This window comes from Enterococcus sp. NPDC086594 (genome assembly GCF_044746145.1).
GTDB lineage: Bacteria > Bacillota > Bacilli > Lactobacillales > Enterococcaceae > Enterococcus_D > Enterococcus_D entomosocium.
The window spans coordinates 1-57,671 of the sequence record NZ_JBIVBP010000006.1; the positions used below are offsets into that span (position 1 = coordinate 1).

Sequence of the window (57,671 nt, forward strand, 5' to 3'; positions counted from 1 at the left end):
CCTACGGATTTAAATCATTCGAGAACATGAGAATTAGAATCTTTTTGATCAATCAATTAATCAAAGTAAGATAACAAAAAATCTGAGCCAGAATGTGGTTCATTCTGACCCAGATTTGATTTTACGCAACTCATCAGTCCTTATTGACAAAGAGCCAAAATAAACAAAAAAACTGAGCGACGTAAGCGGCTCTTTAAGTTGAATCAATTTCTCAACTTTTAGAACTGCTTTTTTTGTCGCCCAGCTTACTACTAGAGGAAGGTATAAGTGGTGGTCGCTTTTTGTGGTCCATGCAAAGCAATGTTTCTCGAAAATTTGTTTTCATTTACAAACTTACACATGTTTCGTGTATTCCGATACAAAATGAGACGTATCATTTTTCGATATGGAAATGTTCGATCCTTGTTACGTTTTTCTTCTTGTTACTTTACACGTTTGGTACTAGGTGAAACTTGTACGTTCAACAACTTTTAGTAGATTGAGTTTGCGATATTTACGAAAACCACCAACAGAGTTGCTACCTTCCTTACACTTATACTATAACACGAAACGGAAGCGTTTGCAAAAGAAAACGATTCTTTTCTTCAAAAAAAAAGACCGGCGAACCGATCTTTTAAGCAAGTGCTCGTTTAGGCAGATTGTCATAGAATGCTGCTTTGGTTGCACTGATGTATGGCGTCAACCATAAGTAGCCAATTCCTGCTGTCATGATGGCCAAAATGTGCCAGCCGATGAAGCTCAGATCAAGGATGAACAGTTGACCTTTGTAGCCTTTCATTAAATGACGGCTACCTGTGATGCAGCTGAGAAAATCTGGCCGCATGCCCGTTTCTTCATAGGTATCATAAAAGACAAAATATGCTTGAGAATAAGAATAAGCTTTAATGATCCCAGGAATGATAAACAGGAACGTCCACAACGTCGTGAAAATAGTCGACAGAATATAGATGACGATGATCCCTAACACGAAAGCGCCACTGAAGCCGCGAAAGACATCAGAAAAAGGCTGGATCGATTGCTTCTTACCGCGTAAAATGTCAAGGAAAGTCCAAGAGATCCCAGCACCGAATAAGGCAGAAAATAGACCGCTGATCAAACCGCCACCACTGCCGCTGCCACTTCCTCCTGCGGAATTGACTGCGTCAGTGGAACCAAGATCATTAAACATACCGCTTTGATACAATGGAATAACAGCAAGAACGATAATGACGAGTGCGATAGCGATCGAGATCAAAGTCGGTACAATACACATCAAAACACTGTCTTTCCAGCGGCCTCTCAGGATTGCTTTTGCTTCTGCTTTTAGTTCTCTATTTGATTTCATTTCAAAAAACCTCCCTTCAATATAAATAACATGATAGCAAACTTTCGCTAAATCTTCAAAAAAAAGTAATAGATGTTTCGCATAACTAGGAGAAAATACTCTTAGTTTCTTTAAACTTCCTTGCAAAATGTAAGGGCAACCCTTATCATAGATAGCGTTGCACAGTTAATTGAGTTTAGAGAGAAAGTAGGGAAATGAATGACGGAACCAGCCATTCGTTATCGTCTGATAAAGAAAGAAAAGCATACCGGTGCCCGTTTAGGCGAACTGATCACGCCTCACGGAACCTTTCCAACGCCAATGTTCATGCCAGTCGGCACATTAGCAACGGTTAAAACCCTTGCCCCTGAAGAGTTGAAAGAAATGGGTGCAGGCGTCATTTTAAGCAATACCTATCACTTGTGGTTGCGTCCAGGAGAAGACATTGTTGCAGAAGCAGGCGGCTTACATAAATTTATGAATTGGGATCAACCGATCTTAACAGATTCAGGTGGTTTCCAAGTCTTTTCATTAGCCGAAATGCGCAACATCGTCGAAGAAGGTGTCCATTTCAAAAACCATTTGAATGGGTCGAAAATGTTTTTATCTCCTGAAAAAGCGATTGATATCCAAAACAAATTAGGATCAGATATCATGATGAGTTTTGATGAGTGTCCGCCATTTGATGAAAGCTATGACTACGTCAAAAAATCGGTGGAACGGACGTCTCGCTGGGCAGAACGTGGCTTGAAAGCTCATGCCAATCCAGATCGTCAAGGCTTGTTTGGGATCATTCAAGGTGCAGGCTTTGAAGACTTGCGCAAGCAAAGTGCCCAAGACTTGATTAGTATGGACTTCCCAGGGTATTCTATCGGCGGCCTGTCAGTTGGCGAACCAAAAGCGGAAATGAATCGCGTGTTGGAATTTACGACCCCTTGGATTCCAGAAAATAAACCACGTTACCTAATGGGCGTTGGGGCAGCCGACTCCTTGATCGATGGCGTGATTCGCGGTGTCGATATGTTCGACTGCGTTTTACCAACACGGATCGCAAGAAACGGTACCTGTATGACTTCAAAAGGTCGTTTAGTCGTGAAAAATGCGCAATATGCCCGTGACTTTCGACCAATTGACGAGAAGTGTGATTGCTATACATGTAAAAACTATTCTCGTGCGTACATCCGCCACTTGATCAAATGTGATGAAACCTTTGGTATGCGTTTGACGTCTTACCACAATGTCTACTTCTTATTGAATCTGATGAAAAATGTCCGTCAAGCCATCATGGACGACAACTTGTTGGAGTTCCGTGAGCATTTTATTGAAGAGTATGGGTTCAACAAGGAAAATGCGAGGAATTTCTAACATTCTCTACTAAAATGGTGGGAATAATAGAGGAATTCTGATAAAGTATCTTATAGAAAGAAAATAAATCGAGGTGAAAAAAATGGCACAATCTTTACCAATGCTCTTTATGCTGGTTGCTTTAGTGGCAATGTGGTTCTTTATGAGTCGTTCACAAAAGAAACAACAGCAAGAGCGTAAAAATCTTTTAGAAAATATGAAAGCTGGCGATGAAGTCGTAACCATCGGCGGACTCCACGGCGTTCTTTCTGAAGTCAACACAGAAAAAAGCACCGTGATCATCGACTGTGAAGGAATTTTCTTAGAGTTTGATCGTTCAGCGATCCGCACAGTGAAACCTGGAACTGTTGCATCCGTTGAGACACAAATCGAACCAGCTGATGTCGAAGACGCAACGAGCATCCAAGACGAAACCAAAGAATAAGCACAAACGCACCGTCGCTTTCTCAGAAGCGATGGTGCGTTTTTTTAGTAGTCGGACAGTTTCTAAAATAAAACAAGCACCGCAGCAAAACAGAGATCGCTCGTTTTGCTGCAGTGTTTTGTTTGCCTTGGTTACTCGATCGGAATCAGTTTCTTTGACGCTTGTTTGCCTTGGTCTTTTGGCAACGTCAATTTCAAAATTCCTTCAGCGTAAGAGGCTTTGATTTCATCCTCTTTGACGTTTTCTAACAGGTATTGTCGCCGAACGCTTGTCAAGCTGCGCTCGCTGCGAACCAGACGTCCTTTTTCATCTTCGGTCGCATGATCCGTCTGGTGTTGTCCCGTAATCGTTAAAACCCCATTCTCATAGGTTACTTGAATATTTTCCTTAGGGATGCCAGGCAGTTCTGCTTCAACGAGAAATTCCTTGTCATTCTCGTGAATATCGGTTTTGATCAGGTTCGATGGAAACCCATCAAAAAAACTGCGGCCAAAATCTTCAAAGAAATCAAAAGGTGTCATACTGTATGAATCTGAGCGGCGTGGCACAATCTCATGTGTCATAAGAATCATCCTTTCTTTATTCTTTTGTTTTTACACTTTTTATTTTATTCATTTTTTAGCGAATTTCAAGTGATTTACTCGCTTTAAAAAAATCTTAAAAACCTTTGATACCAACGTTTTACTCCTTGATTTTGGCGTTTTTTTACATTGCTTTGTTTCCATTTCCGCCTTCATTTCTCCTGCTTTTTTCGCGTGACAGTATATACTTAATGATATATACTAAAAGCGAAGTGGAGGAGGAAAAACATGGCACGTTATAGAAAACGAATGCTTGTTGCTTTGATCTATGCATTGTTGTCGTCGATTGCTTTAAATCTCTTTTGGCTGCCGGGAAATATTTATGCGAGTGGGATCACTGGTTTGTCGCAATTGTTGTCGCAGCTTTTAGACGAGCAGTTGAATCTGCAGCTTTCGATCCCGCTTTTGGTGCTTTTTTTTAATGCGCCATTGTTAGCGGTTGCTTGGGTCAAAATCGATCGAGAATTTACCATCATGACGGTTTGTACCGTCGTCCTGTCTTCTGTTATGATGAAGGTGGTACCGGTCATTGCTTTAACGACCGATCCGGTGATCTGTGCCGTGTTCGGCGGATTGCTGCACGGGGTGTCGGTGGGCTTGACATTGAACGACGATTTTTCAACGGGTGGGCTTGATATTTTAGGGATTTTAGTGAAAAAAGCCACTGGTAGAAGTATCGGCAGTTTCTTTATCGGCTTCAATGTCAGTTTGCAGCTAGCAGCCGGGCTGATCTTTGGCTGGCCCTATGCTTTTTATAGTGCCATTTCCTTCTTCATCAGTGGGCGGATGGTCGACTACGTCAACCTGAAGCAGCGGCGTGTGCAGCTGCTGGTCGTTACAGAAAAAGCAGAACCCGTCATTACGACGCTGCAATGTGCCTTGCAGCGAGGCATCACGGTCATCAACGATGTCGAAGGTGGATTTGATCATCAACAGAAAAAACTATTATTACTTGTCATTTCCCATAGAGAACTCAAGACCGTCGAAGGCATGATCCAAGGAATCGATGAACAAGCGTTTGTCAGTGTTTCTTCTGGCGTCAGTGCCAATCGATCGTTTTATGAATGGTAGCAAAGTGAAAGAAAGTAGGAGAGACGTTGAAAAAACAAGCAGTATTTCAAGAAGTTGCCCAGCAGATTGCGCAACGGGTTCATGAAGGTACGTACGTGACGAGCCAAAAACTTCCTTCCGATTATGATTTAGCAGAGGAATTTCAGTGCAGCCGTTTAACGGTGCGCAAAGCCATCGATTTATTGATTGCCCAGAATTTGTTAGTGAAAGAAAAAGGCAAAGGAACCTATGTCATGAAACAGCCCAAGATCCAAAGCGGCTCTGGCGGCCTTCAAAGTTTTACTGAAACTGCAAAGGTCCAAGGGAAAAAGACCCGTACGGAAGTTCTGCATATCGAAACCGTCAAAGAGCTCCCGATAGAGATTGGTCAGTTGTTTGGTGATTACGCCAAGGAACCGATCGTTTATTTGGTGCGCTTGCGTTACTTTGATGATGAGCCGATGACGGTGGAAAATCTTTACGTACTGAAACGCTATCTGCAAGAAGACACCGCAGAACTCACGAAAGCTCAATTAGAGTCGTCTTTATATCAAGTCATTGAAGCCAACATCGAGATTGGTTATTCCCATCAAGAGGTGGAAGCTGTGAAAAGTCCTGCCGATATTGCGAAACTTTTACAGGTGCCTCAAGAGGAACCGATGCTTTTGGTCCATTCGATGACCTATTCCGCATCAGCCAAACCGATCTTATACGATACATCCTATTACCGAGCAGACAAATATACCTTCAAAAATACATTAGTGCGTCAAAAATAAAATCAATCCTTTAGAGGTGAAGACAATGGATCCACTCACAGCAAGTATTGAAGCCAATTGGCCAGAATTTCTCACGCTTTTGGACGAAGTGATGCAGATCGCAAGCGTCAAAGGTGAGCCGGGGCCCCATGCGCCTTATGGCAAGGGACCACGAGAAGTGTTAGCATACATCATGGAAAAAAGCGCAGTATACGGGTTTCAAACAACGGTCATTGATGATGCGATCGGCTATGCCCATTGGGGACCAACGGATACCGACTATATCGGTGTGTTAGGACACTTGGATGTCGTCCCGGCAGGTTCTGGCTGGAGCTACCCACCGTTTGCACTAACTGAAAAGGACGGCAACTTTTATGGCCGAGGGATCTTAGACAACAAAGGCCCGATCATCAGCTGTTTGTTTGCCATGAAATTGTTGAAAGACCTTGGGCATCAACCGCAATTACCGCTGCGGATCATTTTCGGTACAGATGAAGAAAGCGGCATGTCGGATATCCCGCATTATCTAGCGGTTGAGCAGCCACCGCGTTTTGGTTTTACGCCAGACTGCAAGTATCCAGTAGTTTACGGCGAACGAGGTGTCGTCAATGTGCAACTTGATTTTCCATTGCCCGCCCAAGAACAGCAGCTGTTAGCGGCGTTTTCTGGCGATCAATTCCGCGATCATGTGCCAGACCACCTATCGGTAACCATAGGCAGCCAGACCTTTGAAGCACTAGGCAAACGCTCCCCTAGCAATGCCCCTGAGCTAGGGGACAACGCCATTACAAAACTTGCGCAGCAAGCAGCACCGCAACTAGCGGCGACACCGTCCGTGCAAGCAGCTTTGCAGTGGATCACCCAAAGTTTTCACCAGCAGCACTATGGCGAAGGCATTGATTTGATACTAGAAGATGCCGACTCAGGAAAATTGATCTTGACCCCTGTGGTTCTCCAAAAGTCTGCCAGTGGACTAGCGTTAGAAGTGGCCTTTCGCTATCCGGTATCCGTAACGGAGGAACAAGTGCTTGCTGGGGTGCAAGAGGCATTGCCAGAAGGGGCAAGCCTTACGATCCTTCGCAGCATTCCGGGGTTCTGCCGATCAAAAGATACCCCCGAAATCCAAACGCTATCGACGATCTATCACCAAGTAACGGGCAATGATCCAACCCCCGTGACCACTACAGGAGCAACCTACGCCCGCAAAATGCCAAACATCCTTGCTTTTGGTCCGTCTTTTCCAGGGCAAAAAGGGATCGCTCATAACCAAGATGAGTACATGGCGGTTGCCGATCTGCGGATGAATCTTGAAATTTATTTGCGCAGTTTACAAGCACTGACAAAATAAGCGAAGACACGAACGAAGAAGAGTTTTTCCATTTTTTTTGAGAAACTCTTTTTTCAGTATAGACATAGTAGTATATACCGTATAGAATATACTTGAAAGCGCTATGAAAAATGGAGGGATATTTATGTGGGGAATGATTGCTACATGGCGGATGGCACACGATGGCGTGCTCGCTGCTAAATCAATATTAGAACAACAAGGCTCCTGCCAAGATGCAGTAGAAACAGCCATTAAAGCAGTGGAAGATTATCCATTTTATAAATCGGTGGGGTATGGCGGGCTGCCCAACGAAGAAGGCGTGTTGGAAATGGACGCTGCCTTCATGGATGGTGATACCTTCAAAATTGGTGCCGTCGCTGGGATCGTCGATGTGGAAAATCCTATTTCCGTGGCACGCCGCCTAAGTGAGGAAAAATTCAATAGTTTTCGAATCGGCCAAGGAGCGGTCGCTTATGCGCTTGCCGAAGGATTCCAGCCCAAAGAGATGCTGACACCGCGAGCCAAAACCATTTGGGAAAAGCGCAAAGCAGAGATCGCAGCCAACAACCTCAATCCCTATGACGGTCACGATACAGTGGGAGTAGTTGCGCTAGATGAACACCAAAGCATGGCAGCAGGAACCTCTAGTTCTGGTTTATTTATGAAAAAAAGCGGTCGTGTCGGCGATTCACCGTTATCTGGTTCTGGTTTTTATGTGGATAGTGAAATCGGCGGTGCCGCCGCCACAGGGTTAGGGGAAGACTTGATGAAAGGCTGCCTTTCCTACGAGATCGTCCGTTTGATGGGAGAAGGGCTAGCACCGCAAGAAGCATGTGATCAAGCCGTTTACGACTTTGAAGCGCGATTGAAGAAGCGCTACGGCAAAGCCGGCGCCTTCTCGCTGATCGCCTTAGATAAACAGGGGCGCTGGGGCGTGGCAACCAATGTAGAATTTACCTTTAGTGTCGCAACCACCAATCAAGCGCCAGCTATTTTTATGGCAACGCCAGGACCTGAGCAGACAACCGTGATCGAACCCATCACGCAAGAATGGTTGGAGGCTTATGAAAAACGAATCAAAGCGCCGGTCTAACAACCGCGATTGAGAAAAACAAACATTGGAGGAATGGATATGGCAACGAAAAAAATCTATTTGTTTTGTGAAGCTGGAATGTCAACGAGTATCATGGTCAATAAAATGATGGAAGTCGTCAAAAAGCACAACATGCCTTTGACGATCGAAGCATTCCCTGCGATCCACGCAGAAGAAAAAGTCGAACAAGAAAAACCAGTCGCTATTTTGTTAGGTCCACAAGTACGACACTTAGATAGCAAAATGAAAGCAACTTTCGAGCCAATGGGGATTCCAGTCGGCACGATCGCGACAGAAGCATACGGCATGATGGATGGCGAACGAGCATTGAAAGATGCCTTGAGCTTGATCAAAAAAGCCAAAGCAAAGTAATAAAAGTGTTGGAGTAACAGGGGACTACGTGTTATCTGCCAGATAGCACGCAGATGGGAGGAAGAAAAATGCAGAAATTTTTAAACTGGTTAGAAAAAGTGTTAACACCGATGGCAAAGACGATTGGTGAAAACAAATACTTGATTGCGATTCGCGATGGTTTCTTATTATCCACACCGTTGTTGATCGTGGGTTCACTCTTTTTAGTCTTGACCAATTTTCCGATTCCAAATTGGAACGAGATGATGAGCGGTTTGCTGGGAGACAACTGGGCAACGATGTTGAATATGCCAGCAACAGCCAGCTTTGACATTATGACGATTTTAGCCGTTGGTGGGATCGGGTATAGTTTGGCAAAACAGTTTAAAGTTGATGCCATGCAAGCAGCCATTATTTCACTCGTTTCTTTTTTTATCGTGACACCATTTACGACCGTTTTCACACCAGAAGGCTCTACGGAAGTGTATGAAGTTGGCAGCCTGCCATTACGGTGGATGGGTTCCAGCGGTTTGTTCTTAGGGATGGTCGTTGCCTTGATTTCCACCAGAATGTTCGTTGCGTTATTACGCAAAGGGTGGACGATCAAAATGCCTGACGGTGTTCCCCCAACCGTGGTGAAATCCTTTGAGGCATTGATTCCTAGTTTTGTGATCGTGACGGTTTTTATGATCGCCAACTGGTTAGCCAACTTGACGTCTTATGGCAATCTCCAAGAGATCCTCTTTAAGTTCTTACAGACACCGTTGTTAAGTTTAGGAAATACTTTAGGTGCCATGATCATAGCTTACCTATTTTTGCATTTTTTCTGGTTCTTTGGGATCAATGGTTCCAGTGTGGTCGGTGCCGTCTTCAACCCTATCTTACGGGCATTATCTATTGAAAACTTAGATGCTTTCAAGAATGGCGCAGAAATTCCTAACATCATCACCGGTCAATTTCAAGACATGTTCGCGACCTTTGGCGGGGGCGGTTCGACATTATCTTTGATTTTAGTCATGATCTTAGTCTGTAAAAGCCAAAGGGTCAAAAAACTATCACAGTTATCGTTAATCCCAGGTATTTTCGGGATCAATGAACCAATCATCTTTGGGTTACCAATCGTCTTGAATCCAGTTCTGCTGATTCCTTTTGCTTTAGTGCCAACGATCAATATTATTATCTCTTACTTCTGTATGGATCTTGGGTTAGTCAACTATACCAATGGAATTCAGCTGCCATGGACCACGCCACCGATTATTTCTGGTTTCTTAGTCAGTGGTTGGCAAGCGGCCGTGTTACAAGTCTTGTTGATCCTCTTAGGAATGGCTATTTATTACCCGTTTATCAAAGTCTTAGATAATCAATATCTAAAAGAAGAAGCGGATGCCGTTGAACAAGAAGAAGAGGAAATCAATTTTGATGATTTCGATTTTGATGATCTGTAAGAAAAGAGGCACCGCTCATGAAAAAAATAATTTTGATTCTCAATCATGTCACTGCAGGGATGGGAAGTGATGAAAATGCTCAGTTGCCGCCAAGCGGCAAAAAAGCTGCCCTTGGTCCAGGTCGAACCTTGAATCCACTTTTTCAAGAGCAAGACGCACAAATCGTTGCAACGCTTTATTGTGGTGACCAATATTATCACGAGCATCAAGAAGAAGTGAATAAAAAATTTGTGGGGTTTGCTAAAAAATTTGACGCCGATGCCGTTCTTTGCGGACCTGCGATGCATTATCCTAATTTTGGCGAAATGGCAGCAGGATTGACGAAAGTATTCAATGCACAAGGAATTCCAGGGGCTGCAGCGATGTCAGAGGAAAACCCAGCAGTGGCAATCTATGCCAAAGATATCTATATCTTGAAGATGCCGAAAAAAGGCGGAATCGGATTGAATGATTCCTACAAAAAGATGGCGCACGTTGTTTCCCAGCTTGCCCACGGGAAGCCTCTAACAGAAGTAGACAAAGAGGATTTGTTTTAAAGAGAAAGACGATCAGCGATGGCTGGTCGTTTTTTTGTCCTCAATAGACACTAATAGCCATTGAAAGAAGGGCAGAATACTAGAGGGAGTATACGGCAATCTTAGATAAAATAGTAGAAGGAAGAGTGATTTTTTTCAAAAGTGAACAAAAAATTTTTTTAACCTATTGTTCAACTTAGCACATGACATTTTTCTTAATGAAAACCGAAACTTTTGTCCACTTCTTTTCCTTAAAAGTTCTTGAAAACGCTTAATTTAAAGGGAGTTTAATAAAACTGTGAAAAAAATCACAAAAACTATTTACAAACGAAAAAAGATGTTGTATGATCTGTATGTGAAGTAGTTAACAAACAAAACATGTTTAAAAACTAGGAGGACATACAATGGCTAAGACATTGGAAAAAGAAGTGACAATCGACGTACAAGCAATGATCGACGATTTAGCAACGAAGGCAAATGTGGCGTTAAAAGAAATGGAAAGCTTTGATCAAGAAAAAGTGGACCACATTGTTCATGAAATGGCAATGGCAGCGTTAGACAAACACATGCCTTTAGCTAAAATGGCAGTAGAAGAAACTGGCCGTGGTATCTATGAAGATAAAGCGATCAAAAACATGTACGCTTCAGAATATATTTGGAACAGTATCAAACATGACAAAACAGTCGGCGTGATCAATGAAGACAAACAAAAAGGCTTGATCGAAATCGCTGAACCAGTTGGTGTCGTTTGTGGGGTAACACCAACAACCAACCCAACATCTACAACGATCTTTAAAGCAATGATCGCTTTGAAAACACGTAACCCGATCGTTTTTGCTTTCCACCCATCTGCACAAAAATGTTCAGCAGAAGCTGCACGTATCGTTCGTGATGCGGCCATCGCTGCTGGGGCACCTGAAAACTGTGTGCAATGGATCGAACATCCATCAATCGAAGCGACTGGCTTATTGATGAACCACCCAGGAATTGCGATCGTATTAGCAACTGGTGGCGCTGGCATGGTCAAAGCAGCATACTCAACTGGTAAACCTGCATTAGGTGTTGGACCAGGGAACGTACCTGCCTATATCGAAAAAACAGCGAAAGTGAAACGAGCAGTCAATGACTTGATCGTGTCAAAAACTTTTGATAACGGAATGATCTGTGCCTCTGAACAAGCAGTGATCGTTGATAAAGAAGTCTATGCCTCTGTGAAAGCAGAATTTGAAGCACATCAAGTATATGTTGTAAAAGCAAAAGAATTACAAAAACTTGAAGATGCCGTGATGAACGAAGGGAAATATGCCGTAAATCCAGCAATCGTTGGTCATTCAGCAATGGAAATCGCGAAATTAGCAGGCATCAACGTACCAGAAGGAACAAAATTATTGATCGCTGAACTTGACGGTGTCGGTGCTGATTACCCACTATCAAGAGAAAAACTTTCTCCAGTTTTAGCAATGATCAAAGCAAACAACACAGAAGACGCGTTCGAAAAATGTGAAGCAATGCTTGATTTAGGCGGACTAGGACATACAGCGGTGATCCACACTGAAAACGAAGACTTGCAATTAGCCTTCGGCCTACGCATGAAAGCTTGCCGTATCTTAGTTAACACACCATCTGCAGAAGGTGGTATCGGAAATATCTACAACGAAATGATTCCATCATTGACACTTGGTTGTGGTTCATACGGGAAAAACTCTGTATCACGAAATGTTTCTGCTGTGAACTTGATCAACGTGAAAACTGTAGCGAAACGGAGAAATAATATGCAATGGTTTAAATTGCCACCAAAAATCTTCTTTGAAAAGAACTCTCTAATGTACTTGGAGAAAATGGAAAACGTTGAACGTGTCATGATCGTTTGTGACCCTGGTATGGTTCAATTCGGCTATTGCGATACGGTTCGTGAAGTACTTGCTCGTCGTAAAAATGACGTGAAAATCGAAGTCTTCTCTGACGTAGAACCAAACCCATCAACAAACACCGTTTACGCTGGAACAAAAATGATGGTTGATTTCAAACCAGATACAGTGATCGCCCTTGGTGGTGGATCAGCAATGGATGCTGCCAAAGGCATGTGGATGTTCTATGAGCACCCAGATACTTCATTCTTCGGCGCGAAACAAAAATTCTTAGATATCCGTAAACGGACATACAAGATCGACAAACCAGAAAAAACGCAATTCGTTTGTATCCCAACAACGTCTGGTACTGGTTCTGAAGTAACACCATTTGCGGTTATCACTGACAGTGAAACACACGTGAAGTACCCATTAGCTGATTACGCATTGACACCAGATGTAGCAATCGTTGACCCTCAATTCGTAATGTCAGTACCTGCGTCTGTTACAGCAGACACTGGAATGGACGTTTTGACTCATGCGATCGAATCTTATGTGTCAGTAATGGCATCTGATTACACTCGTGGATTGAGCTTACAAGCAATCAAGTTAGTCTTTGACTACTTAGAAAAATCAGTGAAAACACCTGATATGGAATCTCGCGAAAAAATGCATAATGCCTCAACAATGGCAGGTATGGCCTTCGCCAATGCATTCCTAGGTATTTGTCACTCTGTAGCTCACAAAATCGGTGGTGAATATGGTATTCCTCACGGACGTACAAATGCGATTCTTTTACCGCACATCATCCGTTACAATGCCAAAGACCCACAAAAACATGCAATGTTCCCTAAATATGACTTCTTCCGTGCTGATACAGATTACGCAGACATTGCGAAATTCTTAGGCCTTAAAGGCAAAACAACGGCTGAATTGGTTGAAGCATTGGCAACAGCTGTTTACGAATTAGGACAATCTGTTGGTATCGACATGAGCTTGAAAGCGCAAGGCGTCACTCAACAAACACTAGATACAACAGTTGATCGCATGGCTGAATTGGCTTACGAAGACCAATGTACAACAGCAAATCCAAAAGAACCACTAATCTCTGAATTGAAACAAATCATCGTTGATGCCTATAACGGCTAAACAATGAATCAAGAACACCCTGCGGTATCTTAGCTGCCGCAGGGTGTTCTTTTGTCGTCTCTTTTTTTGGAAAACAAGCTGGCAGTTGCCGCCTTTTTGCCCAGATCAGTTAAGAATGCGAAAAATAGCAAGTGAACAGGGGGGATCATAAAAAAGGAGTGGATTTCTCCACTCCGTAAAAGTCTCGTTTTTTCAGGATGTCACCAAGGCTGCTGCTTTTTTTTGCTAAAACAGATACGCTCGTTACTTGCTGCCGTTTTTCTTCAAGCGTAGCATCTGGAAGCTTTGTTTTTCCAAGACGACACGCAAAATGCCGTCATTCAATTCCGCTGTTTTTCCATTGACGGGCACAACGTTGTTCGGGGTTGCTTCGGTATTGACAGCATGCAAGTCTGGGTGGTGCAAGACTTGATGGGTAGCGATTTGCAATGAATCATATTGACGCAAGTCGCAAGTGAATTCGTTGGTATCCTGCAAATCCTTATTCACCAAGAAAAAGGTCAAATAGTCATCTTCGTTTTCGATCGCAATGGCATCCACATAAGAAGCTTTTCCGTGGCTGCTATCGAAATCAGCTCCTCGAAGGATGCTATGCAACACGTGACCGCGACCATAGTTGCTGATCATTTCATAGGGATAAAAAATCGTTTGTTTCCAAGCGGCAGTATCGGAAGTCATGATCGGTGCGATCACGTTGACCAGCTGTGCCATGCAGGCGATTTTAACGCGATCTGCGTGATGAAGCATCGTGATCATCATGCTTGCGACGAGTAACGCATCTTCAAAGTGATAGACGTCTTCTAATTGTGGTGGGTGTTGACTCCAAGGTTCAATTTTTTGATCCTGTTCATTTGAGTGATACCAGACGTTCCATTCGTCGAAGGAAATATTGATCGTCTTCTTGCTTCGGCGTTTGGCTTTCACCGCATCACAGATCGCTGCGACTTGACTGATGAACTGATCCATTGCGACATTGCTTGCTAGATAATCTTGGCTATCGCCGTTACGGTTGCCATAATATTGGTGCATGGAAATGTAGTCGACTTGGTCGTAACAATGACTTAATACTGTATCTTCCCACATGCCAAAGGTCGGCATCGTGAGAGAAGAACTACCACAAGCAACGGTTTCTATCGTTGGGTCCACCAGACGCATCGCTTTGCCAGCTTCTTCTGCGAGACGGCCGTATTCATCGGCTGTCTTATGTCCTTCTTGCCAAGGGCCGTCCATTTCATTGCCTAGACACCAAAGTTTGATGTCATGAGGATCGGCCACCCCATGGGTACGACGGAGATCACTATAATAGCTGCCGCCTTTTAAATTGGTGTATTCAATCAAGTTTTTCGCTGCTTCGATTCCTCGTGTCCCAAGATTGATCGCCATCATCGGTGCCGTATTGACTTCTTTGGTCCAATCCATAAATTCGTTTAAGCCAAACTGATTGCTTTCGATTACCCGCCAGGCCAAATCGATTTTTGCTGGCCGTTGCTCTTTAGGGCCGACGCTATCTTCCCATTTATACCCAGAGACGAAGTTGCCTCCTGGGTAACGGACGATCGGCACATTCAACTGCTTGATCAAGGCAGCGACATCTTGACGAAAGCCTTGCTCATTGGCAAAAGGACTTTCTGGTTGATAGATCCCTTCGTACACACAGCGCCCTAAGTGCTCCACAAAAGAGCCGTAGATCCGTTCGTCGACTGGTGCCAAAATAAAGTGTTTGTCTAAATACATCGTAGTTTTCTTCAATTTTGCAACCCCTTTCTTTTCTTTCATTGTAGCGATAGTCCATGAAAATAAACACTACATTCTGTCTTATTCTATTGACGGTTTGTCCGTTTTCTTTATACTAAAGGCAAGTAGGAAGGAGTGAGAAGTTGAACGTAACCTATTCAGGATTTCAAATGCACAATGCTGTTTCCGATCATATTTATCGACCCTCTGGCTTAAAGCATTATCTTTTCGTGTTGACTTTGTCTCCAATGGTTTTCACTTTTGAAGATGGTCATCAAGAAACTAGTGAAAAAGGTAGCTGCATTCTTTTTCCTCCAACCGTCTATCAAAATTATCGTGGCAAAGAAGATTTTTTTAATAGCTTTGTTGAGTTTCAAACGGATCAGGTGATCGAAGAAACCTATGCGATCCCTTGCAACCAATTGTTCCAGCCGAAAAATATTCAACAAATCAACAAATTGATCCAAAAGATCAATCATGAATCCTTGTTGCCACAACGGCACACGGAAGAATTGATTGCGGCGTATATGACAAATCTATTGGTCTTACTTGAACGCAATTTTGAAGAAAGCATCCCGCAACCACAAAATGAACACTATCAACTGTTTCAAGCGATGCGGTTGAAAATGTTAGTCAATTGCGAACAGCAATGGGATTTTTACCAGTTTAGCCGAGAGCTTTCCATCGGTAAAAGCCAATTCTACAAGCTCTATCAACAGTTTTTTCATACCACGCCCAAAGAAGATTTATTGCAAGCTCGGTTTCAAAAGTTTTTTTATCTACGCAGCAACGAAACACTAACGATTCGAGAGGCGGCGTTTCAATCTGGGTTCCAAAACATCAACCATTTTAATCGGCTCTTTGCGAAGCGCTATGGCTGTGCACCCACAAAGTACCAACAGGAGCAATAGTCAGGGGTGATTGGTAAAAACGCAGAAAAAAGTCCGACGAATTCTTGACGGATGAAAGAGAAAACGGGACAATGTCATTAGGAGGTGGCATATGGATATAGAAATGATCGTAAGCGAACTTTCTAAACGTTCAAGTGAATTGGAAGCGCTACAAAGAAAATTGAGTCAAAGCCAATTAATGAATAATGAAGCGGCACAAACGTTCATTTTTGACTTAAAGGATTATTTAGATAGCTTAAAGCTCGTAACAGATTTAGTACCGTCAGCGGCAACGACCGCAGTAGAAGTTGACCAGTTGTCGTACGTCTTAGGTGAACAAAATCAAAGCATCCAACAGCTGCTGGTTATTTTGGAAGAAGCCGAAGCAAACGACGACCAGCGCTTTTTTGGCAAAAGTGCAGGAGAAGTGCGGCGGATGATTGGCAGTCTGTCTGGGATCCTGGAACTAAACGGTCTGTTGCTACAAGACAATCGGGGCTTTCAGCAAGTCGTGAAGGAGACTGGACCGCTTCAGGTGACTGAAACAAAGGAAGTCTCTGAGAAAAAAGCGTTTCTCCAAAAGCTTTTCGGGAAATAAGCACTGATCGTCAATCAAAACATGAATCACTTGTACCAAAAAAACGGCGCTTCACAATGTGTGAAGAACCGTTTTGTGGTACAAGTATTTTTTTGCTCTTTGCCAATAGAGACGGAGAGATCAGAAGGTACCGACGCTGAAACGTTAGAAATCGAACTTCTGGGGGGGCATTCTTCAATCCCGTAAATCAGAAAGGTGTTTTCGGTAGCTTTTCTACTAGCATTTGCCAATCATTTTTTGCTAGTAGTTAAGCTGAATAGTTTTTCTCTGATCCCCTTTGCTCATTGTTATTTTGTCCGCTGTGATAGTGACATCAAAGGGTGGGATCTGATCAGAAAAGGCATTGCCTAAACACGCAACGAGCCATTCCTGTTGTCCGGCGAGAACGGTTTTGCTTACTTGAGGGATGACTGTTCGACTATAAAGTAGATTCGTGTTGGGTTCTGGCATCAAGAGGGTACCCTCTTGATGCGTCGCGAAGGTTTTGATACCAACACAGCCAACCGAGCTTTGATAAAAGGTGCCTTCTTTGCTAGAAAACGCAGTACCATCAGCCGGTGCTGCAAAGCTGCCATTGACCAGTTGCAACCTTCGATCCGTTTGAATCCGATGGTAACGCAGATGCCAAGGATACATCGGAATCACAAAGGTTTCGATGATGACCTGTTCGTAGGGACGCCAGCGACTATAGACGTAGTCATCTTCAATCGCAAAGGCTTCATAACCAAAAGCCGTTTTAAAATCCGTCTGCCCTTCTGAGATCGCCAATGTATTATCATAAGCACCTTGTTTCAATAAAACGGTTGCTTTCGGTACGCTAAACCCAAACGTTGTCGAATAGACAAACTTTTCGTATTTGGCATTGCCGTGAGCATGTTCGTGGGAATGCTGCCCCGCCGTGAAAGCTTGCAATTCTGTGCCTTCTTGGTTATGCACCAAGAGCATCCGACTATGAAGATTGCGCACCTGTGTGGCAAAGGTTGGCACCTGCTCCTCAAGCGTCCAAAATTCAGCATCCGCTGGGATTGCCAATACACAGAAATTTTTGAAAGCCCAATAAGGCGATCCTGGTGCGTTATAGCCTTCAGCCATATTTAGGTTGGGGTAGGCATAGCCAATACTTAAAAAGCCTTCTTGCGTAAAGATTGGTTGGCGAAACCAGTAACGCATGTTTTGTAACAGTAAATATTTTCCTTCGTTTTTGGTGAAACCCTCATATTCTATATCGGCGAAAGCCCCGACGGCAAAGAAACTTGATTGCGCAAACCGATACGTTAGACTACGACCAAAAGGCAATGCCGCACCGGTTTTCGTGAACCACTGTTTAAAGGAATGAGCGAACGTAGTGGCTCTTTGACGGTAGCTAAACTGATACAGGCATTGGGAACGACAGGTAAGAACACTGTAAAGGAGTCCGTAGTATTGCATCCCAAAAGGAATATAATAGTCGATTTGGTTTTCATAGCCATCAAAATACCAGCCGTCTGCTAAGTAATACCTCTCGATCTCTTCTTGATCAGCCAAAAGGGTGGTTTCTACAAAAGGCAATGCCGCCATTTCAAAGAAGGTATTGACTAAAATCCGAAAGAAGAGCCAATTGGTTTTAGGGATCGTGTGCTGATTGATCTGATTGAGCCAATCAAAGAGATTCGTTTGCTCTCTTGGTGTGAGGCGATCCCAAAAGACGGGTTTGGTAAAAATCAAATAGCTAGCAAGGGCACCCATTTCCACAAACAATTGGTCGTAGTCATGCAGTTTTCCCCAGTACTCCTGAGAGGTCGGGGTGGTGCCTGCAACGATCCCGGCATTGGCTTGTTGAAAAAGTTTTGGGTAACGAAGACACGCTTCTTCTTGGCTGAACAATGGGCCCAATCCCCAGAGTGTCCGTAAAAAGCCTTCGATGTCACCCTTTTCCTGAGTGTACACCGCTCCTGAATTTCCTAGGCGGACCCTCCCGGGAGTTCCTTGTTGTGCCATACATTCGTATACGGGAGTGACCAGATCAACTAGGGCCTCTTCAAGATCGGTTTTGGTTCGAAGAGGGTTCTTACTTAATGCTTCTTGAAAGTTTCTCATGCAAACAGCTCCTTTTAGTTGTTATTTTACTTTATTTAGTAAAATAAAGAAATGGAAACTGTTACATTTCGTGATTTTAAGTAAAAAAATAGTAAAAAATCGCTGGAAACAGTTACATTTTTTTGTCGACATCGCTATAATGGAGAAAATACGAGAGGAGCTACATGCAATGACCCAGATTTCCTTAACGATTTATGACCAAAAGCATCAAGTAAAACAAGGCAAACGAACACCTGAAAGTGAACCTACCCTTCTGCAAGCGACGGCGGAAGACTTTGTCACGTTGGCATCCCAAGAGTGTTGTTACGAGGACGGAGATAAAATCGTTGTCTCGCTCTCACGCAGTGGACAATTTGTGTGGGTCACACTCGATGAAACGCTGGCGACTACTTTGGTGTACATCAAAGGCAACGAGTGGATCTACCCCGTACATCTTAGTGAAAATGCCAAAGAAGCCGCGCCAGAAGGCCGTTTTGCTGGGAAAAGCCATTATTTGAGTGTGCGGGTAGCAACAAAAGAAGAACTAGCGGCTTACCGCAACGTCGCCTTAAATCCTCATGATCAAAAAGAATTCTTGGGTGCCTATCCGCATGCCCATGCCAATGTTGAAACAAGAGATGATGCGACGTTTTTCGCTTGTAACGCCATTGATGGTATTTTTGCCAATAGGTCTCATGGCAATTATCCCTATGGCTCATGGGGGATCAATCAACAAGCAGATGCCGCTTTGACGATCGACTTTGGTCATGAGGTCCGCATCGACCAATGTGCGCTTACGTTACGGGCGGATTTTCCCCATGATAGCTATTGGCAACAAGTCACGTTGGCGTTTTCCGATGGGAGTCAAGAAATCTTGCAGACGGTCAAAAGCAGCCAACCTCAACGGTTTTCTTTCCAGCCGCGAACGGTCACTTGGGTAAAATTGCATAAGCTGATCCAAAATGACGATCCCTCACCATTTCCAGCGTTGACCCAAATCGAAGTCTTCGGACGCTCTATTCAGGAGGAAAACGCGTGAATCCAGCAGATGTAAAAGAAGAAATTTTACAGGCGGCACAGGCTTATCTTGACACTGGTGAGATTCCCTATCTGCCTTATCAAGGCTATCAAGAGTATCTCGAATCGGGGAACCGTGTTGGCTTCGAAACCCATTATTTTGCCCGCCGACGGATGTTGGTGGTTTTAGGACTTGCTTATGAAATGGAGCGTAAGGCAGCGATCAAAGAGCTACTGGAGCAAGTGATTTGGGAAATCTGTAATGAATATACATGGTGTCTGCCAGCGCATCTGCCGATTGTCGATGGCCAGTTTTCTTCGCAAGCGCGCCACACAGTCGATCTTTTTGCAGCTGAAACTGGGCAATCCTTAGCAGAGTTGTTTATGTTGGTTGGGGGAGACCTTTCACCAGTCATCACAGAACGAGTGTTGTATGAGATCGATCAACGGCTTTTTTTACCCTTCGAGGAGCAAACCTGGGAGTGGGAGACAAAAGAGAACAATTGGTCCGCAGTCATTGGTGGCTGTCTTGGAATGACGGCGCTCTATGTATTGCCGAAAAAAAGCGAGCGACAATTGCGGATGATCAAACGATTGGATACTGCAATGCAAAGCTATCTTAACAGCTTTGGCGAAGATGGGGCTTGTGTGGAAGGTGTCGGATACTGGGCGTATGGGTTTGGTTATTTTCTGTATTATGCGCAATTGTTGGCAGAAGTACTGCAAGAAGATACCTACCTAAAGCAGCCTAAAACCAGAAAAATCGCCGCTTTTCCTTACTATACGATGATTTCTCCAGGGCATTACGTTCCTTTTTCTGATTATTCGGCGATCGAACTGCCTAGCGGCTTGGTCAGTTATTGCTACGAGCATTTGGGCGTGGCGGTTCCCCAATTATCGGGGGTCAGTCCGTTAGATTTTGATCCTTGCTACCGGTTTGCCCACAGCTATCGAAATTTGTATTGGCATAACGAAGCAATCACACGAGAAACGAATACCTCGTTTCATCACTATTTTGAACAAGCGCAGTGGTTCATGGCAAAAGATGTGCAGCAGGATCTCTTTTTTGCTGCCAAAGGGGGGAGCAATCAAGAAAGCCACAATCATCTCGATGTTGGTCATTTTGTTTTAGGAACGACGGAGGAGTTGTTTCTGACGGACCTTGGTGCTGGTGAATACACCAAAGAGTATTTTGACGAGAACACGCGCTATCACTACTTTCCCGCAGCCGCAATCAGTCATTCGCTGCCGATCATCAATCAGCACACCCAACGCGCAACTGCCGAGGAAGCAACGGTGCTGCAGGTCAATGACCAGCGATTTGACTTAGACCTCAGTGCGTTCTATCCGAAAGCAGCGGTCACTGAATACCAGCGGCGCTTCGTTGTCTCGCAGCAACAAGTAACGATCGAAGACCATTTTGTCTTTGACGACCACCAACCAAAGAATCTGGTGGTGGAAAACTTTATTACGGACATATCACCAATGGTGCAAAATAAGACCGTCCAGCTAATGACAAAAAAAGCGCGCTGTGTTCTTGGTTTTACCAGTGATAAGATCCAAATACAGCCAGTTACTTATCAAGATCACCATGGTGCACAGGCACAAGCGTATTTGATTCAAGCCGAATACGCGCTTGAGCAGACAGGGGAAATTAAAACGACCATCAAAATAAAAAAAGGGTGAGAAGGATGCGGTGCTTCCTTGCAATGACGTTGATCAATGCAAGAAGACACCGCAGCTTCTCAGCCTTCTTTTGGTTTTGCGGTAGATTGACGAATCACCAGCTGGGTACTTAAAAAGATGCGTCTGGCGATCCCAGGATTTTCGATGCGGTTATAGAGTAGCTCTAACCCCGTTTCGCCCATCTCTTCAGTAAATGCTTGGACCGAAGAAAGAGGTGGAGAGACATAACGGGACACCGAAATATCGTTGATGCCCATAACACTGATGTCTTCAGGAATCTTGATTCCATGAGCCGTTAGCGTATGAATGACCCCAATCGCAAATGCATCATTGGCTGCCAAAATCGCAGTCGGCAAGTGATCTTGCCACAAAGCCAATGCCTGCTCCGTTAATTCTTCCCCCGTTTGGACATCCAAACGACTATTTTCTTTCACGATGAAATAATCCTCATCAAACAGCTGATAATTCTGCATCATATCGACATAGGTGTTGACCGTTGGCGTTTTGTACCGCCGATACCCATACATATTTTGACTTTCCTCGGCGCCGATAAAGGCGATTTTTTGATGACCAAGTCCCATCAAGTGAGAAAGAGCCAACTCGGTTGCTTGCGTAAAATCGGTATTGACAGAATCGTAGTCATCCAGTGGAAAGTTACTGCCAATCACACAGAGGTTGGGGTGTAGCTCATGGAGTTTCTTGACCCGCTCTTCTGTAAACTTGCCGATTGCCAGTAAGCCATCGACGGACTGGATCACTGACTCATCAAGGTTGGAGATTTTTAACAGATCACAACCCAGTTCGGCGGCGCGTTTTTCCACACCCAAACGAATCGACATATAGTAAATGTCTTCTAATTCTTCATCATCCATCCGCCACTGAACGATCCCGATCGATTTGTTGTGTTTTTTTGGTACATCCACTGGTAGTTCACGCTGCTTTTGCTTGTTTTTGTATTTCGTATAATTTAGTTTTTCAGCTGCCTCGAAAATCTTTCGTTTGGTTTCTTCGGTCACTGAAAGACTAGGATCGTAGTTCAGAACCCGTGATACGGTTGATATTGATACCTCAGCTATGGTCGCTATGTCGGTAATCGTAGCCATAGAATCCCTCCTCCAATGCTTCTCCTCTTCAGTATATTTCTTTTTAGTAAAAAAACCAAGAGAGAAATTGCCCTCAAGTAAAAATTTTACTTTTTTTAGGAAAAACTATTGATTATTTTCCTAAAAAAAAGTATGATTTGAAATGAAGAAAGCGTTTTAAAAATGAGGGTGGCATGAATGAAGTGGATTAATTCGTTATTTATCCTGGGTCTACTTATGGGGTTGACTGCTTGTTCTCCAAATGAAGCAACGCAGACGCAAGCATTTTCCCAAAGCAGCGAAAAGCAATTAAAAGAACGAGCGCTTTGTTATTCTGACGAAGATTTTTCGCAAGGTGTCGTCCCGTTGCATGAATTCGTGAAGCTATCTGGCACCATCGTAAAGAGTGATGCGAAAACAGCAGACATTGAGAAAGGGGATCGATTTATTCTAGAAACAGCGGCTGGACAGTACCAAGTATTCAATGAACAAAGTCAACAACTGAAACTGCAAGATGTGGTGACGGTCTACGGAGAATATTATGGTTTTATTAAAGCGACATTGATTGAAAGGAAGGATGCGGATGCAATCACAGAAGCTGCAGCAATTGAAAAAGAATAAATTTGAAAGTTATGAAGATGTAGCAGCCGGCTTCAAAACGATCATGGATCAACTCAAACCCGCTTTTGCAAGCAGTCGTCCTGGTCATTTGGCTTTAGGCAGCCATGGGACTGTCTATGAGAAAGAGGTACAGGAACTTGAAGCGTTCTTGCGACCGCTTTGGGGACTCGCGCCTTATCTAACCCAGCAAGAAGATTCATTCATGGAAACCTATCTCTCAGGAATTATTGCGGGTACCGATCCAGAGAGTCCCGATTATTGGGGTGTTGTGGAAGACTTCGACCAACGAATCGTGGAAATGGCTTCGCTAAGTACCTTTTTACTATTAAACAAGGAAAAAACGTGGGATGTTTTATCCCAACGCCAAAAAGATAATCTCCATGCGTGGTTGATCCAAGTCAATCAACGAGAAATTCCCGCAAACAATTGGCATTTCTTTCGGGTTCTCGTCAATGTAGCCATGAAGCGTTGTGGCAGCAGCTTTTCCCAAGAAAAGATCGATGCTGACTTGGCATTGATCGAGACCTTTTATTTAGGGGAAGGATGGTACTGTGACGGAGTAGCCACTCAAATCGATTACTATGTATCTTTTGCGATCCACTACTATAGTCTTCTGTACTGTCGATTTGTCCCTGAGGATCTTGAAAGGGGAAGGAAGTTCAAACAACGAGCCACCGAGTTTGCTCAAACCTTCAAGCATTGGTTTGCAGCAGGTGGAGCTGCCGTTCCTTTTGGTCGAAGTTTGACGTATCGCTTTGCGCAAGTTTCTTTCTTCAGCGCATTGGTTTTTGCGGATGTTGAAGCATTGCCATGGGGAGAGATCAAAGGGTTGATCAGTCGTCACCTGCATCAGTGGATGCAGCAAGACATTTTTACTTCCGAAGGGATACTGACGGTCGGCTATTCGTACCAGAATCTGATCTTTGCCGAAGGCTACAATGCACCAGGTTCACCTTATTGGGCGTTAAAAACCTTTCTTTTGTTAGCGGTACCAAAGGAGCATCCCTATTGGCAAGCCACCCCAACGCCATTAGTGATCACTGAAAGAACACTGGCTCATCCCATCAGTAAGAACTTTTATCAACACAATCAAGACTTGACGCATGCCTTGATGTTTCCTGCAGGACAATGTATCAACTATCAAAGTCATGCCAGCAGCAAATATAGCAAATTTGTCTACTCAACGACGTTTGGCAATAGCGTGCCCAAGAGCAATTATTGGTTTTATGAAGGAAATTATGACAACACATTGGCTTTATCAGAAGATGACCATTACTTTCGCACCAAAGGATTGGATCGCCAGTATCAGCTTTTACCTGATCGGATCATTCATGAATGGAATCCATGGGAAGACGTCCAGATAAAAACAACAATCATTCCACTGATAGGCAGTCACCTTCGCATTCATGAGATCAATTCTCAGCGCGCCCTTTCTTTCTATGAGGGTGGGTTTTCATCACCGAAAGAGGCAACTGCCATCACTGAAAAAACCACAAGCAGCGCTGCGGTACGAACATCGATCGGCTATTCGAAAATCGAGGCAATCGCTGGCTATGAAACGAGCGATGTCTTACGAACGGAGCCAAATACGAACCTCTTGTATCCTGCAACGTGGCTGCCGTATCTAACTGCTCAACGACAAGCAGGAAAGCACCTGTTCGTTTCCCTCGTCACCGGCTTGCTTCCACAAGAACAAGAACAAGCAGTGACCGTCGAAGTGACAACAAACAACATTACGATCAATCAATCCGGACATATGATCCAGGTTGAGCGAATAGGAGGAAAAAATGGAAACCAGCTATGACGTACAGCTATCACAATGGGTAGCCGAGCAAATCGACTTCACCGTTAATCAAGTAAGAAAGAATACTAAGACCTTTGACACGTTGGTCCCACCTGCAGCAAGTGAACAGCTTGTCTATCGACCAGAAGCCAACCATGATTGGACGGCGAGTTTTTGGACTGGCATGTTGTTTTTGAGTAAAGAACTGACGGGATCAACAGAATTTGATGAAACCATCGAAAAACAACTGCACTCTTTCCAAGAACGATTGGACCAAAGAATTGGACTAGAAACCCATGATATCGGGTTTTTGTATAGTTTGACTGCGATTGCCGACTATCGAGTGAACGGACGGGAATCTTCGAAAAAACTCGCGATTGCCGCCGCCGATCTATTGATGGTCCGTTACTCACCCAAAGCCCAGATCATTCAAGCGTGGGGCAATCTCGATGATCCGCAACAACGGGGGCGCATCATTATTGATTGCTTGATGAATTTGCCGCTATTGTATTTTGCTTCCCAAATGACGGGGGATGAATCCTACAAACAAGCAGCCTATGCTCATGCCAAGCAGACCCAGAAATACATCGTGCGAGACAACGCCACGACGTATCACACCTATTACTTCGACGTTGAAACTGGAGCGGCGATCGGCGGCAATACCCAACAAGGCTATGCCGATGATTCCTGCTGGGCGAGAGGGCAAGCGTGGGGAATCTACGGATTTACGCTGAGTTACCTTTACACCGGTGATACCAGTTTCTTGAAGACTGCTCAAGACCTTGCGGATTACTTTATTGCTGAATTACCGGCGGACAAGGTCAGTTATTGGGATTTAGTGTTTAACGATGGTAGTCAAGAAGAAAGGGATAGTTCGGCCGCCGCCATCGCAGTCTGTGGCTTGCTAGAACTGGCGAAACATTTACCGATCACGCAGCCAAACCAAGCCGCCTATCAGGAAAACGCCTTGGCGATCTTGGCGTCGTTAGCCCAAAACTATACAACGATCGACCATCCCGAATCAAACGGACTTTTGATGCATGGGGTTTATGACAAGAATTCCCTCAAAGGGGTCGATGAATGCATGATCTGGGGCGATTATTATTACATGGAAGCGCTGATGCGGGTGTCACAAAGTTGGTATTCCTATTGGTAGTTTTAGGGGCGACCCTTTAAAAAAATGTTTAATGGAGGAATGAACATGCACTTTTTGAAAAAAGGTTTATTAGCAGCAACGATGTTTGGGACGATCGCAGCTTTGGCAGCCTGTGGAGGCGGAGCGACAGATGATTCCGCTGCTTCTGAAGATGGCGATATCAAATTGACCGTAACCACTTGGAATTACGATACGACACCTGAATTCGAAAAACTATTCCGTGCCTTTGAAGAAGCGAATCCGGGCATTACCGTTGAGCCTGTCGATATTGCTTCAGATGATTATGATACCAAACTGACGACCATGCTCTCTTCCGGAGATACGACAGATATTTTGACCATGAAAAATTTACTTTCTTACTCTAATTATGCGTTGCGGGACCAATTGGTGGATCTCACCGACCATATCGGATCATTGGATATTGCCCCAGCGCAAGAAAGCTATGACATGTATGACGTAGAAGGCAAAACCTATGCACAACCGTATCGGACGGATTTTTGGGTCTTATATTATAACAAAAAAATGTTCGATGAAGCAGGCTTAGACTACCCATCGAACATCACCTGGGACGAATATGAGGAGCTTGCCAAGCAGCTAACAAAACCAGACGAACAAATTTATGGTGCGTATCAACACACATGGCGTTCTACTACTCAAGCGATTGCAGCTGCTCAAAATGGTGTCAACTTGATCGATCCTCAATACGACTACTTAGAAGAATATTATGATCGTGCATTGCGGATGCAAGACGATAAAGCACAAATGGACTTTGGGACAGCAAAATCAACGAAAGTTACGTATCAATCACAATTTGAAAATGAAAAAGCAGCCATGATGTACATGGGAACTTGGTATATGGGTGCATTGATGACCAATATCGACGATGGCAAGACAGATGTCGAGTGGGGCATTGCGGAAATGCCGCAAAATGAAAAAGGGGAAGTAACGACATTTGGTTCTCCGACTGCTTTTGCCATCAATAAAAATTCAAAACATCAAGAAGCTGCGCAAAAATTCTTAGACTTTTGTTCCGGTGAAGAAGGCGCCAAAGTATTAGCAGAAGTCGGTGTCGTTCCTTCGTATAAGACTGATGCCATTGATGAACTTTACTTCTCCCGTGAAGGCATGCCCGCCGATGAAGTATCGAAAAAAGCCTTCAATCCAGAAACCGTCGCGATCGAGTTTCCTGTCGATGAAAATGGACCAGCGATCGACAAAATCTTGCAAGAAGAACATGACTTGATCCTTGTAGGGGATGAAACACCAAAAGAAGGCATTGCGAATATGGAAAAAAGGGTGAAATCTGAAACCGAATAGTCCTAACGAGAGAAGGGACTTGGGCAAAAAAGTTCCTTCTCTTTATTAATGAAAGGGGGCCTGCTGGCAAGCAGCAGGAGACAAATATGGAAATAACCTCAAAATCAAAAGCAGCCAATAAGTTGAAACGCAAAAATACGCTAACCGCGCTGTCTTTTATTGCACCGAACTTTATCGGCTTTTTCTTATTTACCTTAGTGCCAGTTGTGTTCTCATTGATTCTGGCTTTCATGGAATGGGATTCCTTTAGTTCGCCTGAATTTGTGGGAATGAAAAATTTCAGCAAAATGCTAGGGGACGACACCTTTTGGATCTCGTTAAAGAACACCTTTCTCTATACGATTGGCGTCGTTCCATTAACGTTAGTATGTTCCTTAGGCTTAGCGATTTTATTGAATAAAAAAGTACGTGGAATGAAGTTTTTCCGTACTGCCTTCTTCTTTCCTTATGTCACCTCGTTAGTTGCGATCGCTGTCGTGTGGAACATGTTGTTTCACCCAACGATGGGACCAATCAATCAGTTTTTGAAATTTTTTATTGAAAATCCTCCTGGTTGGACCTCCAGCTCTGATTGGGCTTTGACGGCGATCATCATAGTCAGCGTCTGGCGTGGCATGGGGTATTACATGATCTTATACTTGGCAGGGCTACAAAGTGTGCCAAAGGAATTGTATGAAGCGGCTTCGATCGATGGGGCCAACAAGTGGCAGCAGTTTCGCAACGTGACGTTGCCGTCCTTACGACCAACGACCTTCTTTGTTTCGATCATGCTGGTCATAAACTGTTTCAAGATCTTCGATTTGGTCCAAGTCATGACTGCCGGCGGACCCGGTCGAGCCACCAATGTCTTGGTGTATCAAATTTACAACGAAGCGTTTGTGAAATTTAATTTTGGTTACGCGTCTGCGATCGCCATGGTCTTGTTTGTGATCGTTTTGGGCATCACGGTGATCCAGTTTAAGTGGAACCAAAGACAAGAACGGGTGTAAGGAGGGAGTACAGATGGAAAATACACTGAGTAAAAAGAATGTTCAAGCCAAACCAAAACAAAAAGCCAAGCTGTCGATCGGCAGTGTCTCCTTGATTCTCTTATTAACATTTCTCGCGTTAGTGACACTGATCCCGTTTCTTTGGATGATCTCTGCTTCTTTTAAGACCAATAACGATGTTTTTAGCGTACCGATCCAATGGATTCCAAAAAGTTGGCACCCAGAAAACTATACGGTGATCTGGGATCGCATACCTTTGCTGACTTTTTTCAAGAACACAGCATTTTTGAGCGTCATCATTACCTTGATCCAACTGTTTACCTCTAGCTTTGCGGCTTATGGGTTTTCGAAGATGCATTTCAAAGGACGCGACCTGTTGTTTTTGACATACATCGGTACGATTGCGATTCCTTGGCAATCCTATATGATTCCTCAGTTCATCATGATGCGCCAGTTCGGGCTGACAGACACGCTTTGGTCTTTGGTCCTCTTACAAGCCTTCAGTGCCTTTGGGGTCTTTTTGTTGAAACAATACTATAGTAGTATTCCTGACTCATTGTGTGAAAGTGCGCGGATCGACGGCTTGAGTGAGTGGGGGATCTATCGAAAAATCATTCTACCACTGACGAAGCCCGCTTTAGCGAGTCTGACCATCATCACCTTCGTCAATACATGGAATGATTATATGGGACCATTTATCTACCTTTCCTCAACCGAAAACAAAACCATTCAGTTAGGGTTGAAAATGTTTGTCGGCTTATATGATGCCGAGTATGCCCTGATCATGGCAGCATCTGTGGTCTCCATTTTGCCAGTGGCGATCGTCTTTTTAGCAATGCAAAAATACTTCGTAGAAGGAATCGCTACTTCGGGAATGAAAAATTGAGGTGATCAATCATGTTTACCAAACCTACCTTTGAAAACAATCTTTACATGCGGATCTTCCGCTGGCTATATATTGGCTTTGCCCTGAATATCAGTTTTTGGGTCGTGAATACACCCTACACCCTCACGGCAATGTTCTTGGCAGTCGATCCTAGAAACCTCCTTTGGTTTGCATTGGCACTCTTGCTGATTGGTCCAAGCATGATCAGCCTCCTGGCTGCGATCGATCGCTTTGCAGAACACAAAGACATCGATCCAGTAAAAGATTTCTGCTACTTTTTACGAACCTTTGCCGTGCGCGGGTTTCTCTATTGGCTCATCGGCTGGCTGGGAAGTGTCATTGCGATCGTGGATATTCTGTTTGCGGTTCAATTTGAAAGTGGTAAATGGCTCGTTCCTTTCTTTCTTTTGTTAGGGATGCTTTCCATAGCTCTTAGTATCAACGCGTGGTACTTCCAAGTGCGTAATCCAAAAGCCGCTAAGAAAGATGTCCTGCGTACCGCACTTTTTTTCACTTTGAAAAAATGGCCTGTTAGTTTGTTAGCAACCTGTTTGTTTGTTGCCGTTTTTGTCGCCTTGATTTTGAAGCCGCAATTTGGCTTTACTCTTTTTCCAGTCCTTTTTTTCGGACTCCTTTATTTAAATTTACGGAAATTTCAGATAAAATAGAAAGAAAGTCGTCTACGAATAAAGGAGACGACTTTTTTTAGGAGAAAGGGGGGGGATGAAGATGGCAGAAACAGTCACACTTCAACCGATTACGGAAGAAATGATTGCTGAACTTTGGTCGATCAGCTATGGGCCTAAGGCAGATTTAGAATGGAAAAAATGGGACGGACCGTATTTCCAAGACCCCGTGTTGACGTGGGAAGAATTTCGAACGGGGTTTGGCGCTAGCTGTATCGATAATCCGTTACGTAAAACGATCAGCTATCAAGGTAGAATCGTAGGAATCGCGACCGCTTATTGGGAAGACAATACCTTGCAGCAGTGGTTGGAATTCGGGATAGCCATCTATGATGCTTCCCTTTGGAATCAAGGCATTGGCAGCCAAGCAATTCGCCAGTGGATCAATGAGTTGTTTGAATCACAGCTTCATATCCAGCGAGTCGGGTACACCACGTGGTCCGGTAATCACCGCATGATGAAACTAGGAGAAAAGCTAGGGATGACCAAAGAAGCCCAAATCCGCAAAGTCCGTTTCTGGGAAGGCACCTATTATGATTCCATCAAGTATGGCATCTTGCGAGAAGAATGGGCACAGCAGAAGTGAAGGTAGGGGATACGAAATTTTTTCGTGTCCTCTTTCGTTGTTGATGATTGATCAGATGCATTTTGCGTATAGTAAAGTACCTAGTAAAAAAAGGGCTGCTCTCCTAGCTGTATTTTGTAATTACAGTAATTACGTGGTAAAATAGACTATATATGTTATGAAGGAAAGGTGATTGTTTTGGATACAGTGAAAACAAGAAAGCAAGGAAATGCGGTAATGGTCACGCTAGCAAGTAAGTTTGAGATTCCTGCTGGTAAGACCTACTTTATCAGCAAAGAAGACGATGGTACGATTTCCTTGATTCCTAAGATCGATGATTATTTTTTAGCTGCGAAAGAGAAAGAATTTGTTGATGAAGAAGATATGCTAGCTGCTGATTTTATTGTTGAAGGCAGGCTGCTTGATGAATAGGCTCGAACAAGGGACTCTTGTATTTATTGATTTTGATCCCTCGAAAGGGAGTGAAATCAAAAAGCGCAGGCCTGCTTTAGTCATCAGCAGGGATGAGTACAGTTACACCTCAAATTTGATCATTGTTTGTCCAATAACGAGTACAGATCGGAAGCGTCCTTACTTTGTCGATATTCAACACGACAAATTGAAACCTGGGAGTAAAGTAAATACAAAGCAAGTTTATACGCTAGATTATTCCGAGCGTGGCGGTAGAAAGATTGAAATTTTAGGGAAACTATCAAAAAAAGAACTGATTAACGTTGCACAGCATTTTATGATGAACTTTAATTTTCCATTATAGTTAAAAAACAGCAGGATGGAAAAAGTGAAGGACCCTCACAAAAAACGAGTGAGGGTCCTTCACTTTGATTTCCTAAGAATACAAGGTTTCAACAATAGAGAAAAGAAGATAGTTGAAAGATAAAAGTAAAATTTCAAAAATAGTCGACTTTCTGAACAATAACCATGTACTATCTCTATGTAATACTTTATAATAATTCCAATGTACAGATTAGAAATATTTTAAAAAAGTCGGGAATAGCGTTTGAAGTTCATTCTCAATTAGTCTAAAATAGTGAGAAAGAAAAGATACTGGAGGGAAAGAAATGTCAGTTTTAGAAATCAAAAATCTACACGTCCAAATCGAAGATAAAAAGATCTTAAAAGGCGTTGACTTAGTGTTAAAAACTGGAGAGATCCATGCCATCATGGGACCAAACGGTACAGGGAAATCAACCTTGTCCGCTGCCATCATGGGCAACCCGAATTATGAAGTGACAGAAGGAGAAATTTTGTTCGACGGCGAAAACGTCTTGGAAATGGAAGTGGATGAGCGAGCTCGCTTAGGTTTGTTCTTGGCGATGCAATACCCAAGTGAAATTCCAGGCATCACCAATGCAGAATTCATGCGGGCAGCGATCAATGCCAAACGTGACGAAGACGACAAAATCTCTGTCATGGATTTCTTGAAAAAATTAGATGAAAAAATGGATTTATTGAATATGCCCGAAGAAATGGCGGAACGCTATCTGAATGAAGGCTTCTCTGGTGGAGAAAAGAAACGAAATGAAATCTTGCAATTGTTGATGCTAGATCCAACCTTTGCGATTTTGGATGAGATCGACTCTGGTCTAGATATCGATGCCTTGAAAGTCGTAGCAAAAGGCGTCAATGAAATGCGGGGCGAAGGCTTTGGCGCTTTGATCATCACCCATTACCAACGTCTGTTAAACTACATCACACCAGACGTGGTTCATATCATGATGGAAGGCCGTGTCGTGATGACCGGTTCGGCAGACTTAGCCAAACGCCTAGAAGCAGAAGGCTATGCTGGGATCAGTAAAGAGTTAGGGATCGACTACAAAGAAGAAGAAGCGTAAGGAGGCAAGGTAAATGGCAAAATTACAGGATTATCTTGAACAAGTCAACGTTTTTTCAGCGTTAAAAGAAGAGCCTGAATGGATGTTGGAATTACGCCAAGCAGCCCTTGCGAAAGTGGATGAACTTGCGTTTCCAAAAATCGAGCGGGTGCGTTACGAGCGTTGGCCATTGTTCAATATCGACGAACAAGCACTTGCTGGTGAGTACGCTTTGTCAGAAGAAGAAGTGGCAGGCGCAGTTCCCGCCTTTGACGCGATGGATAACCATCCGACCCTCGTTCAGTTCGATGACACCACGATCTTTGAGCAATTACCGCAAGAGTTGATCGACAAAGGCGTGATCTTTACCGACTTGTTTACAGCAATGAAAGAAGTACCAGAGTTGGTCAATCAATACTACATGACCAAAGCAGTGCCAATGGACGAAGACAAAATGACCGCAGCACATGCGGCGTTTATGAATAGCGGCATGTTCTTGTATGTACCAAAAAACGTGGTGATCGAAGAACCCCTTGAAGCGATTTTCTACCACAATGGCAATAGCCAAGCGCATTTCTTCAAACACATTTTGATCGTTGCTGATGAGCACAGTGAGTTCAGCTACTTGGAACGTTTCCAAACCAAAGGCGAACAAGCGAAAAAACTGTCAGGCAATATCGTAGTGGAAGTAATTGCCAAAGCAGGCGCGAAGGTCAAATTCTCTGCGATTGATCAGTTAGGTGTCAACATTACTACGTACATGAATCGTCGCGGCTACGTATTACGAGATGCGATGGTAGATTGGGCGATCGGAGTCATGAATGAAGGCGACGTCGTGGCAGACTTTGATTCTGATCTTGTAGGCGAAGGCGCGCATTCGGAAGTCAAAGCGGTCGCAATCAGTGCTGGACGCCAAACACAAGGGATCGATACCCGCGTAACCAACAAAGCACCGCATTCCATTGGTCATATCCTGCAACACGGCGTTATCAGAGAACGCGGCGTCTTAACCTTTAACGGTATCGGACACATTTTAAAAGGAGCCAAAGGGGCGGACGCGCAACAAGAAAGCCGAGTCTTAATGCTTTCTGACCAGGCTCGTGGCGATGCTAACCCAATCCTTTTGATCGATGAGCACGAAGTAACAGCCGGACACGCAGCCAGTGTGGGACGGGTCGATCCAGAAGAAATGTACTACTTGATGAGTCGTGGGTTGCGCAAAGCAGAAGCGGAACGTTTGGTGATTCGTGGTTTCTTAGGATCCGTCTTGACCGCGATCCCAGTCAAAGAAGTGCAACAAGAATTGGTTGCCGTTATCGAAGGGAAGTTGCTCGCATGATCGATGCCCAAAAAGTGAAACAAGCGTTTCCCATCTTGGATCAGCTCGTAAATGACGAACCATTGATCTACCTCGACAATGCCGCCACTACGCAAAAGCCAGAGGCGGTGCTGCAGGCGATCACCGATTATTACCATCAAGACAATGCCAACGTTCATCGTGGGGTCCATACCCTCGCAGAACGGGCGACCCATTCCTATGAAGGCGCACGAGAAAAAGTTCGCCGTTTTATCCATGCGAATGAAACGGCGGAAGTGCTGTTTACTCGAGGGACGACCACTGGTTTAAATTGGGTCTCCCGCAGCTACGGCGACCGTTTTGTCAATAAAGGCGATGAAATCGTGATTTCTTATATGGAACATCACTCCAATATCATCCCTTGGCAGCAATTAGCTGCTCGGAAAAAAGCTACCTTGAAATATATCCAGTTGACACCAGAAGGCACCTTGGACATGGAAGATGCCAAGAAACAGATCACAGACAAAACCGCCATCGTTTCGATCGCGCACGTTTCCAATGTTTTAGGCGTGATCAATCCGATTGCAGAGCTAACCAAATTGGCGCATCAGCACCAAGCCGTCATGGTGGTGGATGGTGCTCAGGCTGTTCCACATATGGCAGTTGATGTCCAAGCACTGGATTGTGATTTCTATGCCTTTTCTGGCCATAAAATGTGCGGACCAACTGGCATCGGTGTCTTATACGGCAAACGGCAATGGCTGGATCAAATGGAGCCCGTCGAATTTGGCGGTGAAATGATCGATTTTGTCCATCTGCAAGAAAGCACGTGGAAAGAACTGCCGTGGAAATTTGAAGCGGGCACACCAAATATTGCCGGCGCGATCGGCTTAGGTGCAGCGGTCGATTACTTAACAGAAATCGGCTTAGAAAACATCCACGCCCATGAAGCAGACTTAGCTGCCTACGTTTTGCCCAAACTGCAAGCCATTGAAGGTTTGACCATCTATGGTCCCCAAGAAGCAGCAAAACGCACGGGAGTGATCGCCTTTAATCTAGCAGGCATCCATCCTCATGATGTTGCCACCGCTTTAGACATGGAAGGCATCGCGGTACGGGCAGGTCATCATTGTGCCCAACCCCTCTTGACCTATTTGCAAGTCCCAGCGACTGCACGGGCCAGCTTTTACCTGTATAATACAAGAGAGGACGCCGATCGACTGGTTGACGCCATCAAGCTGACGAAGGAGTTTTTCCAACATGGCACTAACGAAATTAGATAATTTGTATCGACAAGTCATTCTAGATCATTCTAGCCACCCACATCATCGGGGCACCTTGGATGATTCAACGTACAAAGTCGAATTGAATAACCCTACCTGCGGCGACGTGATCCACTTGGAGCTCGCTGTCGAAGGAGACACTATCAAAGACATCGCCTTTACTGGCGAAGGCTGTTCCATCAGTACCGCCAGTGCATCCATGATGGGAGATGCGATTATCGGTAAGACACTAGCAGAAGCTGGTGAACTATCAGGCTTATTTTCTGAGCTCGTTCAAGGAAACGACATTCCCCAAAGCGATCGCTTAGGAGATGCTTCCATGCTTGGGGGTGTGGCGAAGTTTCCTGCACGCATCAAGTGTGCGACCTTAGCTTGGAAAGCATTAGAAAAAGCCATTGCTGCCGACAGTACACAAGCATCTGTCAGTCACAGCCACGCCAATGAATCTGACACTGAAGAAACCAGCGAATAGACAACCGCACTACAAAAGGAGTGAGAACCATGGGTGTACCCGAATTAGAAGAATATAAATTTGGCTTCCACGATGACGTGCAGCCTGTTTTTAGTACCGGCGAAGGATTGACCGAAGACATCGTCCGTGAAATCTCACGGGTCAAGCAAGAGCCAGAATGGATGCTTGAGTTCCGCTTGAAGTCTCTTGAAGCCTTCAACAAGATGCCCATGCAAAACTGGGGCCCAGACCTGTCTGACATCGATTTTGATGCCATCAAATATTACCAAAAACCAAGTGATCGTCCTGCCCGTGATTGGGATGACGTACCAGAAAAAATCAAAGAGACCTTTGAGCGCATTGGTATTCCAGAAGCCGAGCGGGCATACCTGGCCGGCGCTTCTGCCCAATACGAATCAGAAGTCGTTTACCACAACATGAAAGAAGAGTTTGAAAAACTTGGCATCGTCTTTACCGATACCGATTCAGCCTTGAAGGAATACCCTGAGCTGTTCAAACAATACTTCTCAAAATTAGTCCCACCAACCGATAACAAGCTTGCTGCTTTGAACTCAGCCGTTTGGTCAGGTGGTACCTTTATCTATGTACCAAAAGGCGTTCGTGTCGATGTGCCATTGCAAACCTATTTCCGGATCAATGCCGAAAATACCGGTCAGTTCGAACGAACATTGATCATCGTTGACGAAGGCGCCAGCGTTCATTACGTCGAAGGCTGTACCGCCCCAACCTATTCAAGCAATAGTTTGCACGCAGCCATCGTTGAAATTTTTACCCTAAAAGACGCTTACTGCCGCTACACCACCATTCAAAACTGGTCAGACAACGTCTACAACCTAGTAACCAAACGGGCCAAAGCCTTAGAAGGTGCTACCGTTGAATGGATCGATGGCAACCTAGGTGCCAAAACAACCATGAAATACCCAAGTGTGTATCTTGATGGCAAAGGCGCACGAGGCACGATGCTTTCCATTGCCTTTGCAGGTGCCAACCAAATCCAAGATACTGGTGCAAAAATGATTCACAATGCACCAAACACCTCCAGCTCCATCGTCTCAAAATCAATTTCTAAAGACGGCGGTGCAGTAAACTACCGTGGACAAGTCACCTTCGGCAAGAAGAGCGCAGGCTCTATCTCCCATATCGAGTGTGACACTATCATCATGGATGACCTATCGAAATCCGATACCATTCCATTCAATGAGATCCACAACAGCCAAGTGTCCTTAGAACACGAAGCCAAAGTCTCCAAAATCTCAGAAGAACAACTGTACTACCTAATGAGCCGCGGCCTTTCCGAAAGCGAAGCAACCGAAATGATCGTCATGGGATTCGTCGAACCATTCACCAAAGAATTACCGATGGAATACGCCGTCGAATTGAACCGGTTGATTAGTTATGAGATGGAAGGGTCTGTGGGGTAATGGAATTGATTAAGCTAGAAATGCCTATTTGAAGGTGTTTCTGGCTTTTTTTGTTTGGATGTGTAGAAATTAACACCAAATGTAACACCAATTATTGCAAATGATGCGTTATGTTTTATATTGTACTGTCAAAAATTTCTGCTGAAAGAATTACTGATACGCAAAATTAATCGTTGAAGATTTTTAATTGGTCATGCTCTCTTTGAGAGTGGAGTTTTACCTTTATTATTTTCCAAGCGGTTTCTAACATTGTTTTACTTAATTTAAGTATAATTAAGTTAATAATCAGAGGAGGTAATATTCTTGGGAAATTATTTAAGAAAATTAAGGAAACGGAATTGGTATAAGATATTAATGTATATATTTTTGTTTTTATTTTTAGTAAATTTATTTTTTTAGTGATTGCTAACTATAATAACAATATAGATTATGCTGTATATTAAAAAAAAATGTTATGGAGTAAAGAAGGGTTTAATTGGACATCTTTAAGTACAATTGCAGCTATTATATCATTAGGAATTTCTATATTTGGTTTTTGGTGGAGCTATAGGGCTAATTTAAAGCACAACATGTTTAAAGAGAAATTAAGAGTTTACAGAGAATATTTAAGTAATTTAGGCAGATCGGCTACCGATTATCATCTGGGGATTTATAGTGGGAGGGCTTGGAAGGAGTATCTTGGTCGGGTCTTCACTTACGTTGATATCATTGTTCTTTTTTCAGCTACATGTTCATTCTTGGCTTATTATAATCATCATATTATTAATGACAGCAATCTTATTTTCACTTGACGGTCTAATCAACGGGGGGGTTGCCCAATCTTATGATGATGTCTCAATTGTCCCAACTTTTGTCTTACAGCCACTTATATATTTGGGTGGAGTTTTTTATGCCATATAAATGCGCCCACCTTTTTGACAGTCTGTTTCTAAAATAAATCCTGTAGTGTATATAATCTCTGGATTTAGATATGGGTTTTTAGGAACGACTGATGTTCCTATTGTGATTTCATTGTCTCTTCTTATTGGATTTATCGTTATCCTTTATAAAATATGTTTTTACCTGGTGAATAAAGGAATTGGATTGAGAAGCTAATTACGCATATTTCTAAAAAGTTGAAATGGATTGTTCAAAGATATAATACTTTAACAATCCATTTTGGTATAAAATATACGAACGATTTTTAACAGTTTCCAATTAAACAATATTTCTGTAGTCATAAACTTAAAAGTTTTTGACCTCGTTTTTTTGATATACTTGAGATAGAGAAGTGTCAAAAACTTTGTCCAAATAGGTTAGGGGTGATAAGAAGTGATACTTGAAAGACAATTAGAAATCTTAGTGTTTTTATATAATTCAAATGATTGGATAACTAGCCAAGAGCTTTCACATCATTTTAAAGTAAACAAAAAAACAGTCCAAAATGATATTAAAATGTTGACTGAATATTTTGTAGATGGGCTTATTATACGTACTAATCAGAGTAAAGGATACTTTATAGAATATATTTCTAAAAAAGTAAGAACTATTTTAATCGTAGAGATGAATGAAAAAACAAGAGAAAATTCTCTGCTACCACAACATTCATCTATTATTCTATATCTCCTTTTTTTAAAGAATCCTATTACAATGCAAAACCTTGCAGATCTTTTTTTTATGTCAAAAGCAGCTATTAATTTAGAGTTAGAAACGCTAAAACGATGGATAGATCGTTATGAAGGAATTAACTTAGAAATCAGCAGAAAAAAAGGGGTGATTGTTCAAGCAGATGAGAAAGTAAAGCGCCGCTATTGTGCAAAAAACGGAACAGTGTATGCATTTAAAAATGCACCATTTCCAAATGACTTAATAGAAGAATATGAACGTTATTTTTTTTCTATTAAAAAGATACTAGCAGATTGTTGCATATATTTTAGGTATATACTTACAGGGGAAGAGTTAGAGAAAAACACAAGATTTATCACAATTTCAATTATCAGAAGTCTTATGGGATACAAAATAGAAACGAGGATTGACGAAAAGTTAGATGTTCCGTTTATAACGAGACTTGCAGCGCAAGTTAAGAACGAATTAGAATATGAACTCGGAAGCGAAGAACTTAGTGATATTCATAGGTTATTAAATGAGAGTGACGTAATTGAACTTGATCCTAAAATTGATCTTGATATAGCGGAAAAGACCGAACAATTCGTGAAAAAATCCTTAACAAGCATTCATGTACCTGAAGAATATATTGAAAATATTGATTGTTCACTGTTGACGCAGCACATGGAAAAAGTAGTTTCTCGAAGTATTTGCGGGGAAGTAGCTATCAATCATTATAACGAAAAAATAGGGATTCGTTATCCTTTAGAAATACATTTAGTATATATGTTTCTTGAACAAATTTTTTCGGTAGGAATCAACAAGGAGTCTTCTTTTATTGCTTTGTTTTTAGCTACCTATCTTCGTGAATATAAAAATCGAACGCGTATGTTACTAGTGATTGATCAGAATATTAGTATTGGACAATCGATTAAATCTTTATTTGAAGAATATGAGTCCTTTCATATTAGTGATTTTACGATATTACCTACCTACTACTATCAACATAATGAATCCGTAAGACACGATTTCGATTTACTTTTAACGACAAATTCTGAAATAGTATTAAGTGATAGTTCATTTTTCTTAGTCTCAACCATTATTACAAAAGAAGAGATTAATTCAATCTATAATTCTATTAGGAAAAAAATGCAGCAAAATTATGAGATTAAAAAAAATAATATAAGAGAAAAATATTTAAAAGAAAAAGCAATATCTAAAACGGATCAAGAATATGTTGAAATAGTGGAGATGGTAGAAAATAATAGAATGTGCACACAACATACATTTTCAAAATACAATTTATTTGTTTGTAAAGCTGGTAATAGGGGCGATAATAAAATTATTATCTACCATTTGAATAATTCCTGGGTATTTAAGCGTAAGAAAATCAAACGTATCTTTTTTGTAGAATATAATAGAAATAAACCAGATATATTTCACTTTTTTTCTACAGTTTCTGAAGTACTTTATTCTTATTCATAAAATCTATTTAAAAAAAGTCTCTACAAGTAGGGACTTTTTTTAAATAGACGAAAGTGTATAAACAGATTAAATTAAACTTATGAAAACGTTTAATATACATGAGGTGAATGACATGGATTTAGTAATGAGAGAAGGTTTTCCCGAAGGATTTCTTTGGGGAGGAGCCACAGCAGCAAATCAAATTGAAGGGGGGCTTACTGATGGAAAAGGTTTATCAGTAGCAGATTGTTACTCTTTTGATTCCAAGCTACCAAAAAGTGAATGGAGTAAGCAGTGGAAAGAAATGACACACGCTCAAGTTAAGGAAGCAATGAATAAAGAAAGTCAATTATATTTTCCAAAGCGTAAAGGGATCGATTTCTATAATTACTACAAGGAAGACATTAAGCTCTTTGCTGAAATGGGATTTAAAGCATACAGAATGTCGATTGCATGGAGTAGAATTTTTCCAGAAGGAGATGAGCTAGAACCAAATGAGGAAGGGTTAGCATTCTATGACAAAGTATTCGATGAGCTGGAAAAATATGACATTGAGCCAATTGTGACTATTTCACATTATGAGATGCCTTTAAATTTGACTACAAATTATGATGGATGGACAAATCGAAAACTAATTAGTTTTTTTGAAAATTATTCAAGAGTTTTATTCTTACGTTACAAAGAGAAGGTCAAGTATTGGATGACTTTTAATGAAATCAATAGTATGATCAAGCATCCTTTTACAAGTATTGGTGTAATAGAAGAAGGAAATAGGAATTTGATGCAAGATATTTTCCAAAGTGCACACCACCAATTTGTAGCTGGAGCCCTAGCTACAAAACTATGTCATGAAATTATTCCAGATGCAAAAATGGGCTGTATGATCAGTTATCAAATGCCGATTCCATATAGTTGTAATCCGGATGATGTTCAACTTTCAGTAGAAGAACAAAGAAAAACACTTTTTTTTAGTGATGTGCAAGTAAGAGGTTATTATCCTGCATATACGGCTCGCCTATTTAAAAATCTAGGGGTTGAACTTGAAATACAAAACGATGATGAAGCTATTTTGAAAAACAATACTGCAGATTATATTGGTTTTAGTTATTATATGTCCACAGCTTCAAGTTCTGAACCAGAAAAGTTTGATAAAGTTCAAGGAAATCTATTGAATAATGGAGTGAAAAACCCATTCCTTGCAATTACTGAATGGGGATGGCAAGTTGATCCCAAGTCATTCAGAGTAAGTTTGAATCAACTCTACGATTTATATCAAAAACCAATTTTAGTCGCAGAAAATGGATTAGGTGCGATAGATATCCTGAAAGAGGATGAACGTATTCAGGACACATATCGTATTGAATATTTGAAAAGTCACATTTGTGAAATGAAAGAAGCAATCAAAGATGGTGTTGATATTATAGGTTTTACTTCATGGGGATGTATTGATTGCATCAGTGCCTCTACGTCACAAATGACAAAACGCTATGGATTTATTCACGTAGATATGGATGATGAAGGAGAAGGGTCACTAAAGCGAACTAAGAAAGACTCTTTCTACTGGTATCAACAAGTGATTAATACGAATGGTGAAAAATTAGATTGAGGAGAAGAAAAATGGATAAAAAAGAAACTGCAAAGCTTATTGTCGAGCGTCTAGGTGGTAAAGAAAATATCAATATGGTTACCCACTGTGCAACCAGGTTACGTTTCGATATTAAGAACAAACAAGAAATTCAGGAAGAAAATTTGAATAGTATGGAAGAAATTTTAGGAATTGTTGATAAGGGTGGCCAATATCAATTAGTTTTGGGCCCATCAGTTAATTTATTTTATAATGAAGTAACGCCTTTGCTTAATGATGAGAATGTTAAAGAAACTGATGACAAAGACATTAATCAAGATGAAGTAGAAGATGCAAATACCAGTTGGTTTACAAAAGTTTTAAACTACATTTCAGGAGCTATATCACCAGTATTACCAGTCATTATTGGGGCAGGTATGATTAATGCACTGCTTTCAGTTGCTATCTTATTTGGATTATCCTCAGAGGGGGGGACTTATGTTACATTAAGTACACTTGCTAGCACTGGATTCACATTTCTACCAGTTTTTGTAGCATTCTCAGCTGCTAGAAAAGTGCAAGTGAATGAATATATAGCTGCGTTTATTGCTTTAGCCATGGTAGCAAGTTTTAATCAAATCGATGGGATGTCATTATTTGGTTTAGCACTTCAAAATGTTAAATATGCTAATAGTATTATTCCTGTTTTAGCAATGGTTCCAGTCCTTAAAATTATTGACACATGGATTGCAAAAATATTACCATCTCAAGCACATTTCACAATTAAACCAGTAATTTTAGTTTTAATTATTGCGCCGATTATGATGTTTATACTTGGACCAACTGGTTCCTTTATAGGAACTGTTTTAGCAGATTTTTGTATTTGGTTAATGGACAAGGCTGGTTCGTTATCTATGGCAGTAATGGCAGGGTTTCATAGTATTACGGTCATGTTTGGTGTTCATTATTTATTCACCCCAATCATGGTTAATGAGGTAGCTGAAACTGGGGCTACATTTGTCTTGACTCGGGCATTATGTGCGAATTTTGCAATGGCAGGAGCAACTTTAGCAGTTGCTATAAAATCCAAAAAATCTAAAAACAAACAAATTGGTTACTCATCGTTTTTCACGGCTATTTTAGGTGTTACTGAACCGGCATTATTTGGTGTCTTAATAAGATTGAAACGCCCTCTGATTGCTTCTTGTTTAGCGGCAGCTTGTAGTGGATTAGTTGCAGGGCTGATTTCTTTAAAAGCGTACGCCATTGCATCACCAGGATTACTTGCATTACCTATTTATATTGCACCGGGAGCGAATGGCATAATGAACATGGTAGCTGCAATTGGAATTGTTGTTTTATCAATTGTTTTAGGGTTCGTTTTTACTTGGTTCATCGGATTCAAAGAGGATTAGTCGCTCTAATTGAAACATTAATGATAGATCCGTATTATATTTCTATGTAATCATGATAAAATATAGTAAAGTGATATTCATTTAAGGAGGGATTACGTATGGGTCTTGAAGAGTTACCAATAGAAGCTATTCACACAAAAGTTGAACATACAAAGATAGATAATTGTCGAGTTGTTAAAGTGACAAAAAAAGATAAACTCATGGATTTTGACGAGAACACGTACGCAAAGCTATCAGATTTTTCTTTTCATAATGGAACAATAGAAGTCAAAATGTTAAGTCGTTTATTACCAGATGCACCAGATTTTGCTCGAGGATTCATCGGAATAGCGTTTAGAATTAGTGAAGATGATACTAGTTTTGAATCTTTTTATGTTAGACCTACTAATGGACGCATAGATGATCCGGTTAGAAAAAATCGAGGAGTTCAATATTTTTCATACCCCAAATATACATTTGAATTCTTCAGAAATCTTGGTATAAGTGATTTTGAAGGACCAGCTGACATTGGTTTAAACGAGTGGATTACATTAAAAGCTGTAATAAAAGATGCTACAGGCACATTCTATATTAATAACATGGAAAATCCTGTTTTAGTGGTAGAAGACATGAAACTAGGCAAAGATAATTCCGGGGCTATAGGGTTATTTGTCGATATCGGTACAGAAGGTTTTTTCAAAGATTTAACAGTTACGAAAATTGATTAGATTTACTTGCACCTTGACTCATTATTGACTTTTTTGTATAAAGATGGTATCTATTAGAAAGTTAGTTACTTTTTGAAACTGTGAATGTCGAAACGAGGAATTAGATGTTAAGTAAAGATGAATTACCTTTTTGTCCAGTCGCTACTACTGTTGATCTGATTGGAAATAAGTGGAAACTGTTAATTATGAGGGAGCTTCTAACGGGAACGAAGAGATTTAATGAAATGCATAAAGCTATCAGTGGTATTAGTCAAAAAGTTTTAACTGAAAACCTACGCAAGATGGAAGAGGACGGTATTATTGATAGAAAAGTTTATGCAGTAGTCCCTCCCAAAGTAGAGTATTCTTTAAGCGAACTGGGTGATTCCTTACGACCTATTATTGATTCTATGAGTGAGTGGGGTACCGCTTATATTAAAGATAATCTAATGTAAAAAATAAAGGATGATCGATACTCTGATCATCCTTTATTTTTTAGTTTATAATTACTACTTTTCCAAAACTCTGGTGACTTTCTAGGTATTCATGAGCTTTTTTTGTATCTTTCAATGAAAAAACTTTTTCTGGTCTAACATCAATATGATAACGTTTAATATATGCAAATAATGCATCTAATCTTTCTCTGGAAATATCACCAGAATGAAAGCCAGTTAAATACCCATTATTGGTATCAAATATAGGATCAAAGTTTTCCAAGTACCATTTTCCACCTAATTGTCCCGTACTACAAATAATCCCATCTTTTTTTAGGTGAATAAAACTATTTTTCACAGTTGCTGGACCAATTAGTTCGAGTATTTTATCATATTTTTTTTTGGTTTGAAGTTTCCCATCTGTTTCCAAAACCAATGATGAAAACCCAAGCTGTAATAAACCTTCTTTCTTAGAGTAGTTCCGACTAGTCCCATCAATGGTGATTTCTGGATATTTTCCTTTAATCAATTTTAAAAAAGCAATACCTACTCCGCTAGTACCTCCACGAATTAATATGTTATCATCTTTTTTTATTTTCAAACGTTCAAAAGAACCATAAGCAGTATAGTATGTTTCCGGAACTGCAGCTAATTCTTCCCAGCTTAAGGTTGTGTGAACTGGATAAATTTGATCATTTGGTAATAAGACATATTCAGCATAGCCGCCATCAAAAGAACGGCCCATCTCTCCCATCAAGGAAATAACTGTTTGTCCAAGGGGTAGTTTTATTGGAGAAGTTGTTTCTGCAATGATACCTACTGCTTCAATCCCTAATATTCTAGGAAATTGAACGGAAGGAGATAGTCCTTGGCGAGTAAAAATTTCTGAATGATTTACTCCAAATCCCTTTACTTGAACTAAAGACCAACCAGGTTTGAGTTTAGGAGTGGGTAACTCTGTGTAAATTAATTTTTCAGGTCCACCAGCTTCATAGACAACAACAGCTTTCATTTAATCTCCTCCAGTCCCAATTTTTTGGTTACAATTATTTCAATACAACTAAAAAAGAAAACACTGATCAAGCAAAGGAAAATGGTTAATAGTGATCCCCAGAGGATTTTAACTAAACTTTGAGTACGTAATCCATCAAATAAGATCGTTCCCAAACCACCAGCATTTATCGTCGAAGCGATGGTAGCAATTCCGATAATTGAGGTGAGTGCTAACCGAATACCAGCAAAAATCGATTTAAAGGCCAGCGGTAGCTGCACTTTTTTTAATACTTGGTAATCGGTCATCCCCAAACCGGTGGCTGCTTCCACGACCATAGGATCAATCTGCTGGATTCCAGTAGTAAAGGTTCGTAATAAAATATACTCACTATACAAACTTAGCACGATGACAGCAGTGGTTGTGCCTAATCCTGTCATAGGAATAAGTAGCGCAAAAAAAGCATAGCTTGGCACAGAATAAAGTGCTGAAAAAAAGTAAATGAGTGTGTTGAGCCACTGAGCTCGAGTACTAAAAATCGCAATGAGAATGACCGCAAGAAGTAAGGAAATACCAAGAGATAGAAAGACTAACTTCAAGTGTTGATATAAAGCAATGGTTAGCCTTTCATGATAGTTAACCCAGTATGTGATCATCGGTAGTTCCTCCATATTTCTTCCTCAGCATAAACTGTTTCTAATAGTTGTTTAACAAAGTCCGTTTTGGGTCTTTTAACTATATTTTCTGGCGTGTCAAATTGATCCAAAATGCCATCTCTCATAATCATAACTTTTGTCCCTAAAAAAAAGGCTTCGTTAATATCATGAGTTACAAAGAGAAATGTTTTGTTCTTTAATGTTTTGTGTAATTCTTTCAAATGCAATTGTAAATCTTTACGCGTAATGGCATCGACGGCTCCAAATGGTTCGTCTAAAAGCATTACATTTGGATTTACTGCTAAAGCTCTTGCTACACCAATTCGTTGTTGCTGTCCTCCAGACAGCTGTCTAGGGAATCTTCGGGCATAGTCACTGTATGGTAATTGGACAATATCCATCAATTCTTCCACACGCTCGTTAATTTTATTCTTTGGCCATCCTAGAAGTTCAGGGACAATCGCAATGTTTTTTTCTATTGTGTAGTGAGGAAAGAGTCCAATTTGTTGGACTACATAACCAATTTTACGTCGAAGATCATTAATATCAAAATGTTCTACAGATTGTCCAAAAAACTCAATTTTACCAAAATCTGGTTCAATTAATCGATTGACCATTTTTAATACAGTCGTTTTACCGGAACCTGAGGTACCAAGTATGGTAATAAAGTCCCCTTCGATAATATCAAAAGACAAACTGTCGATAGCAATAGTAGTTATCCCAGTAAACTTCTTTTTTACATTTTCAAATGAAATAGCTATATTAGACATAATTTTTTTTCACCTTTCTAATAATCAAATCAAAAATGGCAATACTTGTAAGAGAAAGGATTGTTACAGTTCCTCCACCAATTATTAGTAAGTCCATTCGATAAAGACCCAATCCAGTAAAGATCAAGGTTCCTAATCCACCTGCACCAATATAAGTAGCTAAAGTAGCGCTGGCCAAAATTTCAACAAGTGCTAATTTTAGGCCGTTCAAAATGTAAGGCATAGCTAATGGGACCTCAACATGGAAAAACAATTGATTGTGATTCATCCCCATTCCGCTAGCTACTTCTTTCGTAATCATGGGTACTTCGTGAAACCCTAAAGCAGTGTTGACTAAAATTGCTGGGATAGCAAGAAAAGACAATGCTATTAATGCCGGAAATTCGCCTACACCAATGAGTGGAATCAAAATAAATAATATAGCTAAGCTCGGAATAATACGTAACAGCTGAGAACCCATCTGAAAAAGTTCTCCTAAGTTCTTTATTCGGTAGCTGAGATACCCTAGTGGTAATCCGATAATCGTAGCCCAAAATAGTGCCTTTGTACTGATTGTTAAGTGACCAACTAAATATTCAAAGTACTGGTCAGAATTTACTCGAAAATAATTAATGATTTCTTGAATCAACATTAACCCCCTCCAGATTCTTGATTCTGTTCTATCCACGAGTCTAAGTCTTTTAGAATCAATACCAACTCATTTCCTAAATTTGTCAATTTAAAATACAGGGTGGTTGATTTAGTCAGTGTTGTTACTAAATTTTCATTATATAACTCCCATACATCTTTCATGTCTACTGTCATGTTATTAGAATATAATGCTTGAAAATCCTTTACAGACAATAAATGGTGAGTATAAATGCGTTTTAGAATTGAGATCTTAGACTGAGATTTTGTCATTGTAAGAAAAATTTCAATAGGTAACATTAGTTCTACCTTCTTTCTTATCAAAAATTGAGTTCTTTTTTCAAAGCTAATAGTAACGATAAAATGATTAGAAAACTAGTAGGTACTTTTTTATTAGATAGTTACAAAAAGGTAAGTGACTAATAAAAAGGTGCGTACTTTTCAAGGTGTTTTTTCATGGCTATTATTAATAGATGAAAAGGAGAAAGGAAGTGTTGAAAACAATGAATTTGAAGAGAACTATGTTTGCTAGCGGATTGGTTATCTTAATCGCAGCAAGTTTAGCTGCTTGTGGAACTTCTAATGACTCAGAAAATATGAGCGAGAATGGGAATGCTAAACAAACTATAAAAGTTGGTTCTAAAGATTTTACGGAGAGTTTAGTCATTAGTGAAATTTATGCAGATGCGTTAGAGGAGAATGGTTATATTGTTGATCGCGTGCAAAATATTGCAAGTTCTGTAATCCCACAATCAATTGAGGCTGGAGAAGTAGATCTCTATCCAGAATACACGGGTACATCATTATTGACTATTTTTGATTTGCCACTAGAAACGGATCCAGACAAAGTTTATGATTTAGTAAAAAAAGAGTACGAAAAAAATGGCGTTTTAACAGTGCTTGATTACGCACAGGCAAATGATTCAGCAGGAATTGCTATTAAAACCAGCGTAGCTGAAAAGTATAATATCTACACTATTAGTGACTTACAAAAAAATGCGGATAAAATTCGATTTGCTTCTCAAGGAGAATTTGATCAACGGGAAGATGGTTTACCGGGATTAAAAGAAGTATACGGATCATTTGCGTTTAAGTCATCAACGGTTTACGATAATAGTTTAAAATATCAAGTTCTGTTAAATGATGAAGCAGATGCTACACCTGCATATACAACGGAAGGTCAATTATCTAATAAAGATGAATTTACTATCTTGGATGACGACAAAAAATTTTGGCCACCATATAACTTGATGCCAGTAATTCGTCAAGATATATTAGAATCAAATCCGGAAATAAAAACGATTATCAACAATATCAACAAAGATTTAGATACAGATACACTGATTGAACTCAATGCGAAAGTTGACATCGATGGCGAGGACTATGCAGACGTTGCAAAAGAGTATTATGAATCAATTAAGTAAAGGGGAAGAAAAAATGAATGATCAAGTTTTATATATAATTGATTTTGATGTAACAGAAGGAAAAGAAGCAGATATGCAGCAGCTTATCGAGGATTTGATGGAAAGTACCTCTAAAGAATCCGGAGTATTGAATTATCATTGGGCTAAAAATGGTAATATTTATGATTCTCTGGAACACTTTGAGTCTAGTAAAGCAACCTATGATCACTTAACTAATTTTGCTGAAAAGTTTGCTGAAAGGTATATGTCTTTAGGTACAGTTTTAAGCACCACAGTATATGGAAATCCTGATACTGCAGTTAAAGAAATTCTCGATGGTTTCGGAGCTATTTACAAAGAAACTATCGCAAACTATAACAAATAGTATGGGAGATTTACTGACTCTGTAGTGTAAATTTTTGGAAAATCCATTAGCTAACACAAATTTTGAACTAGCTAATGGATTTATATCAAAGTCAATAAATCAGAAAATCGATACTAACTACAGAATTTAAACTTAAGTGAGTTAGCGTTATTTGATTAATTTTATTTCTTTCATTGATTTTGGATAATCAGGTGGATTAACTATTATAAGAAAACATGTTTTTAAACTAACATCAATGAGGAGTAGATTATTGAGATTAGAAGAAGATCATCAAAAGATAAAAATATTGAATAGATTAGTTAGTTTTTACGGATTTCAACATTGGTGGGAAGATGAGAATCGTATTAGCGATTGGGTATCTATGATATTAATTCAACAAACAACAGAGAAGAATGCAAAAAAAGCGCTTGATCGATTACATAACCATCTGAGTGTGACAAAGTTAATACAATTAGATGAACTAGTCCTACAAGATCTAATTAGACCAGCAGGTTTTTTTAAACAAAAAAGTAAATATATAAAGGAACTTATGCATTGGTTTTATAATAATGGTAGTGATCTGTCTACATTTCACTATTATTCAACAGAGGAACTAAGAAAAGAGCTATTATCAATTAGGGGAGTGGGCCCGGAGACTGCTGATGTAATGTTGCTATATATTTTCGAACGAAAAGTATTTATTGCGGATCAATATGCTATTCGTCTCTTTAATCGGTTAGGTATGGGTAATTATAAAAGTTATGAGGATATGCAAAAATCTTTCAATCATTTAGTAAAAGATATCCCCTATGATTTATGTAAGGAATGGCATTCTGCAATAGATATGCATGGAAAAGCATATAATATGAACAAGAAGATGGATGAAAGTTGGCTTATCGATAATCTATAGTTTTTTTTGTTTCTATTATGTAGATCAGCAGACGAAAAAGATTTTTTGTCTTTTTTTCTATTTTCAAGCTAAATAGTTGAAGAAACCTCATTCTTAAATTTAACTGTAGCGACAGTTCTTATGGAAAACACATAAGAATCGTCGCTATTTCTATATTCAATTATATTGTTCCTCTTAACTAAGACCAATTATTAATATGGTGTCCATCCTTCTGGTTAAAATATATTAAACATTTTCGTCGGCCAAACATGTTGCGTAAAATCAAATTCCAAACAATAGATTATATATGTGGAAACTGCTGGAAGGAGTGTTCAGAAAAAGACTAATTTCTGAACACTCTTTTTAGATACCACAACTGGATTGTATTATTTTGTTTTCATGTTAATAAACTCTTTGAAAAATCAAAGTTGATTTAAAATTCAGAATTGTGGGTTTTAGGATAATTCTTTGGAGGGGGTCAGAAACTTAAAAGTTTTTGATCCCTTTTTTATTCCTCATTTCATAGCTCTTTCGGTGGCTCAATTAATTAGGTAAGAAAGTTACTCTCTTTCGGGGACAACAGAGTATACCCTGTTGGTCTATTTGCCTATTCGAATATATAAACCGTTCTTGGCGGCCAGATATGATGAGCAGATTAGATTTCAAAAAAAATGTATATGATTATATTGTTGAAAAGAGTGTTCAGAAAATGACGAATTTCTGGATGCTTTTTTTGTCCATCAGGTCACTAGCAAACCATTTTTAATTTAAAAACCAGTTTGATAAATATTAGGACGATTCTTTTGAGGGTCAGAAACTTAATAGTTTTTGTCCCCTTGAATTATGTCAGTTTAGTAATTTATCAGGAGCTAATATCAAAAAGGAATGGCTAACGATAAATGTATTCAACAATAGGAGGACGAAGAACAACTCGCAAATAAAGATGATAAGAAATGATCCATGTACTATATAGAGAATAAAAAAATGACCAGACGTACTTTAAAAAATCTAGTAAAGAAGATTGAATCTCGAAGATGTATTAGGTATGTTTCTAAGTTTTGATTTTTCATTCCACACTTTAAACTAGAGGCGATTCGCTACTTAAGTTTTCAGTAATTGAATCTAGACGTAAAAATGTATTTCTAAGATAAAGAGATTTTGAAAAAGGGGAAATGGGTTCGGATATTTAACGGTTAACATACTATAAAAGCTCTTCTTAAGATCCATTGTTTATTTTACATATAAGGTAATAGCAGTATTGATGGAGGCGTTTACGATGATAGTATATTTCAATTCGAAAAACGTTTTTTTAGGTGGGAAAACAACGATAATCTTCCCGTCGATCAAGAATGAAGAAAGCAGTTTCTACAGACCTGAGTAGGGGCTAAGAAAACTGAGTCTTCTACTTAATCCAAAAAAATCTTGTAAGAGATCTAATTGGTGACTGGGGGCCATTCGTTTATTGATTGTATCAGGATATAACTGTGCTAGAGAATTATATATTTTAAGTCTCAAAGGGAGATGGGCTGTAAAATTAATTATGATTCTTCAGATCCATAAACTATAGAGCACATTGCCTCAGTTGGTCTATCATTTTTTCTATTATATTTCCAAATAAAGCGTCAGTAGGCATCTGTTGCAACCGCTTTCCGTCAAAGATTTCTTAGGGGGGCGAAAAATTTGATTATTTATTTATTCTATTTCATTGTAATCTAATAAGAGGAATAATTGTTAGTATTACCAATAAATATAACCAAACACTTTAAATGTAATCTGATATTTAGTTTCTAAGGGAACTACTTAAATACAAAGATTTTTTACTATAGAGATTGAATTATATTTTAATCACGAAGGTAAGGATAATTTTCATTTATTGAAGAAGATGCTTTAAAATACTTTAAAGAAAAAAGCTATTATCAACAACTGAAGATTAGTTGTCCGGCGATCGGCCACGTCTGTATAACAATTCCTAATGAAAGATTTTTGCTTGAACAAACATAAAAGGGCAGTAGGGACTATTATAAAAAGTTAGTTGCCTGGAGGTATTTTCAGAAATCCAACTGGCTTAATGTGATTTATTGATCAATTAGAGATGAGAATAGTAGTGCTTGAACTTAGGCTTTATTTGGATATTAAATACTAAAGAAGTGATATCTATAGCCATAAAAATTGTGAATTAGAGTAAAAGAAGAGGAGTTTTATTATGTTGAAAAAATTAAGTATTATACTAGTAGTTGGAATGATGACGCTAGGTCATCCTCTTACAGCAGTGGCAGAAGGAATAGAAAAACCACTGCAGGAAAAGGAACGACTGGGAGAAGGAGACCGAGAAAGTGAGCATGACGAAAGAGACCAATCACCCCTTAAAAATGAGCTGAGTAATGAGAATGATCCTATTAATTCAGACAACGGTACGGATGAAAATGTAAGCGACGGCTCTTCACCTGTTCTGTCTGATTCAGATGAGAAAAAGCCTGAAGATAGCCACGAAGCCACCAACTCTGCGGAAAATGGCCCTGATTTTTTGGATTCTTCGGATACCATCAAACAAGAAGATGAGGAAAATGAAGAGAAACTAATGGAGAAAACTGACTCAGGTACTTGGGGGGAAGTTCCTTGGAGTTGGGATGAAGCAACAAAAACAATTACTTTAGAAGCAGGAGTTGCCGGAAGATCGGTACAAGCACCTTGGAGGTCAGAGTATACTCAGGTAGAGAAGATAGTCGTTAAAGGAACCGTAGTACTGCCTAGTGATAGCTCGGGGTTATTCAGGAATGCGAATCGTTTGGCTGAAATCGATTCGGCATCCAATTTTGATGTATCAAATGTAACGAATATGAGTAATATGTTTCACCGTGCAGAGAGTTTGAAAACAGTAGACCTTAGTGAGTGGGACACATCCAATGTGACGAACATGAGTAGTATGTTCACTATTGCACGTGAGTTATCATCTATTAATGTCAGTTCGTGGGATACATCCAATGTAACAAACATGAGTGGCATGTTCCAGAGTACCAATGGATTATCATCTCTTGATGTCAGTTCATGGGATACGTCAAAAGTAACGAACATGAGCAACATGTTCCATAATGCCCGTGAATTATCATCTCTTGATGTCAGTTCATGGGATACGTCAAAAGTAACAAATATGAGTAATATGTTTCTCCGTGCTGAAAATCTTTCTAATGTAGATGTCAGTTCATGGGATACGTCAAGTGTCACCAACATGGCTTCCATGTTTTCGAATATGGGCGTTGGTATCACCGCCTTGGATGTCAGTTCATGGGATACGTCAAGTGTCACAGATATGCGCTCTATGTTTGCTAATTCGAGTAGTTTAATGACTTTAGATGTCAGCACATGGGATACGTCAAGTGTGACAAGCATGCGATCCATGTTTATGGGGACTCGTAGTTTGACTGCCTTAGATGTAAGCTCATGGAATACCTCTAGTGTCACTGATATGGGGACTCTGTTCTCAGGAACTCGTAGTTTGACAGCATTGGATGTCAGTTTGTGGGATACGTCCAATGTCACCAATATGGGCTCGATGTTTTATAATACCGAGAACTTGCGTTCTTTAGATGTTAGCTTATGGGATACATCAAAAGTAACTGACACAAACTATATGTTTAATCTTGCGCTAAAGCTCACTGAATTAGATGTCAGTTCATGGGATGTTTCAAACGTTACCAATATGTGGAATATGTTTAGTTCGACTTCGTTATCTTCATTAGATCTTAGTTCATGGGACACGTCCAATGTAACGAATATGCGAGACATGTTTAGAGGTACTCGTAATTTGTCTTCTATTACTTTGGGAGAAAAGTCGGTGTTTTCTGCAAGTGCTAATTTATTTACAGTTACGCCATCTAGTATTTATACCGGTGGATGGATACTGGATTCAGAAGAGCTAACTGTTAGATTTGCTAGTTCTGAGGAATTCATGGATCAATATGATGGGAGTAAACCTGGAACCTATGTTTGGGAACGTCGAAGTCCTGAACCAGTTACTGTTCATTATCTTGATTTTGAGACAGAGAAACCATTAGCAGAAGCTGTGGTTCTGAACGGAGATATTGGGGCACCCTTTACTACAGAACCAAAAGAAATCTCTGGGTGGTACGTAAGAGAAACACCAAATAATGCGACAGGTACATTTAGCGGAGAAGCCCAAGAAGTGATTTACTTGTATGAACGCAGTGATGCGGCACCAGTTACCGTGAAACACAAAGATTCCGAAGGGAATCAGTTGTCAGAACCAACGGTGTTAAGAGGTAAAGTAGGATTGCCTTATGATAGTGATCCTAAAGAGATTCCAGGATGGTATGTGCAAGAGACGCCAACCAATGCATCTGGAATATTTAGTGAAGAAGCCCAAGAAGTGGTGTATGTGTATGAACGCAGCGATGCGGGGCCAGTAACAGTGAAGTATGTAAATGCTGAAGGAAATCAACTAGCAGAACCAACGATCTTAAGTGGAAAAGTAGGGTTGCCATATACAAGTGAAGCTGAGGAAATCCCTGGCTGGTATGTGATAGAAACCCCGGCGAATGCGAGCGGCACGTTTAGCGAAGAAGCCCAAGAAGTAGTCTATGTGTACGAACGAAGTGACGCAGCACCAGTTACCGTGAAGTATCAAGATTCCGAAGGGAATCAGTTGGCGGAACCCACCATCTTAAGCGGTAAAGTGGGGTTGCCTTATGCAAGTGAAGCCAAAGAGATCCCAGGATGGTATGTCGCAGAAGCACCGAATAATGCATCTGGTACTTTTACAAAAGAAGCCCAAGAAGTGGTGTATGTGTATGAACGTAGCGATGCGGGGCCAGTAACAGTGAAGTATGTAAATACCGAAGGGAATCAGTTGTCAGAACCAACGGTGTTAAGCGGTAAAGTAGGGTTGCCATATGCAAGTGAAGCTGAGGAGATCCCTGGCTGGTACGTGGTAGAAACACCAAGCAATGCGTCAGGTACATTTACAGAAGAAGCCCAAGAAGTAGTCTATGTGTACGAACGAAGTGACGCAGCACCAGTTACCGTGAAGTATCAAGATTCCGAAGGGAACCAACTAGCGGAACCAAGTGTCTTGAGTGGCAAAGTAGGTTTACCGTATGCAAGTGAACCAAAAGAGATCTCTGGCTGGTATGTAGTAGAAACCCCGGCGAATGCGAGCGGCACGTTTAGCGAAGAAGCCCAAGAAGTAGTCTATGTGTACGAACGAAGTGACGCAGCACCAGTTACCGTGAAGTATCAAGATTCCGAAGGGAATCAGTTGGCGGAACCCACCATCTTAAGCGGTAAAGTGGGGTTGCCATATGCAAGTGAAGCCAAAGAGATCCCAGGATGGTATGTCGTAGAAACACCGAATAATGCTTCCGGCACTTTCAGCGACGCAGCGCAAGAAGTAGTGTACGTGTATTGCACTAAATCGCATAATTCGAAGAACAATGACAATTCAAATAATCATTTGCCAAAAACAGGAGAACAGACCTATGGACAAGGAATTATGACTGCTGCTGGAGCCTTATTAGTTACTCTTGCATTTGTAGTAGGTAAAAAACGTAAAAAAGGTAATCATTAAAAAAGAAAGAGTGTTCAGAAAATGACGAATTTCTGAACACTCTTTTTAGATACCATAATTGATGGGTATTGCTCTGTTTTTGTGTTCATAAACTCGTAACTAAATCATTGTTCAATTAAAATTTAGATTTATGAGTATTAGGATAAATATTGGCTGTGGTCAAAAACTTAATAGCTTATGATCCTTTTCTATTAAGTAATCAATTAAAAAGAATGAGGGAAAACATCTCCACATTTAAAAGATAAAAAATCTATACATACTATGACTAAAACAAGTCTGAAAATTTAAAACCCCCTCTTTAAACTTAAATAAGTTGAAGAGGGGGGATAGGTATAAATTTCATGATATAAAAACTAAATAAAAATTTTCAACCTAAATTATAGCGAATATTTTCAATAATATCTCTTAAAATAGAAATTGACTACTCAGTTTCGCTACTTCAAAAAGAAATTGATGAAGCCTAAAGAATCGTAGATAAAATGGCATAGCCAACTTACCCAAACGCTGTTCGATTTTTTCCAGATAAAGTTTAAAATGAGCCGTGCTGGCATAAGGGTAATGATTAATTGTAGTGGATGGAACCCGTAGGCTGGAATATGCCAAAGTGCAAATAAAATACTACAAATGATTGTTGACCAGAAAAATGAGAGACCTTTGTTTTGAAGAGCCAAAAGGATGTTTGTACTGAGTAATTCTTCCCCCATAAGCATAAAAGGAATTTGCACAAAAATCATCATTAATGAGATCGACTCTCCAATGGAATTCGTCGTAGGATTACCAAACAGATGAGAATAGAGTGATGAAAAAGATATCCCTACAACTATAATCAAGGGAAGGCCCCAAAGTAAAGTCTTGAAACTAAAGTGTTTAAATTGGGTTAAAAACTTATCTTTCATAAAATAAAATCCAGCTATAAAAGCAAACAATAGATTCCATACGGTTCCTAGTATGGTCAAGATGGATTCATTAAGCCCAGTGAAAGCTAATAATTCATAAGAGATACCAATCATAATAGTTAAAATTAATAAAGCAAGTGAAGAATTTTTTTTCATAAGAATCACACCTTATTCGTTATAGTTAATCAATCGGAGAATTTTTTGTTCTTTATTGATAGTAAAAATATTTAGTCGATCTAATAAACCAAGGAAAATGTTATAAAATATAAAAAGCTAGAACTAAAGCTAGAAAATAAAATAATACATGAACGATCCAGCTTGTAATGATAGAGTTACTTTTAATTGCTGATTGATTGAATAAAATTCTTGCTACACCTTGAATAATAATAATATGGACTAATGTATGGAAAATATTGCCGTTATTGTAAGTTGAGTAATGAAGTAAAGCAAATATCAAGGCAGAAAATATATTAGAAAGAATCACACTAAATTTACTTGAAAAAAGCGAAAGAAAAAAGAGTGAAAGCAGCTCTTTTCCTAAAATCATAATAGGGATGGCAATCAATAAGATTGGTTGGAAACTTTCTGTAGCAGAATTTCCATGCAGATTCCAATTAAGGACTCTGAGCAATAAAAAAGAAGTCCCGATACTTAATAAGATATTGAGTATCAAATAAAAAAGAATAGTTCGTATAGGCGCAACTGGCTTCGAGAAAAGATCGTTTATCCCTTTTCCTCCGAATACAATCCAAAAAGAAATAAACCCTGTTATGCATAAAGAAAAAGTACTAATTAAAGGTGGACCATAAAATAAACCAAATACACCAATAAGTAAAATAATTGTGCCAAGAATTGCCTTTGATCGGTCGATCTATTTCCCTAATAAATTATCCATCATTATCATCCTTTGCTATATCAATCATGAAACAAGTTTCAATATATACCTAATTTTAAAATAAACAATATTATTTAATATAAATTACCATGGATGCGGATTCATGAGAAATATTTAATCTTATTATTTGAAAGAAATATACGAATATTAATCGAATATCATAAAGTATTATTGTTCTATACAAGTTTAGCATCAGATAAAACTCAAAAAGACCAACAGTACAACCATGATTATCCATTTCATAGCTTTCTTTTCACCCCCCCCGACTACGTATTGTTCTTCTTGAATTTGATTATAGGATATAAACTATCTGCAAATACACTAGGTCTTAAATATAGGACTTAGTAATAAATTAAAGAAGGTACTTGTCTTGGTTTCTCTAGTAAAATTGTAAATCTAGAGATTTCCATAAATTAGATTCACTAGATCAAATTAAAATTAAGTCGTTCTAGATGTCAGAAACTTAAAAGTTTTTGATCCTTTTTGTTTGCTCGTTTCATGGCTTCTACAATGACCAAACATGTTTTGCGAAATTAAATTTCGAACAATAAAATATACATGATGAAATTGTGTAAATTTTTATTAGTTGGACCAAGAAGACTGTTTTTTAAGGTTAAAAAAGTTGTTCGTCTCTTTGAGTAAAAACTTCATACTTTATTGTTGACCTTTGTGTAACACAAGGATATAGAATGTATTTATCAAACAATTAGGAGTGATTTTTATGAGTCAAGAAACAGGACATTACTTGTTCTATGCAGGAATAAACACATTTGGTGGGTATAAGCATTCAACAGATTTAGAGAACGTGGATATTGCAGTTATGGGTGTTCCTTTTGATGCTGGAACAACCAATCGATCGGGAGCAAAAATGGGACCT

At 40.5% G+C, this 57,671-nt stretch carries 51 protein-coding genes and 1 pseudogene (1 of these 52 running past the window's edge); 40 read left to right on the plus strand and 12 right to left on the minus strand.

The annotated features are described in order from the left end of the window. Positions 1-613 precede the first annotated feature (613 nt). Positions 614-1,324 (minus strand): DUF975 family protein, encoded by a 711-nt coding sequence (locus ACIPK1_RS10280; RefSeq protein ID WP_005227331.1) that lies wholly within the window; start codon positions 1,322-1,324, stop codon positions 614-616. 198 nt (positions 1,325-1,522) lie between these two features. On the opposite strand from ACIPK1_RS10280, the gene tgt reads away from it, so the two are divergent. Continuing rightward, positions 1,523-2,668: a tRNA guanosine(34) transglycosylase Tgt gene (tgt, locus tag ACIPK1_RS10285; RefSeq protein WP_005227333.1), complete on the plus strand. Its 1,146-nt coding sequence runs from the start codon at positions 1,523-1,525 to the stop codon at positions 2,666-2,668. Between the two features lie 82 nt (positions 2,669-2,750). Beyond that, positions 2,751-3,092 carry a preprotein translocase subunit YajC gene (gene yajC / locus ACIPK1_RS10290; RefSeq protein ID WP_005232170.1) on the plus strand — a complete coding sequence of 114 codons (342 nt, stop codon included), beginning with the start codon at positions 2,751-2,753 and terminating at the stop codon, positions 3,090-3,092. 131 nt (positions 3,093-3,223) lie between these two features. Here yajC and ACIPK1_RS10295 read toward each other — a convergent pair whose 3' ends face one another. Further along, positions 3,224-3,655 (minus strand): Hsp20/alpha crystallin family protein, encoded by a 432-nt coding sequence (locus tag ACIPK1_RS10295; protein WP_005227339.1) that lies wholly within the window; start codon positions 3,653-3,655, stop codon positions 3,224-3,226. A gap of 246 nt (positions 3,656-3,901) precedes the next feature. On the opposite strand from ACIPK1_RS10295, the gene ACIPK1_RS10300 reads away from it, so the two are divergent. The 8 genes from ACIPK1_RS10300 (at position 3,902) to adhE (ending at position 13,205) form a co-directional block, all read left to right on the plus strand. Then, a complete protein-coding gene (locus ACIPK1_RS10300) occupies positions 3,902-4,744 on the plus strand; it encodes a YitT family protein (protein WP_005227341.1) in 843 nt (280 codons plus the stop codon). Between the two features lie 26 nt (positions 4,745-4,770). Further along, a complete protein-coding gene (locus ACIPK1_RS10305) occupies positions 4,771-5,499 on the plus strand; it encodes a GntR family transcriptional regulator, LSA1692 subfamily (protein WP_142437209.1) in 729 nt (242 codons plus the stop codon). 25 nt (positions 5,500-5,524) lie between these two features. Continuing rightward, on the plus strand, positions 5,525-6,826 hold the full coding sequence (locus tag ACIPK1_RS10310) for a Sapep family Mn(2+)-dependent dipeptidase (RefSeq protein WP_400450730.1): 1,302 nt from the start codon (positions 5,525-5,527) through the stop codon (positions 6,824-6,826). A gap of 124 nt (positions 6,827-6,950) precedes the next feature. Beyond that, positions 6,951-7,898 (plus strand): N(4)-(beta-N-acetylglucosaminyl)-L-asparaginase, encoded by a 948-nt coding sequence (locus tag ACIPK1_RS10315; protein WP_400450733.1) that lies wholly within the window; start codon positions 6,951-6,953, stop codon positions 7,896-7,898. A gap of 39 nt (positions 7,899-7,937) precedes the next feature. Further along, the gene (locus ACIPK1_RS10320) at positions 7,938-8,270 is read left to right on the plus strand and encodes a PTS sugar transporter subunit IIB (protein WP_005227348.1); all 333 of its coding nucleotides are present in this window, start codon (positions 7,938-7,940) and stop codon (positions 8,268-8,270) included. 68 nt (positions 8,271-8,338) lie between these two features. After that, on the plus strand, positions 8,339-9,694 hold the full coding sequence (gene celB, locus ACIPK1_RS10325) for a PTS cellobiose transporter subunit IIC (RefSeq protein ID WP_194187899.1): 1,356 nt from the start codon (positions 8,339-8,341) through the stop codon (positions 9,692-9,694). A 17-nt stretch (positions 9,695-9,711) separates the two neighbouring features. Next, complete coding sequence (locus tag ACIPK1_RS10330) at positions 9,712-10,230, plus strand: GrdB-related putative oxidoreductase (RefSeq protein WP_400450736.1); 519 nt, start codon at positions 9,712-9,714, stop codon at positions 10,228-10,230. Between the two features lie 383 nt (positions 10,231-10,613). Then, entirely contained in the window at positions 10,614-13,205 is a 2,592-nt protein-coding gene (gene adhE / locus ACIPK1_RS10335; RefSeq protein WP_010748754.1) for a bifunctional acetaldehyde-CoA/alcohol dehydrogenase, read from the plus strand. A 243-nt stretch (positions 13,206-13,448) separates the two neighbouring features. On the opposite strand, the gene ACIPK1_RS10340 is transcribed toward adhE, so the two are convergent. Further along, positions 13,449-14,981 carry an alpha-N-arabinofuranosidase gene (locus tag ACIPK1_RS10340; protein ID WP_400450739.1) on the minus strand — a complete coding sequence of 511 codons (1,533 nt, stop codon included), beginning with the start codon at positions 14,979-14,981 and terminating at the stop codon, positions 13,449-13,451. A gap of 101 nt (positions 14,982-15,082) precedes the next feature. Here ACIPK1_RS10340 and ACIPK1_RS10345 point away from each other — a divergent pair, with 101 nt between their 5' ends. Both ACIPK1_RS10345 and ACIPK1_RS10350 read left to right on the plus strand, forming a co-directional pair. Beyond that, on the plus strand, positions 15,083-15,850 hold the full coding sequence (locus ACIPK1_RS10345) for a helix-turn-helix domain-containing protein (RefSeq protein ID WP_087664853.1): 768 nt from the start codon (positions 15,083-15,085) through the stop codon (positions 15,848-15,850). A gap of 91 nt (positions 15,851-15,941) precedes the next feature. Next, positions 15,942-16,427 carry a hypothetical protein gene (locus ACIPK1_RS10350; RefSeq protein ID WP_400450741.1) on the plus strand — a complete coding sequence of 162 codons (486 nt, stop codon included), beginning with the start codon at positions 15,942-15,944 and terminating at the stop codon, positions 16,425-16,427. A 240-nt stretch (positions 16,428-16,667) separates the two neighbouring features. Here the strand turns inward: ACIPK1_RS10350 and ACIPK1_RS10355 are convergent, their stop codons facing one another. Beyond that, a complete protein-coding gene (locus ACIPK1_RS10355; RefSeq protein WP_400450743.1) occupies positions 16,668-18,503 on the minus strand; it encodes a DUF2264 domain-containing protein in 1,836 nt (611 codons plus the stop codon). Between the two features lie 169 nt (positions 18,504-18,672). Between ACIPK1_RS10355 and ACIPK1_RS10360 the strand changes: the two genes are divergently transcribed. Further along, positions 18,673-19,521: a hypothetical protein gene (locus ACIPK1_RS10360; protein WP_400450745.1), complete on the plus strand. Its 849-nt coding sequence runs from the start codon at positions 18,673-18,675 to the stop codon at positions 19,519-19,521. Then, on the plus strand, positions 19,518-21,185 hold the full coding sequence (locus tag ACIPK1_RS10365; protein WP_400450746.1) for a hypothetical protein: 1,668 nt from the start codon (positions 19,518-19,520) through the stop codon (positions 21,183-21,185). The genes ACIPK1_RS10360 and ACIPK1_RS10365 overlap by 4 nt, the downstream gene beginning before the upstream one ends. 59 nt (positions 21,186-21,244) lie before the next feature. Here ACIPK1_RS10365 and ACIPK1_RS10370 read toward each other — a convergent pair whose 3' ends face one another. Then, positions 21,245-22,288 (minus strand): LacI family DNA-binding transcriptional regulator, encoded by a 1,044-nt coding sequence (locus ACIPK1_RS10370; RefSeq protein ID WP_400450747.1) that lies wholly within the window; start codon positions 22,286-22,288, stop codon positions 21,245-21,247. A 177-nt stretch (positions 22,289-22,465) separates the two neighbouring features. Here ACIPK1_RS10370 and ACIPK1_RS10375 point away from each other — a divergent pair, with 177 nt between their 5' ends. From ACIPK1_RS10375 to ACIPK1_RS10475, 21 genes and pseudogenes are all read left to right on the plus strand, one after another. Continuing rightward, a complete protein-coding gene (locus ACIPK1_RS10375; RefSeq protein WP_074535302.1) occupies positions 22,466-22,888 on the plus strand; it encodes a hypothetical protein in 423 nt (140 codons plus the stop codon). After that, positions 22,851-24,692, plus strand: coding sequence for a DUF2264 domain-containing protein (locus ACIPK1_RS10380; RefSeq protein ID WP_101698812.1), 1,842 nt, complete (start codon positions 22,851-22,853; stop codon positions 24,690-24,692). Before ACIPK1_RS10375 ends, ACIPK1_RS10380 begins: the two co-directional genes overlap by 38 nt. Beyond that, positions 24,676-25,827, plus strand: a complete 1,152-nt coding sequence (locus tag ACIPK1_RS10385; RefSeq protein WP_074535300.1) for a glycoside hydrolase family 88 protein — start codon at positions 24,676-24,678, stop codon at positions 25,825-25,827. The genes ACIPK1_RS10380 and ACIPK1_RS10385 overlap by 17 nt, the downstream gene beginning before the upstream one ends. Positions 25,828-25,872: 45 nt before the next feature. Further along, positions 25,873-27,144 (plus strand): sugar ABC transporter substrate-binding protein, encoded by a 1,272-nt coding sequence (locus ACIPK1_RS10390; protein WP_101698813.1) that lies wholly within the window; start codon positions 25,873-25,875, stop codon positions 27,142-27,144. Between the two features lie 86 nt (positions 27,145-27,230). After that, positions 27,231-28,133, plus strand: coding sequence for a carbohydrate ABC transporter permease (locus tag ACIPK1_RS10395; RefSeq protein ID WP_005232126.1), 903 nt, complete (start codon positions 27,231-27,233; stop codon positions 28,131-28,133). A 13-nt stretch (positions 28,134-28,146) separates the two neighbouring features. Continuing rightward, positions 28,147-29,019, plus strand: a complete 873-nt coding sequence (locus tag ACIPK1_RS10400; RefSeq protein WP_101698814.1) for a carbohydrate ABC transporter permease — start codon at positions 28,147-28,149, stop codon at positions 29,017-29,019. Between the two features lie 11 nt (positions 29,020-29,030). Continuing rightward, entirely contained in the window at positions 29,031-29,687 is a 657-nt protein-coding gene (locus tag ACIPK1_RS10405) for a DUF624 domain-containing protein (protein ID WP_101698815.1), read from the plus strand. Between the two features lie 61 nt (positions 29,688-29,748). Further along, the gene (locus ACIPK1_RS10410; protein WP_101698816.1) at positions 29,749-30,291 is read left to right on the plus strand and encodes a GNAT family N-acetyltransferase; all 543 of its coding nucleotides are present in this window, start codon (positions 29,749-29,751) and stop codon (positions 30,289-30,291) included. 186 nt (positions 30,292-30,477) lie between these two features. Continuing rightward, positions 30,478-30,702, plus strand: a complete 225-nt coding sequence (gene mazE / locus ACIPK1_RS10415; RefSeq protein WP_233499125.1) for a type II toxin-antitoxin system PemI/MazE family antitoxin — start codon at positions 30,478-30,480, stop codon at positions 30,700-30,702. Next, positions 30,695-31,045, plus strand: coding sequence for a type II toxin-antitoxin system PemK/MazF family toxin (locus ACIPK1_RS10420; protein ID WP_005232114.1), 351 nt, complete (start codon positions 30,695-30,697; stop codon positions 31,043-31,045). Before mazE ends, ACIPK1_RS10420 begins: the two co-directional genes overlap by 8 nt. 304 nt (positions 31,046-31,349) lie before the next feature. Beyond that, entirely contained in the window at positions 31,350-32,123 is a 774-nt protein-coding gene (gene sufC, locus ACIPK1_RS10425) for a Fe-S cluster assembly ATPase SufC (protein WP_005232112.1), read from the plus strand. Positions 32,124-32,136: 13 nt separating this feature from the next. After that, positions 32,137-33,441 carry a Fe-S cluster assembly protein SufD gene (gene sufD, locus ACIPK1_RS10430; protein WP_005232110.1) on the plus strand — a complete coding sequence of 435 codons (1,305 nt, stop codon included), beginning with the start codon at positions 32,137-32,139 and terminating at the stop codon, positions 33,439-33,441. Next, entirely contained in the window at positions 33,438-34,682 is a 1,245-nt protein-coding gene (locus ACIPK1_RS10435; protein WP_005232108.1) for a cysteine desulfurase, read from the plus strand. The genes sufD and ACIPK1_RS10435 overlap by 4 nt, the downstream gene beginning before the upstream one ends. Beyond that, positions 34,660-35,154 carry a Fe-S cluster assembly sulfur transfer protein SufU gene (sufU, locus tag ACIPK1_RS10440; protein WP_005232105.1) on the plus strand — a complete coding sequence of 165 codons (495 nt, stop codon included), beginning with the start codon at positions 34,660-34,662 and terminating at the stop codon, positions 35,152-35,154. The genes ACIPK1_RS10435 and sufU overlap by 23 nt, the downstream gene beginning before the upstream one ends. A 29-nt stretch (positions 35,155-35,183) precedes the next feature. Beyond that, complete coding sequence (gene sufB / locus ACIPK1_RS10445) at positions 35,184-36,575, plus strand: Fe-S cluster assembly protein SufB (protein ID WP_005232103.1); 1,392 nt, start codon at positions 35,184-35,186, stop codon at positions 36,573-36,575. 633 nt (positions 36,576-37,208) lie between these two features. Then, a pseudogene (locus tag ACIPK1_RS10450) lies at positions 37,209-37,670 on the plus strand (ABC transporter permease); the annotation flags it as partial. A gap of 216 nt (positions 37,671-37,886) precedes the next feature. Beyond that, on the plus strand, positions 37,887-39,644 hold the full coding sequence (locus ACIPK1_RS10455) for an HTH domain-containing protein (RefSeq protein ID WP_400450753.1): 1,758 nt from the start codon (positions 37,887-37,889) through the stop codon (positions 39,642-39,644). Positions 39,645-39,768: 124 nt separating this feature from the next. Next, positions 39,769-41,229: a glycoside hydrolase family 1 protein gene (locus ACIPK1_RS10460; RefSeq protein WP_400450909.1), complete on the plus strand. Its 1,461-nt coding sequence runs from the start codon at positions 39,769-39,771 to the stop codon at positions 41,227-41,229. 11 nt (positions 41,230-41,240) lie between these two features. Next, the gene (locus ACIPK1_RS10465) at positions 41,241-42,602 is read left to right on the plus strand and encodes a PTS transporter subunit EIIC (protein WP_400450755.1); all 1,362 of its coding nucleotides are present in this window, start codon (positions 41,241-41,243) and stop codon (positions 42,600-42,602) included. A gap of 98 nt (positions 42,603-42,700) precedes the next feature. Continuing rightward, positions 42,701-43,309: a hypothetical protein gene (locus ACIPK1_RS10470; RefSeq protein ID WP_400450757.1), complete on the plus strand. Its 609-nt coding sequence runs from the start codon at positions 42,701-42,703 to the stop codon at positions 43,307-43,309. A gap of 104 nt (positions 43,310-43,413) precedes the next feature. After that, entirely contained in the window at positions 43,414-43,743 is a 330-nt protein-coding gene (locus tag ACIPK1_RS10475; protein ID WP_400450759.1) for a winged helix-turn-helix transcriptional regulator, read from the plus strand. Positions 43,744-43,783: 40 nt separating this feature from the next. Here the strand turns inward: ACIPK1_RS10475 and ACIPK1_RS10480 are convergent, their stop codons facing one another. From ACIPK1_RS10480 to ACIPK1_RS10500, 5 genes are read right to left on the minus strand one after another with little or no spacing between them, the layout of a single operon-like run. Continuing rightward, on the minus strand, positions 43,784-44,734 hold the full coding sequence (locus ACIPK1_RS10480; protein WP_400450761.1) for a zinc-binding dehydrogenase: 951 nt from the start codon (positions 44,732-44,734) through the stop codon (positions 43,784-43,786). Next, positions 44,731-45,369 (minus strand): ABC transporter permease, encoded by a 639-nt coding sequence (locus ACIPK1_RS10485; protein ID WP_400450763.1) that lies wholly within the window; start codon positions 45,367-45,369, stop codon positions 44,731-44,733. The genes ACIPK1_RS10480 and ACIPK1_RS10485 overlap by 4 nt, the downstream gene beginning before the upstream one ends. Continuing rightward, positions 45,366-46,139, minus strand: a complete 774-nt coding sequence (locus ACIPK1_RS10490) for an ABC transporter ATP-binding protein (RefSeq protein WP_400450765.1) — start codon at positions 46,137-46,139, stop codon at positions 45,366-45,368. Before ACIPK1_RS10490 ends, ACIPK1_RS10485 begins: the two co-directional genes overlap by 4 nt. Then, positions 46,132-46,770, minus strand: a complete 639-nt coding sequence (locus ACIPK1_RS10495) for an ABC transporter permease (protein WP_400450767.1) — start codon at positions 46,768-46,770, stop codon at positions 46,132-46,134. The genes ACIPK1_RS10490 and ACIPK1_RS10495 overlap by 8 nt, the downstream gene beginning before the upstream one ends. Then, positions 46,770-47,066, minus strand: coding sequence for a hypothetical protein (locus ACIPK1_RS10500; protein WP_400450769.1), 297 nt, complete (start codon positions 47,064-47,066; stop codon positions 46,770-46,772). Before ACIPK1_RS10500 ends, ACIPK1_RS10495 begins: the two co-directional genes overlap by 1 nt. Before the next feature lie 203 nt (positions 47,067-47,269). Between ACIPK1_RS10500 and ACIPK1_RS10505 the strand changes: the two genes are divergently transcribed. The 4 genes from ACIPK1_RS10505 to ACIPK1_RS10520 all read left to right on the plus strand — a co-directional run bounded on the left by ACIPK1_RS10505 (position 47,270) and on the right by ACIPK1_RS10520 (position 55,003). Further along, positions 47,270-48,190 carry a glycine betaine ABC transporter substrate-binding protein gene (locus ACIPK1_RS10505; protein ID WP_400450911.1) on the plus strand — a complete coding sequence of 307 codons (921 nt, stop codon included), beginning with the start codon at positions 47,270-47,272 and terminating at the stop codon, positions 48,188-48,190. 13 nt (positions 48,191-48,203) lie between these two features. Further along, a complete protein-coding gene (locus ACIPK1_RS10510; protein ID WP_400450771.1) occupies positions 48,204-48,554 on the plus strand; it encodes a putative quinol monooxygenase in 351 nt (116 codons plus the stop codon). Positions 48,555-48,804: 250 nt separating this feature from the next. Further along, the gene (locus ACIPK1_RS10515) at positions 48,805-49,443 is read left to right on the plus strand and encodes an endonuclease III domain-containing protein (protein WP_400450773.1); all 639 of its coding nucleotides are present in this window, start codon (positions 48,805-48,807) and stop codon (positions 49,441-49,443) included. 2,182 nt (positions 49,444-51,625) lie between these two features. After that, on the plus strand, positions 51,626-55,003 hold the full coding sequence (locus ACIPK1_RS10520; RefSeq protein ID WP_400450775.1) for a MucBP domain-containing protein: 3,378 nt from the start codon (positions 51,626-51,628) through the stop codon (positions 55,001-55,003). Between the two features lie 434 nt (positions 55,004-55,437). On the opposite strand, the gene ACIPK1_RS10525 is transcribed toward ACIPK1_RS10520, so the two are convergent. Further along, positions 55,438-56,055, minus strand: coding sequence for a CPBP family intramembrane glutamic endopeptidase (locus ACIPK1_RS10525; protein ID WP_400450777.1), 618 nt, complete (start codon positions 56,053-56,055; stop codon positions 55,438-55,440). 100 nt (positions 56,056-56,155) lie between these two features. Next, entirely contained in the window at positions 56,156-56,572 is a 417-nt protein-coding gene (locus tag ACIPK1_RS10530; RefSeq protein WP_400450779.1) for a type II CAAX prenyl endopeptidase Rce1 family protein, read from the minus strand. Positions 56,573-57,515: 943 nt separating this feature from the next. Between ACIPK1_RS10530 and speB the strand changes: the two genes are divergently transcribed. After that, on the plus strand, positions 57,516-57,671 hold the start of the coding sequence (gene speB / locus ACIPK1_RS10535) for an agmatinase (protein ID WP_400450781.1). Its footprint extends 756 nt past the window's final position; only the first 156 of its 912 coding nucleotides appear in the window; it begins with the start codon at positions 57,516-57,518; its stop codon lies beyond the right edge, outside the window.

What these genes read in the sequence shown, in the direction of transcription:
- ACIPK1_RS10520 (WP_400450775.1), top strand. Translation starts at nt 51,626, where the DNA reads ATGTTGAAAAAATTAAGTATTATACTAGTAGTTGGAATGATGACGCTA.
- yajC (WP_005232170.1), top strand. Translation starts at nt 2,751, where the DNA reads ATGGCACAATCTTTACCAATGCTCTTTATGCTGGTTGCTTTAGTGGCA.
- sufC (WP_005232112.1), top strand. Translation starts at nt 31,350, where the DNA reads ATGTCAGTTTTAGAAATCAAAAATCTACACGTCCAAATCGAAGATAAA.
- ACIPK1_RS10410 (WP_101698816.1), top strand. Translation starts at nt 29,749, where the DNA reads ATGGCAGAAACAGTCACACTTCAACCGATTACGGAAGAAATGATTGCT.
- ACIPK1_RS10295 (WP_005227339.1), bottom strand. Translation starts at nt 3,655, where the DNA reads ATGACACATGAGATTGTGCCACGCCGCTCAGATTCATACAGTATGACA.
- ACIPK1_RS10355 (WP_400450743.1), bottom strand. Translation starts at nt 18,503, where the DNA reads ATGAGAAACTTTCAAGAAGCATTAAGTAAGAACCCTCTTCGAACCAAA.
- ACIPK1_RS10390 (WP_101698813.1), top strand. Translation starts at nt 25,873, where the DNA reads ATGCACTTTTTGAAAAAAGGTTTATTAGCAGCAACGATGTTTGGGACG.
- ACIPK1_RS10400 (WP_101698814.1), top strand. Translation starts at nt 28,147, where the DNA reads ATGGAAAATACACTGAGTAAAAAGAATGTTCAAGCCAAACCAAAACAA.
- ACIPK1_RS10435 (WP_005232108.1), top strand. Translation starts at nt 33,438, where the DNA reads ATGATCGATGCCCAAAAAGTGAAACAAGCGTTTCCCATCTTGGATCAG.
- ACIPK1_RS10495 (WP_400450767.1), bottom strand. Translation starts at nt 46,770, where the DNA reads ATGTTGATTCAAGAAATCATTAATTATTTTCGAGTAAATTCTGACCAG.
- ACIPK1_RS10385 (WP_074535300.1), top strand. Translation starts at nt 24,676, where the DNA reads ATGGAAACCAGCTATGACGTACAGCTATCACAATGGGTAGCCGAGCAA.
- ACIPK1_RS10320 (WP_005227348.1), top strand. Translation starts at nt 7,938, where the DNA reads ATGGCAACGAAAAAAATCTATTTGTTTTGTGAAGCTGGAATGTCAACG.
- ACIPK1_RS10465 (WP_400450755.1), top strand. Translation starts at nt 41,241, where the DNA reads ATGGATAAAAAAGAAACTGCAAAGCTTATTGTCGAGCGTCTAGGTGGT.
- ACIPK1_RS10330 (WP_400450736.1), top strand. Translation starts at nt 9,712, where the DNA reads ATGAAAAAAATAATTTTGATTCTCAATCATGTCACTGCAGGGATGGGA.
- ACIPK1_RS10420 (WP_005232114.1), top strand. Translation starts at nt 30,695, where the DNA reads ATGAATAGGCTCGAACAAGGGACTCTTGTATTTATTGATTTTGATCCC.
- adhE (WP_010748754.1), top strand. Translation starts at nt 10,614, where the DNA reads ATGGCTAAGACATTGGAAAAAGAAGTGACAATCGACGTACAAGCAATG.
- ACIPK1_RS10315 (WP_400450733.1), top strand. Translation starts at nt 6,951, where the DNA reads ATGTGGGGAATGATTGCTACATGGCGGATGGCACACGATGGCGTGCTC.
- ACIPK1_RS10505 (WP_400450911.1), top strand. Translation starts at nt 47,270, where the DNA reads ATGAATTTGAAGAGAACTATGTTTGCTAGCGGATTGGTTATCTTAATC.
- ACIPK1_RS10360 (WP_400450745.1), top strand. Translation starts at nt 18,673, where the DNA reads ATGACCCAGATTTCCTTAACGATTTATGACCAAAAGCATCAAGTAAAA.
- ACIPK1_RS10405 (WP_101698815.1), top strand. Translation starts at nt 29,031, where the DNA reads ATGTTTACCAAACCTACCTTTGAAAACAATCTTTACATGCGGATCTTC.
- ACIPK1_RS10300 (WP_005227341.1), top strand. Translation starts at nt 3,902, where the DNA reads ATGGCACGTTATAGAAAACGAATGCTTGTTGCTTTGATCTATGCATTG.
- ACIPK1_RS10340 (WP_400450739.1), bottom strand. Translation starts at nt 14,981, where the DNA reads ATGAAAGAAAAGAAAGGGGTTGCAAAATTGAAGAAAACTACGATGTAT.
- ACIPK1_RS10510 (WP_400450771.1), top strand. Translation starts at nt 48,204, where the DNA reads ATGAATGATCAAGTTTTATATATAATTGATTTTGATGTAACAGAAGGA.
- ACIPK1_RS10475 (WP_400450759.1), top strand. Translation starts at nt 43,414, where the DNA reads ATGTTAAGTAAAGATGAATTACCTTTTTGTCCAGTCGCTACTACTGTT.
- ACIPK1_RS10490 (WP_400450765.1), bottom strand. Translation starts at nt 46,139, where the DNA reads ATGTCTAATATAGCTATTTCATTTGAAAATGTAAAAAAGAAGTTTACT.
- ACIPK1_RS10500 (WP_400450769.1), bottom strand. Translation starts at nt 47,066, where the DNA reads ATGTTACCTATTGAAATTTTTCTTACAATGACAAAATCTCAGTCTAAG.
- ACIPK1_RS10375 (WP_074535302.1), top strand. Translation starts at nt 22,466, where the DNA reads ATGAAGTGGATTAATTCGTTATTTATCCTGGGTCTACTTATGGGGTTG.
- ACIPK1_RS10395 (WP_005232126.1), top strand. Translation starts at nt 27,231, where the DNA reads ATGGAAATAACCTCAAAATCAAAAGCAGCCAATAAGTTGAAACGCAAA.
- ACIPK1_RS10370 (WP_400450747.1), bottom strand. Translation starts at nt 22,288, where the DNA reads ATGGCTACGATTACCGACATAGCGACCATAGCTGAGGTATCAATATCA.
- celB (WP_194187899.1), top strand. Translation starts at nt 8,339, where the DNA reads ATGCAGAAATTTTTAAACTGGTTAGAAAAAGTGTTAACACCGATGGCA.
- ACIPK1_RS10525 (WP_400450777.1), bottom strand. Translation starts at nt 56,055, where the DNA reads ATGAAAAAAAATTCTTCACTTGCTTTATTAATTTTAACTATTATGATT.
- ACIPK1_RS10480 (WP_400450761.1), bottom strand. Translation starts at nt 44,734, where the DNA reads ATGAAAGCTGTTGTTGTCTATGAAGCTGGTGGACCTGAAAAATTAATT.
- ACIPK1_RS10485 (WP_400450763.1), bottom strand. Translation starts at nt 45,369, where the DNA reads ATGATCACATACTGGGTTAACTATCATGAAAGGCTAACCATTGCTTTA.
- ACIPK1_RS10470 (WP_400450757.1), top strand. Translation starts at nt 42,701, where the DNA reads ATGGGTCTTGAAGAGTTACCAATAGAAGCTATTCACACAAAAGTTGAA.
- sufD (WP_005232110.1), top strand. Translation starts at nt 32,137, where the DNA reads ATGGCAAAATTACAGGATTATCTTGAACAAGTCAACGTTTTTTCAGCG.
- ACIPK1_RS10350 (WP_400450741.1), top strand. Translation starts at nt 15,942, where the DNA reads ATGGATATAGAAATGATCGTAAGCGAACTTTCTAAACGTTCAAGTGAA.
- ACIPK1_RS10380 (WP_101698812.1), top strand. Translation starts at nt 22,851, where the DNA reads ATGCAATCACAGAAGCTGCAGCAATTGAAAAAGAATAAATTTGAAAGT.
- sufU (WP_005232105.1), top strand. Translation starts at nt 34,660, where the DNA reads ATGGCACTAACGAAATTAGATAATTTGTATCGACAAGTCATTCTAGAT.
- ACIPK1_RS10460 (WP_400450909.1), top strand. Translation starts at nt 39,769, where the DNA reads ATGAGAGAAGGTTTTCCCGAAGGATTTCTTTGGGGAGGAGCCACAGCA.
- sufB (WP_005232103.1), top strand. Translation starts at nt 35,184, where the DNA reads ATGGGTGTACCCGAATTAGAAGAATATAAATTTGGCTTCCACGATGAC.
- ACIPK1_RS10280 (WP_005227331.1), bottom strand. Translation starts at nt 1,324, where the DNA reads ATGAAATCAAATAGAGAACTAAAAGCAGAAGCAAAAGCAATCCTGAGA.
- ACIPK1_RS10310 (WP_400450730.1), top strand. Translation starts at nt 5,525, where the DNA reads ATGGATCCACTCACAGCAAGTATTGAAGCCAATTGGCCAGAATTTCTC.
- tgt (WP_005227333.1), top strand. Translation starts at nt 1,523, where the DNA reads ATGACGGAACCAGCCATTCGTTATCGTCTGATAAAGAAAGAAAAGCAT.